This is a genomic window from Pseudomonas sp. GM30, from assembly GCF_000282275.2.
Lineage (GTDB): Bacteria > Pseudomonadota > Gammaproteobacteria > Pseudomonadales > Pseudomonadaceae > Aquipseudomonas.
Genome location: NZ_AKJP02000031.1, coordinates 228,761 through 284,096, shown reverse-complemented (window position 1 = coordinate 284,096; position 55,336 = coordinate 228,761). Strand labels below are relative to the sequence as shown.

Below are 55,336 nucleotides of genomic sequence, written 5' to 3'. Positions count from 1 at the left end.
TGTCTGGATTCTACGAAGCGCCCATTCAGACTTTGTGACAATTGTTGACGACGACCCGCCCTCATACCAGCTACGCCTAATGCAGGAACTCTCAAGGACGGGCTTATGCGCACAGGGATGATGGCGCTGGCAGTCGGTCTGCTGGTTCCGGTTTTTTTGCCGGTTTTACCGCCGGTCGGGTTGATGATGTTGTTGCCGTTGGTGGGACTGATGTTGCTGCCGTTTCGCAGCTATCCCCTGGCGTTTCTGCTATTCGGTTTCACCTGGGCGTGCGTCAGTGCGCAATGGGCGTTGAATGATCGCCTGCCGGAAGCGCTTGACGGCGAAACCCGTTGGGTCGAAGGGCGGGTGGTCGGTTTGCCGCAAACCAGCGAGGGCGTGGTGCGGTTCGAGTTGGCCGATGCCCGCTCGCGACACGAAAAATTGCCGTCGTTGATGCGTCTGGCGTGGTACGCCGGGCCGCCGCTCAACAGCGGTGAGCGCTGGCGCCTGGCGGTGAAGCTCAGGCGCCCCGGTGGTTTGCTCAATCCCGACGCCTTCGATTACGAAGCCTGGCTGTTGGCGCAACGCATCGGCGCGACCGGCACGATCAAGGATGGTCAGCGCCTGGCGGAGGCAAACTGGGCTTGGCGCGACAGTATTCGGCAGCGCTTGCTTGAAGTGGACGCGCAGGGCCGGGGCGGTGCATTGACGGCGCTGGTGCTCGGCGACGGCTCCGGGCTCAGTCGTGAGGACTGGCAGATCCTGCAGGACACCGGCACCGTGCATCTGCTGGTGATTTCCGGTCAACACATCGGGATGTTGGCGGCGGTCATCTATCTGTTGGTCGCCGGGCTGGCGCGCTACGGCTGGTGGCCGCTGCGCTGGCCATGGCTGCCATGGGCCTGTGGGCTGGCGTTTGCCGCGGCGCTCGGTTACGGCTTGCTCGCCGGGTTTGATGTGCCGGTGCAACGGGCCTGCGTGATGGTCGGGCTGATGTTGTTGTGGCGCCTGCGCTTTCGCCATCTCGGCGCGTGGTGGCCGCTGTTGCTGGCATTCGATGCGTTGCTGTTGCTAGACCCGTTAGCCAGTTTGCGTCCGGGTTTGTGGCTGTCGTTCGCTGCTGTGGGGATTTTGATTTTTACCTTCGGCGGGCGGCTCGGTGCGTGGAAATGGTGGCAGACCTGGACCCGGGCGCAATGGCTGATTGCGCTGGGGCTGTGCCCGGTGTTGCTGGCGCTGAATTTGCCGATCAGCCTCAGCGGGCCATTGGCAAATCTGCTCGCGGTGCCGTGGCTCAGTCTGCTGGTGCTGCCACCGGCGCTGCTCGGCACGCTGTTGTTGCCGGTGCCTTACGTCGGTGCAGGCTTGTTGTGGCTGGCCGGTGGTTTGATCGACTGGCTGTTTCGTGGCTTGTCGGTGATCGCCGGGGCTTGGCCGGCGTGGATCTCGCCGTCGCTGCCGTGGTGGGTTTTGCTGCTCGGCAGTCTCGGTGCCTTGCTGTTGCTATTGCCGCGCGGGGTGCCATTGCGACCGTTGGGCTGGCCGTTGCTGTTGATTCTGCTGGCGCCGCCTCGCGAGCGGGTGGCCGAGGGGCTGGCCGATATCTGGCAGCTCGATGTCGGTCAGGGTCTGTCGATCCTGATCCGCACCCGTCATCACACGTTGCTTTATGATGCCGGCCCCCGCTTCGGCGATTTCGATCTGGGGGAGCGAGTGGTGCTGCCGGCGCTGCACAAACTGGGGGTCAAGCGCATCGACCTGATGCTGCTCAGTCATGCCGACGCCGACCATGCCGGGGGTGCGCTGGCGGTATCGCGGCGGCTGAAAGTGACGCGGGTGATCAGCGGCGATCCGCCGGGGCTGCCCGCCATACTGCGCGCCGAGCCCTGTGAAAGCGGGCGCCAATGGCAGTGGGACGGGGTCCGGTTTAAGTTGTGGCAATGGTCGGCGGCCAATGACAGCAATCAGCGCTCCTGCGTGTTGCAGATCGAGGCCAATGGCGAGCGTCTGCTGCTGACCGGCGATATCGACACGGCTGCCGAACGGGTTCTGCTGGAGAGTTCGTTGGCGGTGCCGACGCACTGGCTGCAGGCACCGCACCACGGCAGCCGCAGTTCCTCGTCGATGGCTTTGCTCAGGGACTTGAAGCCGCATTCGGTGCTGATCTCTCGGGGGCAGGGCAATTCGTTCGGTCATCCACACCCGCTGGTGCTCGCGCGTTACCGCCAGCAAGGGTTGCGCATCTACGACAGCGCGCAGCACGGCGCCATTCAACTGCGCCTGGGCAGCTTTCAGGCGCCGTGGCTGATGCGTCAACAACGGCGTTTCTGGCGTTGAAACACCATTGATCGCGGGATCGCCGAATGTGGCATCAGGTCGTCGGGGCAGCGGGTCTTAATCGCGAACCGGTATGGTAAAGTGGCGCACTTTTTCGAGGGGACTGTCACTGTGTGGGAATTGGTCAAATCCGGCGGCTGGATGATGTTGCCGATCATTCTGAGTTCCATCGCGGCCATGGCGATTGTCGCCGAGCGCCTGTGGACCCTGCGCGCCAGCCGCGTCACCCCCGAGCATCTGCTGGGCCAGGTCTGGGTCTGGATCAAGGACAAGCAGCTCAATAAAGAAAAGCTCAAGGAATTGCGCGCCAATTCGCCGCTGGGTGAAATCCTCGCCGCGGGTCTGGCCAACTCCAAGCATGGTCGCGAGATCATGAAGGAATGCATCGAAGAAGCTGCCGCGCGGGTGATTCACGAGCTCGAACGCTACGTCAACGCGCTGGGCACGATTGCCGCCATGTCGCCATTGCTGGGCTTGTTGGGCACGGTACTGGGCATGATCGACATTTTCAGCGCCTTCACCGGTTCCGGCATGACCACCAACGCCTCGGTACTGGCCGGCGGTATTTCCAAGGCGCTGATCACCACGGCGGCGGGCCTGATGGTCGGTATTCCGTCGGTGTTCTTCCACCGTTTCCTGCAACGCCGCATCGACGAACTGGTGGTGGGCATGGAGCAGGAAGCGATCAAGCTGGTCGAAGTGGTGCAGGGCGACCGTGACGTCGATCTGGCCGGGGACAAAGCGTGAAATTCCGTCGCAAGCCTCGGGAAACGATCGACATCAACCTCGCGTCGCTGATCGACGTAGTGTTCATCCTGTTGCTGTTTTTCGTCGTGACCACCACCTTCACCCGCGAGACCCAGTTGCGTGTTGATTTGCCGGAGTCGGTCAGCGGATCGCCGGCCGAAGACCAGCAGCTCAAGCAGCTGGACGTCGCGATCAGCGCCGAAGGCGTGTTTTCGGTGAACAACAAGATTCTGCCGAAAAACGACTTGGCAACGCTGATGGAAGCCATGCAGAAAGAAGCCAACGGTGACACCAACATGCCGTTGTCGATCAGCGCCGACGGCAAGACCCAACACCAATCAGTGATCACCGCCATGGACGCGGCCGGCAAGCTCGGTTTCAGCCATCTGCGCATGACCACGGTCGAGGCGGTGCCCAAATCCTGATGAGCCTGTCCGATCGTTTGCTCGCCGCGTGGTATCAGGGGCATCCGGCCCTGACGCTGCTGCGGCCGCTGGAAATGCTCTACCGCCGCGTGGTGGTCAACAAGCGTCAGCGCTTTCTCGACGGCGAAGGCCAGATCTATCAGCCACCGGTACCGTTGATCGTGGTCGGCAACATCACGGTGGGCGGCACCGGCAAGACACCGATGATCCTGTGGCTGATCGAGCATTGCCGCCGCGCCGGTCTGCGGGTTGGCGTGGTCAGCCGTGGCTATGGTGCCAAACCGCCGCAACTGCCGTGGCGGGTCGAGGCCGATCAAGGCGCCGACGTCGCCGGCGATGAGCCGCTGTTGATCGTGCAGCGCACCGGCGTGCCGCTGATGATTGACCCTGATCGCAGCGCGGCGGTCAAAGCGTTGCTCGCCAGTGAACCTCTGGACCTGATCCTCTCCGACGACGGCATGCAGCATTATCGCTTGGCGCGGGATCTGGAGCTGGTGCTGATCGACGCCGCCCGAGGTCTGGGTAACAAGCGTTGCCTGCCGGCAGGCCCGTTGCGCGAGCCGATCGAGCGTCTGCAAAGCGTTGATGGCGTGCTGTTCAACGGTGCCACGGCGGATCGTGAAGACGGTTTTGCCTTTCACCTGCAACCGACGGCACTGGTCAATCTGCGCAGTGGCGAGCGCCAGCCGCTCGAGCATTTTCCTGCTGGTCAAGCGGTGCACGCGGTGGCCGGGATCGGCAATCCGCAACGTTTCTTCAATACCCTCGAAGCGCTAGACTGGCGAGCAGTCCCCCATGCGTTTGCCGACCACGCCGAATACAGCGTGCAGGCCTTGAATTTCACACCGTCATTGCCGTTGGTGATGACCGAAAAGGACGCGGTGAAGTGCCGTGCCTTCGCAGCAGACGACTGGTGGTATCTGGCGGTCGATGCCGTGCCGTCACCGGCCTTCGTGGCCTGGTTCGACACCCAGTTGATGCGCCTGTTGCCCGATCGTCTTTTGCCTTAACTCTTTATCCAGGGAATGTTCATGGACACCAAATTGCTCGACATCCTCGCGTGCCCGATCTGCAAAGGCCCGCTCAAGCTCAGTGCCGACAAGACCGAACTGATCAGCAAGGGCGCAGGGCTGGCCTATCCGATCCGCGACGGCATCCCGGTGATGCTCGAAAGCGAAGCGCGTACCCTGACCACCGACGAGCGTCTGGATAAATGACCACTGCCTTCACCGTTGTCATCCCGTCGCGTTACGCCTCGACCCGCCTGCCGGGCAAACCGCTGCTGGAGATCGCCGGCAAGCCGATGATCCAGCACGTCTGGGAACAGGCGAGCAAAAGCAGCGCCAGCCGCGTGGTGGTGGCGACCGACGATGTGCGCATCGTCGAGGCCTGCAAAGTGTTCGGCGCGGAAGTGGTGCTGACCCGTGAAGATCACAATTCCGGGACTGACCGCCTGGCGGAAGTCGCGGCGAAGCTGGGTCTTGCGCCGGACGCGATTGTGGTCAACGTGCAGGGTGATGAGCCGCTGATCCCGCCGAGCGTGATCGATCAGGTCGCGGCCAATCTCGCGGCCCACACCGAAGCGCGCATGGCCACCCTGGCCGAGCCGATCGAAGACGTGGAGACCCTGTTCAACCCGAACGTGGTCAAGGTCGTCAGCGACCTCAACGGTCTGGCGCTGACCTTCAGTCGCGCCACCTTGCCGTGGGCCCGCGATGCCTTCGCCAAGAGCCGCGAGCAGTTGCCCGAAGGCGTGCCGTACCGTCGCCACATCGGCATTTATGCCTACCGTGCCGGGTTCCTCCAGGACTTCGTGAGCTGGGGCCCGTGCTGGCTGGAAAACACGGAATCCCTCGAACAACTGCGTGCCCTGTGGCACGGCGTGCGGATTCATGTCGCCGATGCGTTGATCGCGCCGCCAACCGGGGTCGATACCGTTGAAGACCTCGAGCGCGTTCGTCGCCTGCTGGAGGCCTGATGCGCGTTCTGTTCGTGTGCCTGGGCAACATCTGCCGTTCGCCCACCGCTGAAGGCGTGCTCCGTCACAAACTGCGTGCAGCCGGGCTGGCGGATCAGGTCGAAGTGGCCTCCGCCGGCACCGGTGACTGGCACGTCGGCAACCCGCCGGACAAGCGCAGCCAGGCCGCAGCCAAAGTGCGTGGTTATGACCTGTCGGCGCAACGTGCGCAGCAGGTCAGCCGCGCCGATTTCGCCAGTTACGACCTGATTCTGGCCATGGACAACAGCAACCTGCGTAACCTCAAGGCTCTGCAGCCGTCCACTGGCAAGGCCGAGCTGGACCTGTTCCTGCGCCGTTATGCCGGTGTGGTCGATGAAGTGCCGGATCCGTACTACGACGGCGATCAGGGCTTCGAGCAGGTGCTGGACCTGATCGAGGCAGCGTGTGACCAATTGTTGATCGAAGTGAAGGGCCGGTTATGAGTTTGCAGCTTCAATCACAGGTTTCGCTGAAACCGTTCAACAGTTTTGGCGTGGATGTGCGCGCGCAGTTGTTCGCCGAGGCCCACAGCGACGCCGACGTGCGCGAAGCCCTGGCCTATGCGACTGCCCATGATCTGCCGTTACTGGTGATCGGCGGCGGCAGCAACTTGCTGCTGACCGCAGACATCCCGGCGCTGGTACTGCGCATGGCCAGCCGTGGCATTCGGCTGATCAGCGATGACGGCAACCGCGTGGTGATCGAGGCTGAAGCCGGCGAGCCGTGGCATCCGTTCGTGCAGCACACGCTGGCGCAGGGTTTTTCCGGTCTGGAAAACCTCAGCCTGATCCCCGGTACTGTTGGCGCGGCGCCGATGCAGAACATCGGCGCCTACGGCGTCGAGATCAAGGATGTGTTCGCCGGGCTGACCGCGCTGGATCGCCAGACCGGCGAGCTGCGCGACTTCAGCCTGGAAGAATGCAACTTCGCCTACCGCGACAGCCTGTTCAAGCAGCAGCCGGGGCGTTGGCTGATCCTGCGGGTGCGCTTCAAGCTTGATCGGGTCGCGCATCTGCATCTGGAATACGGTCCGGTGCGTCAACGCCTGACCGAGCTGGGCATCGAGCAACCGACGCCCACCGACGTCAGCCGCGCGATCTGCAGCATCCGCAGCGAGAAACTGCCGGACCCGGTGGTGCTCGGCAATGCCGGCAGTTTCTTCAAGAATCCGCTGGTATCAGCGGCGGTGGTCGAGCAGATCAAGGCGCAACACCCGGATCTGGTGGCCTATGCGCAGCCGGACGGGCAGATGAAACTGGCTGCCGGCTGGCTGATCGAGCGCGCTGGCTGGAAAGGTTTTCGCGAGGCTGATGCTGGCGTGCACAAGTTGCAGGCGCTGGTGCTGGTCAACTACGGCGCGGCCACCGGCCTGCAATTGCTGGATCTGGCGCAACGCATCCAGAAAGACATTGCCGAACGTTTCAATGTCGAACTGGAAATGGAGCCCAATCGCTATTGAGGCTACGCTTTCAAGCAGCACCCAGAGCCCTGCACGAATGGAAAGTGCAGGGCTTTTTTGTTGGTCGCAGGGTTGACGTAAACTGCCTGCCATAGCCGAAACCCTCTGCGGATGAACCCATGATTACCCTGAAACTTCAGGTCTGGCACTCTCAACAGCGGATACCCACCTGATGGACAGCGCCGATCTCAATGTCCTGCGCAGCGTGCTCGAATGGCGCCGTGCCGGGCAGCGGGTGGTGCTGTTCAGCGTGGTGCAGACCTGGGGCACCGCGCCCCGGGCGCCGGGAGCGATGCTCGCGTTGCGCGAGGATGGCGTGGTGATCGGCTCGGTGTCGGGCGGTTGTGTCGAGGATGACTTGATCGCCCGCCTGCACGACGGGCGCATCACCAGCGACGGCCCGCCGGTGCAGCTGATTACCTATGGCGTCACCCGCGAGGAGGCGGCGCGGTTCGGCTTGCCCTGTGGCGGCACGTTGCGCCTGACTGAAGAGCAGGTGGGTGATCCGGCGTGGGTCGCCGAGTTGCTCGCGCGGTGTGAGGCCCATGAGATTGTCGCTCGCGAGCTGAACATCGAAACCGGTGAGGTGGCGTTGTCGGCGGCGAGCAAGTCCGATGTGCTGGCATTCGATGGCAAGACCCTGCGCGCCATTTATGGCCCGCGCTGGCGTCTGCTGTTGATCGGCGCCGGACAGCTGTCGCGTTATGTGGCTGATATTGCCCGCCTGCTGGATTTCGAAGTGCTGATCTGCGATCCGCGTACCGAGTTCGTCTACGGTTGGGAAGAACACCATGGGCGTTTCGTTTCGGGCATGCCGGACGATGCGGTGCTGAGCATTCAGACGGACGAACGCACGGCCATCGTCGCGCTGACCCACGATCCCCGTCTGGATGATATGGCGTTGCTCACCGCGCTCGATTCGCCGGCGTTCTATGTCGGTGCACTGGGTTCGCGGGTCAACAGCCAGAAGCGTCGGGACAATCTGGCTCAGCTAGGCTTGTCAGAATCAGCCATTGCGCGATTACACGGGCCGATCGGTTTGCACATCGGCAGCCATTCACCGGCGGAGATTGCCCTGTCGTTGTTGGCGGAGATTGTGGCGATCAAGAACGGCGTCGAGTTGAAACAGAAGAAAGTCGTGGAGGGTTCATGAGTCGATCCATTGCAGTGATCGTATTGGCAGCGGGCGAGGGCAGTCGCTTTCGTGAGGTTGCCGGTGCCGACAAGGACAAGCTGCTGGCCGATTGCACCGGCCGCGACGGTGCGGTGCGTTCGGTGATCGAGCAGGTGTTGCTGAATCTGCCGGCCGGTCTCGACAAACGGGTGTTGGTGACCACAGAAGCGCGGCCGCAGGCCATGCGCATGGCGCAGGCTTATGGCTGCGATGTGGTCTCGATTGAATCGTCCGGAATGGGGGACAGCATTGCGGCGGGTGTTGCGGCTTGTCCGGAGGCGGATGGCTGGTTGATTGTGCTGGGCGATATGCCTTTTATCCTGCCGTCGAGTATTGAGCGGGTGGCGGCGGCGATTTCCGAGGATGCGGTGAGTGTGCCGGTGCAGGAGGGCGAGTTCGGCCATCCGGTGGGGTTCGGGCGTTCGTTCGGGACGGCGTTGCAGGCGTTGAGTGGCGATCGCGGCGCCAGGCCTTTGTTCAAGCAGGGCAGGGTGATTGAGGTAGCGGTGGATGATCCCGGGGTGTTGTGGGATATCGATGTGCCCGAGGCGTTGGTGTTCACTCAATCCTGAGCCCTGCATAAATCCTCTGTAGGAGTGAGCCTGCTCGCGATAGCGGTGGGTCAGTGTCATTTGTGGTGGCTGATACCCCGCAATCGCGAGCAGGCTCACTCCTACAAGGGATCGGGGTGATGCTTAAATTGGAGAGATAAAAAAAGCCCGCCTCGATTGCTCAGGCGGGGCTTTTTATTGGCTTTCGGAATCAGACGAGCGGTTTAGGCTCGTGTTCTTTTTCCTCGGCCGCTTGGTGATGCTCGACCGCGTCCTGAACGGAGCGTGGTGCTTCGGCGATCACCGACTCAACCACCGCTTCTTCAGTCACGGAAGCAACCTCGACCACTTCAGCAGCCGGAGCAGCAGCGGCAGCCAGTTCGGCTTCCTTCTGCAGGCGCTCGGCTTCACGCTTGCGGCGACGCACTTCACGTGGGTCGTTTGGCGCACGGCCGTTTGGCGTCAGGGCGCTGACCGGAGCGGCTTCAACCACTGGAGCAGGGGCTTCGGCAACCACTGGTGCTTCGACCACCGGTGTTTCAACCACTGGCGCTGGAGCAGGTTCGGCGGCTTCGACCACTGGCGCGGCAGTCTTGGCTTCTTCAACCACTGGGGCTTCAACGACTGGCGCTGGAGTTTCAGCGACGGCAGGCTCGGCAACCCAGTTGAACGCGGTCTGTTCTTCACGAACTTCACGCACGGTTTCGGTCACGGTTTCAGCAACGGTTTCAGCCACCGGCTCCGCGGTCGCGACTGGCGCTTCAACGGCAGGTTCTGCAGCGGCTTCAACCTGAGGCAGCGTTTCTTGAACCGGTGCCACTTCGACTTCCGGAGCAGCAACCACTTCCACTGGGGTAGTGGCCTCAACAACCGGCGCTTCCACTGGAGCGGTTTCCTGAACAGCGGCGGTGGCGCGTTCGGCTTGCTCGTGAGCCTGTGCTTCGGCCGGAGCGCTGATCACGCTGCTGGCAACAGCGGCGGTCACGGCCAGGCCGGCAGCCAGATCGGCAGCGCTTGGTGCTGTTTCAGCGTGTTCGCCGGACTCGGACTCTTCCGAACCTTCGATCACGTTGCCGTTGGCATCACGCTGACGCTCGCGACGGTTGCTGCGACGACGCTGACCACGGGAGCGACGACGTGGACGATCGCCTTCGGCGTTGTCCTGACCGTCTTCCGGCAGTTGCTCTTCGTTGCTGTTCACTTCTTCTTCAGCAACGGCAGCAGCAGCCTGCTCGGCACGTGGTTGACGCTCTTCACGCGGTGGGCGCGGTGCGCGCTCTTCGCGTGGCTGACGGGCCGGACGCTCTTCTGCGACCACAGCGGCAGCGGCTACTGGTGCAGCCGGAGCGGCGTCCAGTGGCTCGCGCAGTTCACGCACACGCTCTTCACGCTCGCCACGTGGCTTGCGATCTTCGCGTGGTGCACGTGGTGCACGTTCTTCACGCGGAGCACGTGGAGCACGTTCTTCGCGGGCGGCTGGCGCCTCGGTGCGCGCCTCACGCGGCTCGCGAACTTCACGGGCTTCACGTGGCTGACGCTCTTCACGCGGCTCGCGTGGCGCGCGTTCTTCACGCGGTGCACGTTCTTCGCGCGGCTTGCGCTCTTCATCGCGGCGACCGTTACGGTTGCGGCTCTGCTGACGACCGTTGCGACGCTCTTCGTTGCGGGCCGGACGCTCGGTGGCCGGTTTTTCAACCACGACCGGAGCGGCTGGCTCTTCTTTGGTCGCGAACAGGCTGACCAGCGACTTCACCAGGCCCTTGAACAGGCTTGGCTCTGGCGCGGCAACCGGAGCCGGTGCAGCAGCGGCAGGCGCGGCGACTTCGGTTGGCACCGGCGCATTGGCACGGGCCGGCGCAGTCTTGACCGCGGCTTCCTGGCGAACCAGGGTGCGGGTCGCAGCGGCTGGCTGGACTTCTTCGACTTCGGCAGCGGCAGCAGCGATTTCGTAGCTGGACTGGTTGGTCGCGGCTTCCGGGCTGTCGTCACGCAGACGCTGAACTTCGAAGTGCGGGGTTTCGAGGTGATCGTTCGGCAGAATGACGATACGGGCACGGGTGCGCAGTTCGATCTTGGTGATCGAGTTGCGTTTTTCGTTGAGCAGGAACGCGGCGACCGGGATCGGCACCTGGGCGCGCACTTCGGCAGTGCGGTCTTTCAGGGCTTCTTCTTCGATCAGGCGCAGGATTGCCAGCGACAGCGATTCGACGTCACGGATGATGCCGGTGCCGTTGCAGCGTGGGCAGACGATGCCGCTGCTTTCGCCCAGCGATGGACGCAGGCGCTGACGGGACATTTCCAGCAGGCCGAAGCGCGAAATGCGGCCGATCTGCACGCGAGCGCGGTCGGCTTCCAGGCATTCGCGGACTTTCTCTTCCACGGCGCGCTGGTTCTTGGCCGGGGTCATGTCGATGAAGTCGATGACGATCAGGCCGCCGATGTCGCGCAGGCGCAACTGACGGGCGATTTCTTCAGCGGCTTCAAGGTTGGTCTGCAGGGCGGTTTCTTCGATGTCGCTGCCTTTGGTGGCGCGCGCCGAGTTGATGTCGATGGACACCAGGGCTTCGGTCGGATCGATGACGATGGAGCCGCCGGAAGGCAGTTCAACGACGCGCTGGAAAGCGGTCTCGATCTGGCTTTCGATCTGGAAACGGTTGAACAGCGGCACGCTGTCTTCGTACAGCTTGATCTTGCTGGCGTACTGCGGCATCACCTGGCGGATGAAGGTCAGGGCTTCGTCCTGGGCTTCCACGCTGTCGATCAGCACTTCGCCGATGTCCTGGCGCAGGTAATCGCGGATGGCGCGGATGATCACGTTGCTTTCCTGGTAGATCAGGAATGGCGCGGAGCGATCCAGCGAGGCTTCTTTGATGGCGGTCCACAGTTGCAGCAGGTAGTCGAGGTCCCACTGCATTTCTTCGCTGCTGCGGCCCAGGCCGGCAGTGCGCACGATCAGACCCATGTCGGCGGGTGCAACCAGGCCGTTCAGCGCTTCGCGCAGTTCGTTGCGCTCTTCGCCTTCGATACGACGGGAGATACCGCCGGCACGCGGGTTGTTCGGCATCAGTACGAGGTAACGACCGGCCAGGCTGATGAAGGTGGTCAGGGCAGCGCCCTTGTTGCCACGTTCTTCTTTTTCGACCTGAACGATGACTTCCTGGCCTTCGCTCAGGACGTCCTTGATGTTGACGCGGCCTTCAGGGGCTTTCTTGAAGTATTCGCGGGAGATTTCTTTGAGGGGCAGGAAGCCGTGGCGCTCAGAGCCGAAATCGACAAAGGCAGCCTCAAGGCTTGGTTCGATGCGAGTGATACGGCCTTTGTAGATGTTGGCCTTCTTCTGCTCGCGTGCACCGGATTCGATGTCCAGGTCGTAGAGGCGTTGGCCATCTACCAGTGCAACACGCAACTCTTCGGGTTGAGTTGCGTTAATCAGCATTCTTTTCATGTAGTACCGTCGGTTTCCGGGCTGCCGGAAACGGCGTTCGGCACACACGACTTCTCACGGTCGGTGTCAGGTGCGTCGGGAGTGGTTGGCCATTCCCGTGTCCAGCGATGTCAGGCCAATTGGGCCGATATCGCGACGTACGCGTCCTGCTTGCTGTGGCTACTTAAGCACTCAGTCAGGAGGAGGAATCAACCAGCGGCTGTGGACGAGATGAAGCGTCTTGATAAAGCCTATTGCTACACAGTCCGGCGGTTGTGCATCTCCACCCTACACGTATCCCTGATAATTCGGGTGCTGCCGCGCGCAGAATCCGCAGCGGGTTGGCATTTACCGTGAGCTCCGAAAGGGGAGGTCACGCATCATGGCTAATTCAGGCGATGTTTCCGAAGCCTTCGCTCGGGGTCATCTGCAGCTGACTGCACTTTGTGAACTGGCCTCGAATATGTGCCTGTCAGGCGAGTGAAAACTCTGCTCGACGGTGTAATTCAGGCCTCATGTCACCTGCGCTTGTTACAACTGCAAACTCCACCGTTACGTAGCGAAAGCCCCGTAGGACGGCCTCGCGTCCTGGTGAATTGCGTTGGTCAGGGCCGGTTTTTGACCGTGGTTCCGCTGTCCAGGCCGCTTTTGGCGGCGTTCGCGACTATAGCAGCAATGATTAAGTGCTTCAATTCCATAAAAATTGTTATCATCCGCGGCATGACAACTACTGCCCCTTCGACTCCAGGCGTTCAACTGCTTGAAGTCTCGCCGGAGTATGCCGGCCAACGAATCGACAATTTCCTCCTTGCCCGGCTCAAAGGCGTGCCCAAGACCTTGATTTACCGCATTTTGCGTAAAGGCGAAGTGCGCGTGAACAAGGGGCGGATCAAGCCCGAATACAAGCTGCAGGCCGGCGATATCGTGCGCGTGCCGCCGGTTCGTGTGCCTGAGCGCGACGAACCGGTGCCTTTGGCCCAAGGCCTGTTGCAGCGCCTGGAAGCCTCGATTGTCTACGAAGACAAAGCCCTGATCGTGATCAACAAGCCCGCCGGCATTGCGGTTCACGGCGGCAGCGGCTTGAATTACGGCGTCATCGAAGCCTTTCGTCAGTTGCGCCCCGATGCCAAGGAGCTGGAGCTGGTTCACCGTCTCGACCGTGACACCTCCGGCCTGCTGATGATCGCCAAAAAGCGCAGCATGTTGCGGCACTTGCACGCCGCCTTGCGCGGTGACGGTGTCGACAAGCGCTATATGGCGCTGGTTCGCGGCAACTGGGCGACTTCGATCAAGCAGGTTCGTGCGGCGCTCGGCAAGAGCAACCTGCGCTCCGGCGAGCGCATGGTCGAGGTCGACGAGGAGGAGGGCAAGGAGTCGGTGACCGTGTTCAAGGTCCTGCGTCGCTTCGGCGACTTTGCCACCCTGATCGAAGCCAAGCCGATCACCGGCCGCACGCACCAGATCCGCGTCCACACGTTGCACGCCGGGCACTGCATTGCCGGCGACACCAAGTACGGCGATGACGGTTTCAGCAAGGAAATCCGTGATCTGGGCGGCAAGCGTCTGTTCCTGCACGCCTACATGCTGACCGTGCCGCTGCCCGATGGCGGTGAACTCAAGTTGCAGGCGCCGGTCGATGAAATGTGGGCCAAGACCGTGGAGCGATTGAGTGCGCCCATCTGATTACAAACTGCTGATTTTCGATTGGGACGGCACCCTCGCCGATTCCATTCATCGGATTGTCGAAGCGATGCACTCGGCATCCGGGCGCTCGGGTTTCGAGTTGCGCGATGACTTTGCTGTCAAGGGCATCATCGGTCTGGGCTTGCCCGAGGCCATTCGCACCTTGTACCCGGACATCAGCGATGCCGAGATGACCTTGTTTCGCGAGTACTACGCCGATCACTACATTGCGGCAGAAGCCGTGCCTTCGCCGCTGTTCGAAGGCGTAGTCGAGTCGATGGCGTCGTTTCGCGAGCAGGGTTATCACCTGGCGGTGGCGACAGGCAAGAATCGTCGCGGACTGGATCGGGTGCTCAAAGCCAATGGCTGGGAAGATTATTTCGATATCACCCGCGCTGCGGACGAAACCGCAAGCAAGCCGCACCCGTTGATGCTTGAGCAGATTCTCGCGCATTGCGGCGTACGCCCTGAGCAGGCGCTGATGGTCGGGGATTCGTCCTTCGATCTGCTGATGGCACGCAATGCGGGCATGGCGTCGGTGGCGGTCAGTTACGGTGCGCAGTCGATTGAATCGCTACAGCAGTTTGAGCCGTGCCTGTCGATCGACCATTTTAGTGAGTTGCATGCCTGGCTGGGGCAGCAGGCCAAATAAGTTTTTTCTGGGGTGGACTGGATGACCGACGAATGGAAAGCACCGGCCAAGACAAGTGCCGACGACGGTGACGCAAAGAGCTGGAAGCTGTTGGAGAAAACCCTGCTGGCCAGCGTGCAGGAGCAGCGTCGCTCACGGCGTTGGGGGATTTTCTTCAAGCTGCTGACGTTTGTTTATCTGTTTGTTGCGCTGATCCTGTTCACGCCGTTGATGGACATGGAAAAAAGCGCAACTCGTGGCCCGAACTACACCGCGCTGATCGATGTCACCGGCATGATTGCCGACAAAGAGCCTGCGAGCGCTGACAACATCGTTGGCAGCCTGCGTGCGGCCTTCGAGGACAAGAAGGTCAAGGGCGTGATCCTGCGGATCAACAGTCCTGGCGGCAGTCCGGTGCAGTCGGGTTATGTGTATGACGAGATCAAGCGTCTGCGCGGTCTGCACCCGGATACCAAGGTGTATGCGGTGATTTCCGATCTCGGTGCGTCCGGTGCCTATTACATCGCCAGCGCGGCGGATCAGATCTATGCCGACAAGGCCAGTCTGGTCGGCTCCATCGGTGTGACGGCGGCGGGTTACGGGTTTGTCGGCACCATGGACAAGCTGGGCGTCGAGCGTCGCACTTACACCTCGGGTGAGCACAAATCGTTTCTGGATCCGTTCCAGCCGCAGAAGCCTGACGAGACTGCGTTCTGGCAGACCGTGCTGGATACAACGCACAAGCAGTTCATCAACAGTGTCAAACAGGGTCGTGGCGATCGCCTGAAGGACAAGGAGCATCCGGAGTTGTTTTCCGGGCTGGTCTGGTCCGGCGAGCAAGCGCTGCCGTTGGGTCTGATCGATGGTCTGGGTAATGCCAGTTCGGTGGCGCGGGATGTGATTGGCGAGAAAGAGCTGGTGGATTTCACTGTGCAGGAATCGCCGTTCGACCGATTCTCGAAGAAACTTGGCGCCAGTGTGGCTGAGCAGTTGGCGATGTGGATGGGGTTCCACGGGCCATCGTTGCGTTAAGCGTGGTGCAGTGTTGAAAAGAAACCGGCCTCAATGGCCGGTTTTTTGTGCGTTAAGGGATTTGCACGCCCTCGGCCAGCAACATGTCTATCAGCCGAATCAGCGGCAGGCCGATCAGGCTGGTGGCGTCAGGCCCCTCGGTGGACTGAAACAGGCTCACACCCAGACCTTCGGCCTTGAAGCTGCCGGCGCAGTCGTAGGGCTGCTCCAGGCGCAGGTAGCGCTCGATGCGTGCTTCGTCGAGCTGGCGCATATGCACGGTAAACGGCACGCAGTCGACCTGGCAGTGGCCGGTCTGGCTGTTGAGCAGGGCCAGGCCGGTGAGGAAGGTCACGCTGGCGCCGCTGGCGGCCAGCAGTTGCTCGCGAGCCTTGTCGAAGGTGTGCGGCTTGCCGATGATCCGGTCGCCGAGCACTGCGACCTGGTCCGAGCCGATAATCAGATGAGCAGAGTGGCTGGCCGCCAGTGCGCGAGCTTTCTGTTCGGCGAGGCGCTTGACCAGTTCGATGGCGGATTCGCCCGGCCGGTGGCTTTCGTCGATATCTGGCGAGCTGCAGACGAACGGCAGGTGCAGGCGGGCGAGCAATTCCCGGCGATAGGTCGAGCTCGAAGCAAGTAATAAAGGCAGCATTGGCGTCTCCTGAGGCAGGCGCGAATTCTAGCGGAGGCACGCAAGTGACGGACAGGGCACAATTTCCTTTGACATGGGTGGGGGCATCCCTATAATGCTGCGCCTATGTTGAATGACCCGATTCCACCTCACGTTGACCCGCGCAAATTGGCTGACCGTGGCACCACCCTTCAAGGTGAGCTGCTGCTGGCCGATTTGAAGAGACTCTGCGACCCGCTTTCCGACGATGTCGGTACGGTGCAGGCCAAATTCGTTTTTGAACGAGATGAACGTAAATCTGTGGTGATCCACAGCTTTATCGACACCGAAGTCAAAATGGTTTGCCAGCGTTGTCTTGAGCTGGTCACCCTGCCGATCCACAGCGAATGCAGTTACGCTGTCGTGAAGGAGGGTGCGAATACCCAGTCGTTACCGAAAGGTTATGACGTGCTGGAACTGGGCGAAGATCCATTGGATCTGCAGTCACTGATCGAGGAGGAGCTTCTGCTCGCCTTGCCCATTGTGCCTGCTCATCATCCGGAAGAATGCCAGCAGCCGGCGGGAGCAGATGAACCCGAACCGAGCGAGGACGAGGTAACGCGGTCCAACCCGTTCAGTGTATTGGCGCAGTTAAAGCGTGACCCAAACGTTTAGGAGTTAATCAATTATGGCTGTTCAGCAGAACAAAAAATCCCGCTCTGCCCGTGACATGCGCCGTTCGCACGACGCTCTCGAGGCTAGCACCCTGTCTGTAGAAAAAACCACTGGTGAAGTTCACCTGCGTCACCACGTATCGCCAGAAGGCGTATACCGTGGCCGTAAAGTGATCGACAAGGGCGCTGACGAGTAATCACTTGTCTGCTCAAGTCATCGCGATTGACGCAATGGGCGGGGACTTCGGTCCCCGCAGCATTGTTCAGGCCAGCCTCGCTTGCCTTTCTGCTACGCCCTCGCTGCACCTGACCCTCGTCGGTCAACCCTCCCTTCTTGAAGAACTGATCAACGGCCAATCGGCTGCCGATCGCGCGCGCCTGACGATTGTCCCGGCGTCTGAAGTCATCAGCATGGACGAAAAGCCGACCCAGGCCTTGCGTGGCAAGCCGGATTCGTCGATGCGTGTCGCCCTGGAACTGGTGCGTGACGGCAAGGCTCAGGCCTGTGTCAGCGCCGGCAATACCGGTGCGTTGATGGCGCTGTCGCGATTTGTGCTCAAGACCTTGCCGGGGATTGATCGGCCGGCGATGGTGGCGGCGATTCCGACGCAAAAGGGTTATTGCCAGTTGCTCGACCTGGGGGCCAACGTCGATTGCAGCGCCGAGCATCTGTTGCAGTTCGCGGTGATGGGGTCGGTGGCGGCGCAGACGCTGGGCATCGCCCGGCCGCGCGTTGCGTTGCTGAATATCGGCACCGAAGACATCAAGGGCAATCAGCAGGTCAAGCTGGCGGCGACCTTGCTGCAGGCTGCGCGTGGCATCAATTACATCGGCTTTGTCGAGGGTGATGGTCTGTATCGCGGCGAGGCGGATGTGGTGGTCTGTGACGGTTTTGTCGGCAATATCCTGCTCAAGTCCAGCGAAGGGCTGGCGACGATGATCGCCGCGCGCATCGAAGCCTTGTTCAGGAAAAACCTTGCTTCGCGCGTTGTAGGTGCTTTGGCCCTGCCATTGATGAAGCGCCTGCAGGCTGATCTGGCGCCGGCGCGACATAACGGCGCAAGCTTCCTCGGCTTGCAGGGTATCGTGGTGAAAAGTCACGGTTCGGCCGGGGTTCAGGGCTTTCAGAGCGCGATTCAGCGCGCGCTGATCGAGATTCAGGAGAACTTGCCCGAGCGCCTCCACGGTCGTCTGGAGGATCTGTTGTCTTAGGCGTTTTCGTCGGACAATGCTTAAATGTGACCGCCCGGTTCAAAGGGCCATCCAACTGTCAGTTTCTTGCGTCCCCCAGTGGGGCGTCATTTTCGACGACAAGATCATTAGGGGCTTGTTACATGTCTGCTTCCCTCGCATTCGTCTTTCCAGGACAGGGTTCGCAGTCCCTCGGCATGCTCGCCGAGCTGGGCGCGGAATATCCGTTGATCCTCGAAACCTTCAAAGAAGCCTCTGAGGCTCTGGGCTATGACCTGTGGGCACTAACCCAGCAGGGCCCGGAAGAGCTGCTCAATCAAACCGACAAAACCCAACCGGCCATTCTGACCGCTTCGATCGCCCTGTGGCGTCTGTGGCTGGCTGAAGGTGGCGCGCGTCCGGCCTTCGTTGCCGGTCACAGCCTGGGTGAATACAGCGCGCTGGTTGCGGCCGGCAGCCTGAGCCTGGCTGACGCGGTGAAGCTCGTTGAGCGCCGTGGCCAGTTGATGCAGGAAGCCGTTCCGGCCGGGCAGGGCGGCATGGCTGCAATCCTCGGTCTGGAAGACGCTGATGTGCTGGCGGCCTGTGCCGAAGCGGCGCAAGGCGAAGTGGTCAGCGCGGTGAACTTCAACTCGCCGGGCCAGGTAGTGATTGCCGGCGCCAAGGCTGCGGTCGAGCGTGCCATCGAAGGCTGCAAGGCCCGTGGTGCCAAGCGCGCCATGCCGTTGCCGGTGAGCGTGCCTTCGCACTGCGAACTGATGCGCCCGGCTGCCGAGCGCTTTGCCGAATCCATCGCCGCCATCAACTGGCAGGCGCCGCAGATCCCGGTCGTACAGAACGTCAGCGCGCAAGTGCCGGCTGATCTGGACACCCTCAAGCGTGATCTGCTCGAACAACTGTACAAGCCGGTTCGCTGGGTTGAATCGATCCAGACCCTGGCTGCCAAAGGCGCCACAAGTCTGGTCGAATGCGGCCCGGGCAAGGTCCTGGCCGGTCTGAACAAACGTTGCGCCGAAGGCGTTTCGACTTCCAATCTCAATACCCCAGACGCTTTCGCTGCCGCTCGCGCAGCGCTGGCCTGAATCAGGAGAAACTTGCATGAGTCTGCAAGGTAAAGTTGCACTGGTCACCGGTGCAAGCCGCGGTATCGGCCAGGCTATCGCCCTGGAACTGGGTCGTCAGGGCGCCATCGTTGTTGGCACCGCGACCTCTGCCAAGGGTGCCGAGGCGATTGCTGCCACGCTCAAGGAGCATGGGATTCAAGGTACCGGTCTGGAACTGAACGTCACCAGCGACGAATCGGTCAGCGCCGTGCTGGCGAGCATTCAGGAGCAGTTCGGCGCGCCGGCGATTCTGGTCAATAATGCCGGCATCACCCGCGATAACCTGATGATGCGCATGAAAGACGATGAATGGTACGACGTGATCGATACCAACCTGAACAGTCTGTATCGCCTGTCCAAGGGCGTTTTGCGTGGCATGACCAAGGCGCGCTGGGGCCGAATTATCAGTATTGGCTCGGTGGTGGGTGCCATGGGCAACGCAGGCCAAGTAAACTATGCAGCCGCCAAGGCCGGTCTGGAAGGTTTCAGCCGTGCAATGGCGCGTGAAGTCGGTTCGCGTTCGATTACGGTCAACTCGGTAACCCCTGGGTTCATCGACACCGATATGACCCGCGAACTGCCGGAAGCACAGCGTGAAGCCTTGCAGACGCAGATTCCGCTGGGCCGTCTGGGACAAGCTCAAGAGATCGCCTCGGTGGTCGCTTTTCTTGCATCCGACGGTGCGGCATACGTCACTGGGGCTACAATCCCGGTGAACGGTGGGATGTACATGTAAGTAAAATGTGACGGATTGCTTCAAAAAAATGTCATACGAGCTGTCTAAAATCCGTTATAAAGCTGCAATCTATTTATAGGCAGAGGGCCGCAGGGTTTGAGGAGTGAAGCTTTCAGTTGAAAAGCTGAAAAGCCTTTCTATACACTTACCCACTGGCCAGCTGCCTGAATTTGTCCATTAGGAGTGAAAACAAGGTATGAGCACCATCGAAGAGCGCGTCAAGAAAATCGTTGCCGAGCAACTGGGCGTTAAAGAAGAAGAAGTGGTCAACACTGCTTCCTTCGTTGAAGACCTGGGTGCCGACTCCCTTGACACCGTTGAGCTGGTGATGGCTCTGGAAGAGGAATTCGAGACCGAAATCCCTGACGAAGAAGCTGAGAAGATCACTACTGTACAAGCTGCAATCGACTACGTTACTAGCCACCAGGCGTAATAGTTTGTAATCGTTGTCTGCTGTCATGGAAAAACCGCACTGCCATCATGGCGTGCGGTTTTTTCTTTAGGCCTGATGCAAAGTCGTCATTTGAAAAAGGAGAGTGCTGTGTCGCGTAGACGCGTCGTAGTCACCGGTATGGGTATGTTGTCGCCACTGGGCACGGATGTGCCGAGCAGTTGGCAGGGCATTCTGGCTGGCCGCAGTGGCATTGGTCTGATCGAACACACCGACCTTTCTGCCTATTCCACCCGTTTTGGCGGCTCGGTAAAGGGCTTCAATGTCGAGGAATACCTGTCGGTCAAGGAAGCACGCAAGCTCGACCTGTTCATTCAGTACGGTCTGGCCGCGGGTTTTCAGGCTGTTCGCAACGCCGGTCTGGAAGTTACCGACGCCAACCGTGAGCGCATTGGCGTGGCCATGGGCTCGGGCATCGGCGGTCTGACCAACATCGAAGAAACCAGCCGTACCCTGCATGAGACGGGCCCGCGTCGAATTTCGCCTTTCTTCGTGCCAGGCTCGATCATCAATATGATTTCCGGTTTTCTGTCCATCCACCTGGGTGCACAGGGGCCGAACTACGCCATTTCCACTGCTTGTACCACCGGTACGCACTGCATTGGCATGGCGGCGCGCAACATCATGTACGACGAAGCCGACGTAATGATCGCCGGTGGTGCCGAGATGGCCGCGTGTGGTCTGGGCATGGGCGGCTTCGGCGCGTCCCGTGCGCTGTCGACCCGCAACGACGAACCGACCCGCGCCAGTCGTCCATGGGACAAGGGCCGTGATGGCTTCGTGCTGTCTGACGGTGCCGGTGCATTGGTACTCGAAGAGCTCGAACACGCCAAGGCCCGTGGTGCCACGATCTACGCCGAGCTGATTGGCTTCGGCACCAGTGGCGATGCGTTCCACATGACGTCGCCACCCGCTGATGGTGCTGGTGCAGCGCGCTGCATCACCAATGCCCTGCGCGATGCGAAGATCAATATCGACCAGGTGCAGTACATCAACGCCCACGGTACCTCGACCCCGGCCGGCGACCTTGCCGAAGCCAACGCGATCAAGACGGTGTTCGGTGATCACGCCTACAACCTGGCGGTCAGCTCCACCAAGTCGATGACCGGTCATCTGTTGGGTGCGGCAGGCGCGGTCGAGGCGATCTTCAGTGTGCTGGCGATCAATAGCCAGGTGGCCCCGCCGACCATCAACCTCGACGAGCCGGATGAAGGCTGCGATCTCGACTTCGTGCCGCACACTGCGCGCAACATGGATATCGACGTCGTACTGTCCAACTCCTTCGGGTTTGGTGGCACCAACGGCACGTTGGCATTCCGCCGGTTCGCAGGCTGATGGACTGCTGGGTCGACGGTCAGCCGGCTGACGCTCTGTCGCTGAAAGATCGCGGCCTGGCTTACGGCGATGGTCTGTTCGAGACCATTGCCGTGCACGGCGGCCAACCGGTGCTGCTGGACCGCCATCTGACGCGTCTGGCCGAGGGTTGCTCGCGGCTGGCCATCGCGGCGGATATCGAGCGGGTTCGTTCCGAGCTGCTGAGCTATGCGGCAGCGATGGGCGAGGGCGTGCTCAAGCTCATTCTCACTCGTGGTGACGGCTTGCGTGGCTACGCGCCCGATCCTGCGGCGCAGGGCCGCCGCATTCTGCAAGGCAATCCTCCTGCTGCTTACCCTGCCATGCATGGCGAGCAGGGCGTGCGCCTGTTTCCCTGCGTCACGCGGTTATCCAACCAGCCGTTGCTGGCCGGTCTCAAGCATCTGAATCGTCTGGAACAAGTGCTCGCCCGCGCCGAATGGCACGATGGCGAACACGCCGAAGGCTTGATGCTCGATCAGGCCGGGCGGGTCATCGAAGGCGTGTTCAGCAACCTGTTTCTGGTGCGCGACGGCGTATTGATTACCCCGGATCTGAAACGCTGCGGCGTGGCCGGTGTGATGCGTGCTGAAATATTGTTTCAGGCCGAGTCATTGGCCATCCCCACGCAAATCACCGACATCAGCCTCGAACAGCTGCAATGGGCTGATGAAGTCTTCATGTGCAACAGCGTGTATGGCGTCTGGCCGGTCCGCGCCTACGCTGCACTGAGCTGGCCGGTTGGCCCGCTCACCCGTAAACTGCAAACCACTGCCCGCGCGCTACTGGATGCCTGATTCGTGAGACGTAAACTCTTGCTGCTGCTGGAAACCGGACTGGTTCTGGCAGGGCTGCTGATGGGCGCTAGCGCCTGGAAAATTCATTCGGCGCTGGAACAGCCCCTGAACATCACGCAGGAAGAACTGCTGGATGTGCCGAAAGGCTCGACGCCGACCCGTACCTTCCTTGAACTCGAAACCGATGGAGTCATCAAGGACGCCTTCTGGCTGCGCATCTACTGGCGCTTCAACCTGGCCGGCACGCCGATCCATAGTGGTGAATACCGCATGCAGCCGGGCATGACTGTCAACGGTCTGATCGACTTGTGGAAACGTGGTGAAGTGGTGCAGTACAGCCTGACGCTGGTCGAGGGCTGGAACTTTCACCAGGTCCGCGCCGCACTGGCCAAAGATGAAAAGATCGAGCAGACCCTCAAGGGTTTGAGCGACAGTGAGGTGATGGAGAAAATCGGTCATCGCGGATTGTTCCCCGAGGGTCGATTCTTCCCGGACACTTATCGCTTCGTGCGGGGTTTCTCCGACGTCGATTTGCTGAAGAAAGCCTATGATCGTCTCGATGAAGTGTTGGCCAAGGAGTGGGAGAATCGCTCGGCCGATGCGCCGTACAGCGAGCCTTACCAAGCGCTGATCATGGCCTCGCTGGTGGAAAAGGAAACCGGTGTGCCGCAGGAGCGGGGGCAGATTGCCGGCGTGTTCGTGCGCCGCATGGCGCTGGGCATGCAGTTGCAAACCGACCCGACCGTGATCTACGGCCTGGGCGAGCGCTACACCGGCAAGCTGACCCGTGCTCATCTCAAGGAGCCGACGCCGTACAACACCTATGTGATCCCCGGATTGCCGCCGACGCCGATTGCCATGGTCGGCCGCGAGGCGATTCATGCCGCGCTGAATCCGGTGGAAGGCAACAGTCTGTATTTTGTTGCCCGTGGCGACGGTAGCCATGTGTTTTCCGATGATCTGGATGCGCACAATAGCGCAGTGCGCGAGTTCCAGCTCAAGCGCCGCGCCGATTACCGCTCCAGCCCGGCCCCGGCGAATGCGCCGGCCGCTCCGGCCACGGCGACGGAGGAGGCGATTCCTGCCGCGTCTCCGGATACCGCACCTGAAGCGTTGCCACAGGTTCCCGCTCAGGAACCCGCGCCGACGCCGGCTCCTGCTGCCGAGCCCGGCGCGCCCGCACCGCAAAACGCGCAATGACTTTGATGAAGGACTGCCTGTGACTGGCTTGTTTATTACCCTGGAAGGCCCGGAAGGCGCCGGCAAGAGCACCAACCGCGAATACCTCGCCGAGCGCCTGCGCGCCGAAGGTGTCGAAGTGGTGCTGACCCGCGAGCCCGGCGGTACGCCACTCGCCGAGCGCATCCGCGATGTGCTGCTGGCCCCGGCCGATGAAGTCATGAACCCCGACACCGAGCTGCTGCTGGTGTTCGCCGCACGCGCCCAGCATCTGGCCGAAGTGATCCGCCCGGCGCTGGCTCGCGGCGCCGTTGTATTGTGCGATCGTTTTACCGACTCGACTTACGCCTATCAGGGCGGCGGTCGCGGTTTGTCGCTGGAGCGCATTGCCGCGCTGGAGACGTTCGTTCAGGGCGACTTGCGTCCGGATCTGACGCTGATTTTCGATCTGCCGGTGGAAATCGGCCTGGCCCGCGCCAGTGCCCGTGGCCGTCTGGACCGGTTTGAGCTGGAAGGCCGGGCGTTTTTCGAAGCGGTACGCAATGCGTTTCTGCAGCGCGCAGAAGCCGATCCAGCGCGCTATGTGCGCATCGATGCCGGTCAGCCATTGGTCAAGGTTCAGCAATCGCTGGATACTCTGATTCCGAACTTGCTGGAGCTGATTCGTGGCTGAGGCCTATCCATGGCAGGACAGCCTCTGGCAGCAACTGGCGGGACGTAGCCAGCACGCCCACGCGTACCTGCTGCATGGCCCGGCCGGGATCGGCAAGCGCGCGCTGGCCGAGCGTCTGATGGCCAGCCTGCTGTGTCAGCGTCCGACGCCGGAGGCGTGCGGTGAGTGCAAATCCTGCCTGCTGCTCAAGGCCGGCAGCCACCCGGACAACTACATCCTTGAGCCGGAAGAAGCCGACAAGGCGATCAAGGTCGATCAGGTCCGTGATCTGGTCAGTTTCGTGGTGCAGACCGCGCAACTGGGCGGGCGCAAGGTGGTGCTGATCGAGCCGGTGGAGTCGATGAACATCAACGCCGCCAACGCTTTGCTCAAGAGCCTTGAGGAGCCCTCCGGCGATACGGTGCTGTTGCTGGTCAGTCACCAGCCGAGCCGTTTGCTGCCGACAATCAAGAGCCGCTGCGTGCAGCAGGCGTGTCCGCTGCCAGGTGAGGCCATGAGCCTGCAATGGCTGGCACAGGCGCTGCCGGAGTGCTCCGAAGAGGAACGCGTCGAATTGCTGACGCTGGCGGCCGGCTCGCCATTGGCTGCGGTCAGCCTGCAGTCCCAGGGCGTGCGTGAACAGCGGGCGCAGGTGGTCGAAGGGGTGAAGAAGCTGCTCAAACAGCAGCAATCGCCGACGCAACTGGCCGAAGAGTGGAAAAGCATTCCGATGCTGCGCCTGTTCGACTGGTTCTGCGACTGGTCGAGCCTGATCCTGCGCTATCAACTGACCCAGGATGAAACCGGCCTCGGCCTGACCGATATGCGTAAAGTCGTGCAGTACCTGGCGCAGAAAAGCGCCCAAGGCAAAGTCCTCGATATTCAGGACTGGATTCTCGCCCAACGGCAAAAAGTCCTGAGCAAGGCCAACCTCAATCCGGCATTGCTGCTGGAAGCGTTGTTGGTGCAATGGGCGGGATTACCTGGCCAAAGATAAGAATGTGTACCTAGACTCTGAACATCAGCAGTGGAGGTCAACATGAATGAAGCCATCAGCCCCGGACCGCGCAACGGCATCCTGTCCTTGACGATCAAGGACAAATCGGTGCTGTACGCCGCCTACATGCCGTTCATCAAGAACGGTGGCCTGTTCATCCCGACCAACAAGAGCTACAAGTTGGGCGACGAGGTGTTCATGCTGCTGAACCTGATGGACGAGGCGGAGAAGATTCCGGTGGCCGGCAAGGTCGCCTGGATTACCCCCAAAGGTGCCCAGGGCAACCGTGCAGCCGGCGTCGGCGTGCAATTCAACGATGGCGACAACACCGCCCGCAGTCGCATCGAAACCCATCTGGCCGGAGCACTGAAGTCCGACCGTCCCACTCATACGATGTAAGTAGCCGTCTTTTTTATGCTCGTAGATTCCCATTGTCACCTTGATCGCCTAGACCTCGCCGCCCATGACGGCTCGCTGGATGCTGCACTCGATGCGGCTCGCCAGCGTGGGGTAGGGCACTTCCTGTGTATCGGCGTGAGTGCCGACAACGCTGCCGACGTCAAAGCTCTGGCCGAGCGCTATGACGACGTCGATTGCTCGGTCGGTGTGCACCCATTGGACGTGCAACCGGGCGCGGCGCCGGCGCTGGACTGGCTGCTGCAGGAGCTCAACCACCCGAAAGTGGTGGCGATCGGTGAAACCGGTCTGGATTATCACTACGAACCGGAAGCCGCCGAGCTGCAGCAGGCATCCTTCCGCCTGCACCTGCAAGCGGCGCAGCAGACCGGCAAACCGGTGATCATCCACACCCGTGGCGCCCGTGCCGATACCCTTGAGCTGCTGCGAGAAGCGGCGTTGCCCCAGGCTGGTGTGCTGCATTGCTTCACCGAAGACTGGGACATGGCCAAAGCGGCGCTGGACATGGGTTATTACATTTCCCTGTCGGGCATTGTCACCTTCCGCAACGCCGACGCTCTGCGCGATGTGGCGAGCAAGGTGCCGGCCGATCGCCTGCTGGTGGAGACCGACTCACCGTACCTGGCGCCAATCCCTTATCGCGGCAAGCCGAACCTGCCGCAGTACGTGCGCGAAGTCGCGGAGTTTCTGGCGATGCTGCGCGGTGAGAACTACGAACGTTTCGCCGAGCAGACCACCGAGAACTTCAAGCGCCTGTTTCCGCTGGCCTCTGTCAAATCTGCCATGTAGGTCATCGGCAAATCGCAGGCAAAAAAAACCCGGGTTCTGGGGGGTGAATCCGGGTTAAGACCATTAGGAGTAAAACAAAGGCACGCGGTCCCTTGGTACCTTTACCGGCGCGGCACTTGGGGGAGATGCCGGCCGACAGTTCAAGTATTGATCAGTCTGGCGTTCAGTCCAGTTAGCCGGTCAGGGTTTTTAAACAAATTTGGAATACGGGCGCTTCAGTTGAGTTCTCATTGAGCCCCAAGCGTTCGCAAAATGAACAAGAAACACAGATATGGTCGGATGATCCGTGCATTTTTGCGCAAGTTAGGCATAATACGCGGCTTCGAATTTTGACCCTTCAGACCTTTTCTTATGCACAAAGAACCTCGTAAGGTCCGTGAGTTTCGTCGCCGCGAGCAAGAAATTCTCGATACAGCGCTCAAGCTGTTCCTCGAACAAGGTGAAGACAGTGTCACCGTCGAGATGATTGCTGATGCCGTGGGTATCGGCAAAGGCACGATCTACAAGCATTTCAAATCCAAGGCCGAGATATATCTGCGCCTGATGCTCGATTACGAGCGCGATTTGAACGAGCTGCTGCATTCGGCCGATGTCGACAAGGACAAGGAAGCGCTGTCCCGTGCCTACTTCGAATTCCGCATGCGCGACCCGCAGCGCTACCGCCTGTTCGACCGTCTCGAAGAGAAGGTCGTAAAAGGCAATCAGGTGCCGGAAATGGTCGAGGAGCTGCACAAGATCCGTGCCTCGAACTTCGAACGCCTGACCCTGCTCATCAAAGGCCGGATCAGCGAAGGCAAGCTCGAAGACGTGCCGCCATACTTCCACTACTGCGCGTCCTGGGCGCTGGTGCACGGCGCGGTGGCGCTGTATCACTCGCCGTTCTGGAGCAATGTGCTGGAAGATCAGGAAGGTTTCTTCCAGTTCCTGATGGACATCGGCGTGCGCATGGGCAACAAGCGCAAGCGCGACCCGGAAACGCCGAGCAGCTGAATCATTCAGCGGCCTTATTGCGCCATGATTTCGCTACATGACGCAGTACCGCAGGAATATACTCAGGCATAGGGCTTGCTAAAACTTGATTTGTGAGTCAAGTTTTAGCGGCTCGAAATTCTATCGCCGGAGTGATCATGATCGTTGACCGACAAGGCAGGCGTTTTCGCAATTTGCGCATAAGCCTGACTTCAGCCTGCAATTACGCCTGTACCTACTGCGTGCCCAACGGCAAGCGGTTGGTGGCTGCGCAGGATGAGCTGTCGGCCGAGGCCATGGCCCGCGGCGTGACTTATCTGATCGAAGCCGCCGGCATCGAGCGTTTGCGCATCACCGGTGGCGAGCCGCTGGTCAGCCCCAAACTCGAATCGTTCATGAGCGCCATCGGCAAGATGGGCCTGGAAGACATCAGCCTGACCACCAACGGTCAACTCCTGGCGAAAAAGCTCCCGCTGCTGGTGGACGCCGGTCTGCGCCGGATCAACGTTTCTCTCGATACCCTGGATGCCGGCGCGTTCCGCAGCATCGCCCGTGGTGGCGATCTGGCGACCGTGCTCGATGGCATGGAGCAGGCGAAAGCGGCGGGGCTGAAGATCAAGGTCAACATGGTGCCGTTGCGCGGACAGAACCTGGATCAGGTGATGCCGCTGCTCGATTACTGCCTGGAGCGTGGCTACGAGCTGCGTTTCATCGAGCTGATGCGCATGGGCCACCTCGCCACCGACTCCAATGCCTTCCTGCAACAGTTCGTCAGCCTGCAGCAACTGCTGAGTCTGATCGGCGAGCGCTACGAGTACGCCCAGGCTGATGCGCCAGTGGATGCCACGGCCGTGCGCTATGCGATCCCGGGCGTAGGCCATTTCGGCGTGATCGCCAACGAAAGCGTGCCGTTCTGCCGGACCTGTTCGCGCTTGCGTCTGTCGTCGACCGGCTGGCTGCATGGCTGCCTGTCGTCGAGCAATCGCCACTATGTCGGTGATCTGCTCGACAAGCCGCGTCATCAGGCATTGCCGGCATTGCAGCGTTTGCTGGTCAAGGCGTTGGGCGACAAGCAGGAAGTGGCGTTCTCCGGTGGTGCGACCGTCATGAAGATCATCGGCGGCTGAACAACCGCTTTCGCGAGCAAGCTCGCTCCCACATTTCGAATGCATTCTCCTGTGGGAGCGAGCTTGCTCGCGAATACGATCTTACAAATCAACGAATTTCCTGAGCTGGCGCAAAAGCTGCATCCAACGGCCATTCGCCGGTTTTCCGTCACCGGCTTCTGGAGGATGAGGATGCGTAGCCTGGTTTTGCTGCTGGCCGTTTTGGCGCTTGGCGGCTGTATGACTGTCAGCGATATGGCCGAAGGCACTCGCTATCAGATGAGCGACGCGGGGCTGCTGGATCACAGCGACAGCCGTCGGGTGAACAACTTCCGCATTCAGCCGGATTCGTTCATCTACATCGCTCAGGGCGCATTCGCACCGCCGGGTGGCTCCTATCCACGGCCGAACGTGGTGGCCGAAGAAGCGTTCAAGGGTTTTGTCGAATACTTCCCGATGGTCCGCCGCGCCCGTGCCCCGGAAGGCCTCGATCAGGCGATGGGCGAAGCCCGCGACGCCGGCGCGCACTACCTGCTTTACACCCGTTTCGCCAAGGCTGACGACCGTATCGGCAACTCTGACGAATGGCTCGATCAGGAAGCCGTGGATCGCCTCGGCATCGATGGCGGGGTGATTCAGATCATGTTGATCGAGACCAGCACCCAGTATTTGATTGATACTGCACGGATCAAGAGTCGTGGCGGTTTACTGACGTTCCACGATAACAAGCCGGAAGACCTGATCGGCCCGCCGCTGGCGCAATACGCGCGCAGCCTGCTGGGAGTCGGCGACCAATAAATCAAGGAGTACGCCATGAGTGGCCCGCAAAAAGCCAATGACCTGTTGGGACAGATCCCCAAAACCAAAGGCCTGCCGCCGGTGCACTTGTGGAACCCGGACTTCTGCGGTGACATCGACATGCGCATCGCCCGCGACGGCACCTGGTATTACCTGGGCACGCCAATCGGGCGCAAGCCGATGGTTAAACTGTTCTCCACCATCATCCGCCGCGACGGCGATGATTATTTCCTGATTACCCCGGTCGAGAAGGTCGGGATCAAGGTCGACGACGCGCCGTTCGTGGCGATTGCCGTGGAAGTGGAAGGCGAGGGCGAGGCGCAGGTCCTGCGTTTCACCACCAACGTTGAAGAGACCGCCGAGGCCGGGCCGGAACATCCGATCCGCGTCGAGATCGACCCGACCACTCAGGAACCTGCGCCTTACGTGCATGTGCGTACCAACCTTGAAGCGCTGATTCACCGCAACGTGTTTTACCAACTGGTGGAGCTGGCGGTCAGTCGTGAGATCGATGGGCAGCGCTGGCTGGGTGTGTGGAGTGGCGGCGAGTTCTTCCGGATCGGCCTCGAACCTTAAACACAAATCACTGTGGGAGCGAGCCTGCTCGCGAAGACGGTAAGTCAGTCGATACTTAGGTTGATTGATACACCGCTTTCGCGAGCAAGCTCGCTCCCACATTGGTTTTGAGAATCACCTTAAAATCCCGATTGACTGTTAATCATATGATCATTAGCGTGGACACCCATCGCCAACTGCTTTGAGGTCTCCATGTCCAGCAGCTTTCATGCGTCAACGGTCGATTGGCTGGGCAGCTGGATTGCCGCTGGCCAGGTCAAACCGGGGCAGGCGATCAAGGTCGAGGCGGATCTGGGCGAGCAGTTAGGTGTCAGCCGCACGGTGATTCGCGAAGCGATCAAGACCCTGGTCGCCAAAGGCCTGCTCGAAGTCGGGCCGAAAGTCGGTACCCGGGTGTTGCCGGTACGGCGCTGGAACCTGTTCGATCCGCAAGTGGTTGGCTGGCTGTCGCGCAATGGTTTGCCGGAAAACTTTGTCGATGACCTGCTCGACCTGCGCCGCACCATCGAACCGATGGCCGTGCGCTGGGCCTGTGAGCGCGCCAGCCTGGAGCAGATTCACGCGGTGCAGCTGGCCTACAACGCGTTGGAACGGGCGGTCGACAGCGGCATCGACTACAACCGTGCCGACCAGGCTTTCCACGAATGCATTCTGGCGGCCAGCCACAACCAGTTCATCGAGCAAATGGTCCCGGCCCTCGGCGCCTTGCTCGCCGTGTCGTTTGAAGTCTCCGCTGCCGACCCCGATGAACTACGGCGCACATTGCCGATCCACAAAGACATGGCCGACGCCATTGCCGCCCGTGACTCAGCGCGCGGCGTGTGGGCCTGCGTGACCCTGATCGACAATGCCGACCTGGCGATCAAACGCTTTTACCCGCAGGTGATGGCCGACAAAAAAGCCAGCTGACAAAGCCTGAATTCCCCTGTGGGAGCGAGCTTGCTCGCGAAGGCGGCGAATCAGATACGCCGCCTTCGACTGACACTCCGCTTTCGCGAGCAAGCTCGCTCCCACATTTAGAACACCAAGACCCAAGGAGTTGCCATGAGCTGGACCGCCGTAACCCAACACCGCGCCAGGCTCGGCGAAGGGCCATTCTGGGACGCCCCGACCCAAGCACTGTACTGGGTCGATATCGCCGGCAAACAGGCGTTGCGGCTGATCGGCAACAACGTGCAGATCTGGCAGATGCCCGAGCACGTTTCCGCGTTCATCCCCTGTGCCAGCGGCGATGCGCTGGTTACCTTGAGCAGCGGCGTCTATCGCCTGGATCTCGATTCCCCCGGTCTTGAGCCGAACCTGACGCTGTTCTGCATCGCCGACCCGCAACCGGGCAATCGGCCCAACGAGGCACGCTGCGATGGTCAGGGGCGACTGTGGCTCGGCACCATGCAGAACAACATCGGCGACAACGGCGAAGACCTGCCGATCGAGCGTCGTTCCGGTGGCTTGTTTCGCATTGATCCCGACCAGCGTGTCACGCCATTGCTGCTCGGTCTCGGTATTCCCAACACGCTGTTGTGGAGCGACGACGGCACCAGATTGCTGTTCGGCGACAGCCTCGACGGGGCGCTCAATCGCTATTTCATTCACACCGATGGCAATCTGGATAACGCCGAGATCTGGTATGGCCCTGACCAGAATGGCGGCCCGGACGGATCGGCAATCGACACTGAGGGTTATGTGTGGAACGCACGTTGGGACGGCAGCTGCCTGTTGCGCCTGACGCCGGACGGCAAGGTCGACCGCAAAATCGATCTGCCTGTAAGCCGGCCAACCAGTTGCGTATTCGGCGGCGAAGACCTGAAAACCCTGTACATCACCAGCGCCCAGAGTCCGCACAACCATCCACTGGATGGCGCAGTCCTGTCGATGCGCGTCGATGTGCCGGGCAAACTCTGCACACGCTTCGCTGGATAAATCCCAAAATATGGGATGCAAAATTATATATTGAGATTATTTGGCGGTCGGGTTTATAGTCGGCTCCAGCAGTAACACGCACTCACACTTAAAAAGAACAAAACAGGTGAAGTGATGCAGCGAATCTCTATCGCACTCCTCAGCGGAGTCAGCGTCTCGCAACGGTCCGGCGTCGCTTGCCGTGACTGCCTGTTTCGTTTTCACAGTCTTCCAGACCGGACATCGTCAGATGCCCGGTTTTTTTGTGCTGACGAACAGGAGTCCTGATCCATGGCTGAACCTCTTTCCTTGCCGCCGGTGCCTGCGCCGCCGAAGGGTGAGCGTTTGAAAAACAAAGTGGTGCTGCTGACCGGTGCCGCTCAAGGCATCGGCGAGGCGATCGTTGCCACCTTCGCTTCGCAGCAGGCCAGACTGGTGATCAGCGATATTCAGGCAGAAAAGGTCGAGAAGGTTGCCGCCCACTGGCGCGACAAGGGCTACGACGTGCAGGCGATCAAGGCTGACGTCTCGCGCCAGCAGGACTTGCACGCCATGGCCAGACTGGCGGTTGAGCTGCACGGGCGCATCGACGTGCTGGTCAATTGCGCCGGGGTCAACGTGTTCCGCGACCCGCTGCAAATGACCGAAGAAGACTGGCGTCGTTGCTTCGCCATCGACCTGGACGGCGCCTGGTTCGGTAGCAAAGCCGTGCTGCCGCAGATGATCGAGCAGGGCGTCGGCAGCATCATCAACATCGCCTCGACCCATTCCAGCCACATCATTCCCGGTTGCTTCCCGTACCCGGTGGCCAAGCACGGCCTGCTCGGGCTGACCCGGGCGCTGGGCATCGAATACGCGGCGAAGGGCGTCCGGGTCAACGCCATTGCCCCGGGCTACATCGAGACACAACTCAATGTCGATTACTGGAACGGCTTTGCCGATCCGCAGGCCGAGCGTCAGCGTGCGTTTGATCTGCATCCACCAAAACGCATTGGTCAGCCGCTCGAAGTGGCGATGACCGCCGTCTTCCTGGCCAGCGATGAAGCGCCGTTCATCAACGCCTCGTGCATCACCATCGATGGTGGTCGCTCGGTGATGTACCACGACTGAGTGGATCGGGTTTCAAGCGGTGAACTCCGCGTGAAATCCAATCATCATACGATATGACTATTTTCAACAGGCTTTGCAGCAGTACGTGTCACGCCACCACACCTGTGGCGAGGGAGCTTGCTCCCGCTCGGCTGCGCAGCAGTCGTAAATTCGGGCTGCGCGGTGTGTTTGATTGACCGAGGTAACCGGTTTTAGGGCCGCTTCGCAGCCCAGCGGGAGCAAGCTCCCTCGCCACAAACTGTTTAATTTGCTCAAAAAAATAACAAGGAGTCAGCTTATGAAACGTCGTTTCCGGATTCGTACCCTGTGCAGTGCCGCGCTGGCGGTCACCGCGTTCAGTCTGAGCAGTTCGCTGCTGGCTGCCGACACCGTGAAAATCGGTTTCCTGGTCAAACAGGCTGAAGAGCCGTGGTTCCAGACCGAGTGGGCTTTCGCCGAAAAAGCCGCCAAGGACAAGGGCTTCGAACTGATCAAGATCGCCGTGCCAGACGGCGAGAAAACCCTCTCGGCCATCGACAGCCTCGCCGCCAACGGCGCCAAAGGCTTCGTGATCTGCCCGCCGGACGTCTCGCTCGGCCCGGCGATCATGGCCAAAGCCAAACTCAATGACCTCAAAGTGATTGCCGTGGACGATCGTTTCGTCGACGCCAACGGCAAGTTCATGGAAGACGTGCCGTACCTCGGCATGGCCGCGTTCGAAGTCGGCCAGAAGCAGGGCAACGCGATGGTTGCCGAAGCGAAGAAACGCAACTGGGACTGGAAAGACACTTACGCGGTGGTCAACACCTACAACGAACTCGACACCGGCAAGAAGCGCACCGACGGTTCGATGAAGGCGCTCGAAGACGCTGGCCTGCCGAAAGACCACATCCTGACCGCCGCGCTGAAAACCCTCGACGTGCCGGGCAGCATGGACGCCACCAACTCGGCGCTGGTCAAGCTGCCAAGCGCGGCGAAGAACCTGATCATCGGCGGCATGAACGACAACACCGTGCTCGGCGGCGTACGCGCCACCGAAGCCGCCGGGTTTGCCGCGGCCAACGTGATTGGCATCGGCATCAACGGCACCGACGCCATCGGCGAGCTGAAAAAGCCCAACAGTGGTTTCTTCGGCTCGATGCTGCCAAGCCCGCACATCGAAGGCTACAAGACCGCCGAGATGATGTACGAGTGGGTCACCACCGGCAAAGAACCGCCGAAGTACACAGCGATGGACGACGTCACCCTGATCACCCGTGAGAACTTCAAGCAAGAGCTGGAAAAAATCGGCCTGTGGAATTGATGGCTGCTCGATCGGTGTGAAGAGGTGACTCAGATGCACGCGCAAGTACAGACACACTCAAGCAGCGCCGGCGGCAGCCTGCGCTTCAACGGGATCGGCAAGACCTTCCCCGGGGTCAAGGCGCTGGACGCCATCAGCTTCGTCGCCCATCCAGGGCAGGTGCACGCCTTGATGGGCGAGAACGGCGCCGGCAAATCGACCCTGCTGAAAATCCTCGGTGGCGCCTACATTCCGAGCAGCGGCGAGTTGCAGATCGGCGAGCAGGCCATGGCGTTCAAGTCGACCGCCGATAGCATCGGCAGCGGCGTCGCGGTGATTCACCAGGAGCTGCATCTGGTGCCGGAAATGAGCGTGGCCGAGAACCTGTTTCTCGGTCATCTGCCGGCCAGTTTCGGCCTGATCAACCGTGGCCTGCTGCGCCAGAATGCCTTGGCCTGCCTCAAGGGGCTGGCCGATGAAATCGATCCGCAGACCAAGGTCGGGCGCCTGTCGCTCGGCCAGCGGCAACTGGTGGAAATCGCCAAGGCGCTGTCCCGTGGCGCGCATGTGATCGCCTTCGATGAGCCGACCAGCAGCCTCTCGGCCCGCGAAATCGACCGTTTGATGGCGATCATCAGCCGCCTGCGCGATGAGGGCAAAGTGGTGCTCTACGTCTCGCATCGCATGGAAGAAGTGTTCCGCATTTGCGATGCGGTGACGGTGTTCAAGGACGGCCGTTACGTGCGCACCTTCGACGACATGAGCCAGTTGACCCACGATCAACTGGTGACCTGCATGGTCGGGCGCGACATTCAGGACATCTACGATTACCGCAGTCGTCCACGCGGCGCGGTGGCGTTGAAGGTCGACGGTCTGCTTGGCCCAGGGCTGCGTGAGCCGGTGAGTTTCGAGGCGCACAAGGGCGAGATTCTCGGCCTGTTTGGTCTGGTCGGGGCCGGGCGCACCGAGCTGTTTCGCTTGCTCAGCGGGCTTGAGCGCAACACCGCCGGACGCCTTGAATTGCGCGGTCATGAATTGAAATTGCGCTCACCGCGCGATGCGATTGCCGCCGGGATCCTGCTGTGCCCCGAGGACCGCAAAAAGGAGGGGATCATTCCGCTGGCCAGCGTTGCCGAGAACATCAACATCAGCGCGCGCGGTGCCAATGCCAGCCTCGGCTGCCTGCTGCGCGGGCTGTGGGAGAAGGGCAACGCTGACAAGCAGATCAAGGCGCTGAAAGTCAAAACCCCGCACGCCGGTCAGCAGATCAAATTCCTCTCCGGCGGCAATCAGCAGAAGGCGATTCTCGGTCGCTGGCTGTCGATGCCGATGAAGGTGCTGCTGCTCGACGAGCCGACTCGCGGCATCGACATCGGCGCCAAGGCCGAGATCTACCAGATCATCCATAACCTGGCCGCCGACGGAATTTCGGTGATCGTGGTGTCCAGCGACCTGATGGAAGTGATGGGCATTTCCGACCGCATTCTGGTGCTCTGCGAAGGCGCGCTGCGCGGCGAAGTCAGCCGCGACCAGGCCAATGAATCCAACCTGCTGCAACTGGCTTTGCCGCGCCATCGCGCTGACGGCGTGGCGAACTGAGAGGTGACTATGATGACCATCCAAAACAAGGCGCTGCCGACTCCCCGCAAACCGCTGGACCTGCGGCGCTTCCTCGACGACTGGGTCATGCTGCTGGCGGCCATCGGCATCTTCGTCGCCTGCACCCTGCTGATCGACAACTTCCTTTCACCGCTGAACATGCGCGGGCTGGGCCTGGCGATTTCCACCACCGGCATTGCCGCGTGCACCATGCTGTATTGCCTGGCGTCGGGGCATTTCGATCTGTCGGTGGGTTCGGTGATCGCCTGCGCCGGGGTGGTGGCGGCAGTGGTGATGCGCGACACCAACAGCGTGTTCCTCGGCGTCAGCGCGGCGCTGGTGATGGGCCTGATTGTCGGGCTGATCAACGGCATCGTGATTGCCAAGCTGCGGGTCAACGCGCTGATCACCACGCTGGCGACCATGCAGATCGTCCGCGGCCTGGCCTACATTTTCGCCAACGGCAAAGCGGTGGGCGTGTCGCAGGAATCGTTCTTCGTCTTCGGCAACGGCCAGTTGTTCGGCGTGCCGGTGCCGATCCTGATCACCATCGTCTGCTTCCTGTTTTTCGGCTGGCTGCTGAACTACACCACCTACGGGCGCAACACCATGGCCATCGGTGGCAACCAGGAGGCGGCATTGCTCGCCGGGGTGAACGTTGACCGGACCAAGATCATCATTTTCGCCGTGCACGGCGTGATCGGTGCGCTGGCCGGGGTGATTCTGGCGTCGCGGATGACCTCTGGGCAGCCAATGATTGGCCAGGGTTTCGAGCTGACCGTGATTTCGGCGTGTGTGCTGGGCGGGGTGTCGCTCAGTGGCGGGATCGGGATGATCCGCCACGTGATTGCCGGGGTGTTGATTCTGGCGATCATCGAGAATGCGATGAACCTGAAGAACATCGATACGTTTTATCAGTATGTGATTCGCGGTTCGATTCTGTTGCTGGCCGTCGTCATCGACCGCCTGAAACAACGCTGATTCTAACCGGCGAAGCATAATTTTGTGGCGAGGGAGCTTGCTCCCGCTCGGCTGCGCAGCAGTCGCAAATCCGGACATTGCGGTGTGTCAGACTCACCCTTGTCGCCGGTTTCAGGGCCGCTCCGCAGCCCTGCGGGAGCAAGCTCCCTCGCCACAGTGATGCATTCCTTCTGTCCGAACCCCTAAAAACTCCTTGCCCGCCCGCGCCCGTTTCGGGTATCACTTTGTACATGATTAGACAGGTACGATTTGACAAGAAACAACGGGTAGTCGACGAGCTCGTCCGGCGCATCGAAAGCGGCCTCATGGAGGACGGCTTTCTGTTGCCCGGCGAGCATCAGTTGGCTCAGGAATTCAACGTCAGCCGTGGCACGTTGCGGGAGGCGCTGGCCGAGCTGAAGCGGCGCAATTACATCGCCACGCAAAGCGGGGTCGGCTCAATCGTCACGTTTGACGGTGTGGTGCTCGATCAGCGCAGCGGCTGGGCGCAGGCGCTGGCCGACAGTGGGGCGCTGATCAACACCGAAGTGCTGCGCCTGGAAGCGGTGACCCGGCCGGATTTGCTTTCGCGTTTCGGCACCGACCAGTTCATCACCCTCGACCGCCGCCGGCGTTCCAATGACGGCACGCTGGTCTCCCTCGAACGCTCGCTGTTGCCGGCCACCGGAGGCCTGGAAAGCCTGCCGCGTGTCGGTCTTATCGACAACTCGCTGACCATCACCCTGGCCGCCTACGGCTACATCGGCGAGCGCGGCGATCAGTGGATCGGCGCCGAACCGCTGAATGCCGTGGACGCCGAGCTGCTCGGTCGCGCGGAAGGCACTGTGTTTCTCAAGGCCTTGCGCACGACTTACGACCGGCAGAACCGCTTCATGGAGCAGGTCGAAAGCCTGCTCGACCCGGTGCATTTCCGCCTGCACCTGCAATTTGGAGAACAGAAATGACCGCGCTCAACCGTGCCCTCGGTGCGTTTTATGGCCTGGCCCTCGGTGATGCGCTGGGCATGCCGACACAATCGCTGAACCGCGAAACGATCAAGACCCGCTTCGGCCACATCACCGATCTGCAGGACGCCGGTCCTTTGCAACCGATCGCCGCCAACATGCCCAAAGGTTCGATCACCGACGACACCGAACAGGCGATTCTGGTTGGCGAGTTGCTGGTCGAAGGCAAAGGCCGGATCGAGCCGGCAGTGCTTGCCCAACGGCTGATCGAGTGGGAAGCCGAGATGCAGGCCAAGGGCTCGCAGGACCTGCTCGGCCCATCGACCAAACGCGCCATTGAAATGATTCTCGCCGGCCACTCGCCGGAAGAAGCCGGGCGTTACGGCACCACCAACGGCGCAGCGATGCGCATCACCCCGGTGGGCATCGCCGCAGACGTCGCTGATCCCGAGCGTTTCATCGCGGCCGTGGTGCAGGCCTGTCAGGTCACGCACAACACCACGCTGGGGATTTCCAGCGCGGCGGCGGTCGCGGCAGTGGTCTCGGCCGGGATCAACGGCATGGATCTGGGCGAGGCATTGAACCTTGGCCAGCAGATTGCGCAACAGGCCGAGGCACATGGTCACTGGGTGGCCGGCGGACGCATCGCTTCGCGCATCAGTTGGGCGCGGACGATTAGCGTCGACAGTGACAAGGCGCTGCTGGCGGACCTGCTGTACGACGTGATCGGCACGTCGGTGGCATCGCAGGAATCGGTGGTGGTGTCGTTCGCCCTGGCGCAGCAAGTGGCCGTTGGCGAGATGAGCGCATTCGATGCGTTGTGCATGGCCGCCAGTCTTGGCGGTGACACTGACACCATCGCGGCGATTCTTGGCGCCATGCTCGGGGCCTGCCTGGGCCTTGAGAGCTGGCCTGCGCCGATGATTGCCACGGTCAAAGCGGTCAATCATCTGGAGCTTGAACCGTTGGTGCAGGGGCTGTTGGCCCTGCGTTAAACACATGACTGTGGCGAGGGAGCTTGCTCCCGCTGGACTGCGAAGCGGCCCCAAACCCTGCCGGCACCCTGTGTCAGACATACCCCCATTGTCTGGATTACGACTGCTGCGCAGCCGAGCGGGAGCAAGCTCCCTCGCCACAAGAGCAATAAATTTTGCGTCATTGCCCACAACCACAATAAAGGCAAACAGGAGCACTGTTCATGAGTTCAACAAATGCCGGGCAAAGCGCCGGGCAACTGGAAACCCGGGGCATCGAGCCGGTGCCGGAAACCGAGTGCAACGGTCATCCGCTGCAACTGTTCTGGGTCTGGTTCGCCGCCAACATTTCCATTCTCGGCCTGCCGCTGGGTGCCACGCTGGTGGCGTTTCGCGGGCTGGCGATCTGGCAGGCGATCATCGTTGCCATCGTCGGCGCCGCCGGTTCGTTCGCCGTGGTCGGGATCATCTCGATTGCCGGCCGCCGTGGCCGTGCGCCGAGCCTGACCTTGTCGCGGGCGATCTTCGGCGTACGCGGCAATATCGGCCCGACGCTGGTCTCGCTGATGTCGCGGCTGGGTTGGGAAACCGTCAACACCACCACCGCCGCGTTCGTGCTGCTGTCGCTGTGTTCGATCCTGTTCGGCTCGCCGGTTGAGGCGAAGAGTGCGCCAGTGCTGACGCTGATCTTCATCGCGATTTTCGTGCTGCTGACCCTGTCGGTTTCCGGCCTCGGTCACGCCACCTTGCTGGTGATCCAGAAGTGGGCGACCTACGTGTTCGGCGCGCTGAACATTCTGGTCGGCGGCTTCCTTTGCGCGACCATCGACTGGAGCGCGGTGTTCAACGCCACACCCGCCCCCATGAGCGCGATGATCATCGGCATCGGCACCATGGCCGCCGGCACCGGGATCGGCTGGGCCAACGCCGGCGCCGACATGTCGCGCTATCAGCACCGCAGCGTCAAGGCGGTGCGGCTGGTGGCTTCGGCGGCGTTCGGTGCGGGGATTCCTCTGGTGCTGCTGATCACCCTCGGCGGTCTGCTGTCGGTGGGCAACAATGACCTGGCGTCAGCGACTGACCCGATCGTGGCAATCCGCGACATGCTGCCGACCTGGATGGCCGTGCCGTACCTGATCACCGCATTCGGCGGGCTGCTGCTGTCGAACAACCTGTCGGTGTACTCCGCCGGATTGACCACGCTGACCCTCGGCCTCAAGGTCAAACGCGTCTACGCGGTGGTGGTGGACATCGTGGCGATCTTTGCCGGTTCGATCTATTTCATGTTGATCGCCGACAGCTTCTATGGCCCGTTCATCACCTTCATTTCCCTGTTGGCGGTGCCGATCACCGCGTGGGTCGGGATCTTCGTCGTCGACCTGATTCACCGTCACTACTACAGCCCCAAAGACCTGCTCGATGTCAGCCCGAGCAGTGCTTACTGGTATCGCGGCGGCATCGAGTGGCGCGCGTTCGGCGCGTGGGCGATTGCCATCGTGCTTGGCTTCAGTTTCACCACCATCGGCACCACCGCCGAAAACGTCTGGTTCAAGGGCTTCCTGTCTGACTCGTGGCTGGGCCACAACGGTCTGGGCTGGATCGTGACCTTCGTGGTGGCCGGTGGCATTTACCTGATTCTCGGTGGGGCGAAAGATCGCCGCGCCGCGCAAGGCGAGAATGCTCATGCCTAAGATGTTGCACACCGGCCAGGTCATCATCGACCTGGTCATGGCCGTGGATCAGCTGCCGCAAGTCGGCGGCGATGTGCTGGCGCAATCTGCCGCTTTCGAGGCTGGCGGCGGCTTCAACGTGATGGCCGCAGCTGTGCGCAACGGTTTGCCGGTGGTCTATCTCGGTCGTCATGGCACCGGGCGTTTTGGTGATCTGGCGCGCCAGGCGATGAACGCTGAAGGTATTCATATCGGCATCCAGATGCCTGCGCAACGCGACACCGGGATTTGCGTGGCGCTGACCGATGCGTCGGCTGAGCGCAGTTTCATCTCCTACATCGGCGCTGAAGGCGAAGTGACCGAGGAGGATTTGAACAGCGTGGCCGCCGAGGCGGGCGATTACGTTTATGTGAGCGGCTACAGCCTGCTTCACGTGGGCAAGGCGCAGGCGCTGCTGGACTGGACGCTGGCGCTGCCAGAGGTGATCAGCGTGGTGTTTGATCCGGGCCCGTTGGTGGAATCGCCGGACTCGGCGTTGATGCAGGCGCTGTTGCCACGCATCGATGTGTGGACCAGCAACAGCGTGGAGGCGTTGCGGTTTACCGGGGCTGCGGACATTGCGGCGGCCCTGGATCGCCTCGCCGAGCATCTACCGAAAGACGTGCTGATGGTGGTGCGCGACGGGCCGCAGGGGTGCTGGATCCAGCAGGCTGGCGAGCGTCGGCAGGTGCCGGGGTTTGCCGTGAAAGCGGTCGACAGCAACGGCGCGGGTGATGCTCATGCCGGGGTGTTCGTCGCCGGATTGGCGCAGGGTCTGGACGCGCTTGAGGCGGCACGCCGGGCGAATGCGGCGGCTGCTTTGGCTGTGACGCGTTGGGGGCCGGCGACTGCGCCGGGGGCGGCTGAGGTGGATGGGTTTATCCGCGAAGTCTGCGGCGATTGATCTGACGCTTTCGCTGGCAAGCCAGCTCCCACAGGTTTACAGGGTGAAACGCAAATTTGTGTACCCCGGAATCCCTGTGGGAGCTGGCTTGCCAGCGATAAGGCCATCAGCCTCACAACAAATATCAACCGGCCTTGCGCAACGCCACAATCAACTCGTCCTTGCGCATCGAAGAGCGCCCGGCGATATTCTTCGCCCGCGCCTCTTTCCTCAGACTGTCCACGGTCTGCGTCTCGCGCGATGCCTTGCTGTCGCGCGCATGTCCTTCACGACTGGCTACCGCACGCCGCGATGATTCCTTGCGATCTTCGGACTTGGCACTCGCCGGTTTCCTGCGCCCCGAACCGCCAGCCTTTTCGCCACCGCCCGACTGTTTGTTCACCGTGGCCCAGGCCCGTGCTTCGGCTGCATCCTTCAACAAGCCTTTTTTCTCATAGCTGTCTTCGATGTGTTCGGCCTTGCGCTTCTGTTCGGCGGTGTATTTGTCTTTGCTTCCACGAGGCATGGGATTTCTCCTTGCATCAGTAGATGGATTTCTTGTGTAGGAGCCGCCGAAGGCTGCGATCTTTTGCTCTTGAAAATCAAAAGATCGCAGCCTGCGGCAGCTCCTACACGATCATGCGTTCACACAATCACAGCTTCTAGACATCCAGCTTTCGCGCCGCTTCGACGCCAGCCGCACTGAGCTTGATCGGCAGATTCAACGAGTGTTCGCCGGCCTCGTTGCAGGTCACATGACCATGGTGGATCAGTCCGCGATCCTGCAGGGCGGCGAGGGCGCTGGCCACCACTTTCTCACCGCGATAGTTGTCCAGCACCTCTTTGCCAAGCCCACTCGGATGGGCGTGCAGCAGGCGGGTGAGGACTTCTTTTTCCAGGTTTTTATCGACGTTCATGGTTACCTCTTCATGGATGTGAATAGGACGCTCGCGTCGGCGAACTACTGGCCGGCACCTTCAGAGCCCGAGCCACCGGTGGTGGTTTTCGAGCCGATGCCGGGGCCGGCGTTATCGGGTGTGGCGGGGGAGTCAGGGGTGTTCATGCCACCCTGGCGGCCGGAATCACTGCCTTGGGTACGGGGATCGGTGCCGGTGGCGGGTGGCTGATTGATCAACGGAACGCCGGAGCCATCGGTGTTCATGCCCGGGGCACTGTTAATGGCGGGAGCGCGTGGCGACGGAACCGGATCGGTAGGACCGGTGCCTGCTGCGGTGGTAGACGCGGCGAAAACCGCAGGACTCAGCAGGGCGGCGAAAACGAGGGCAGTCAACCTTGACGGGATCATAGGGCTTCTCCAGTGATTGAATTCCTTACCTGTTGTTGGTCTGCCCCTGGATTGGATTGGTGCCTGATGAACGACGAACGGTCGAGACACAGGGTCATCAGTCGAGGCCGATTTCTTCCTTGAACTGCTCCATGAAACCCTGCAGGCGCTGATGGCGGATCTGCGCCAGACGCTGACCGATTTCGGTCTGAAAACCGTCGGCGAGGTGCAGCAGTTTGGTCTGGAAGTGGTCGAGGCAGAAACGTGTGTCGTTGTAGTCGCGCTCCCTGGCTTCAGGGTCGAGCGGGTCGTACAGTGCACTGCCCATGCGCCCGGCGACGTAAAAGGTGCGGGCCACGCCAAGCATGCCCAGCGAGTCGAGACGGTCGGCATCCTGGACGATTTTTGCTTCGAGGGTCAGCGGGGTGATGTTGGCGGAGAAACTGTGGGCTTCGATAGCGTGGGTGACGGCGGCGATTTTGCTGGCGGACCAATCCAGTTCCGCCAGCACGTTTGCAGCTTTCTCGGCGGCGAGGCGCGAAGCCTGCGAGCGCAGGGGCGAGTTCTTCTCGACGGACACGCAATCGTGTAGCAATACCGCGGCGAGCAACACTTCCAGGTCACCGCCTTCCTCGGCCTGCAAGGTCCGCACGTTGTGCCAGACCCGTTGCAGATGCGCGAGGTCATGGGCGCCGTCGTCGGACGGCTCCAGAGCGTGGGGCAGCAACTTGGCGGCGAGTGAGGTGAGCGGCGCAAAAGCAGTGGCGTTCATGAACATCCTTGCAGACTTACCCAAATTTTGATGCCCATGATACTGCTGTGGTGAGGGGATTTATCCCCGATGGAGTGCGAAGCACTCCGGTTTTTCAGGGCTGCTGCGCAACCCATCGGGGATGAATCCCCTCACCACAAGCTTCTCTATCAGGTATGGAATGTGACGAGCGCCGTCCACGGCTTTAGTATGGCGCTTTCCATTTTCCGACAAGGCCCGTCCATGACGATCGAAATCCGCCCGGCGACCCCCAGCGATGCACCGCAAATCCTCGCCTTTATCACCGAACTGGCAGATTTCGAAAAGGCTCGCCACGAAGTGATCGCCAGCGTTACCGACATCGAGCGCAGCCTGTTCAGCGAGGGCGCCACCGCCCACGGCCTGATCTGCCTGCGTGACGGTGTGCCAATCGGTTTTGCGGTGTTTTTCTTCAGTTATTCGACGTGGCTCGGCAGCAACTGCCTGTACCTCGAAGACCTCTACATCACCCCCGAACAACGCGGCGGCGGCGCGGGTAAAACTCTGTTGCGGCATCTGGCGAAAATTGCCTGCGACAACGACTGTGGGCGCTTCGAATGGAGCGTGCTGGACTGGAACACCCCGGCCATCGAATTCTACAAATCTCTCGGCGCACAGCCGCAGGAAGAGTGGGTGCGCTATCGCATGGATGGCAAGGTGTTGCGCGAGTTTGCCGAGGGATGATCCTCAGGGCGTCGAGGTGGTTTTGGCTGTTTCATCATCAGTCATTTCCCAATTGCCGCTCAGTAACCCATCCAGTGTCTTTCGCACGGAAATCTTGAATGCCCCGGCCTTCTCTTCATCGAAGGCCGCTTTCCAGTAGGTGTAGCCCTGGCTGAAATCCGGTATCTGCGCCGTTTCTCCCACGCGCCGAGTCAGGCTGCGCTGCAAAGCCTCGGCCTGGAAAGGCAGGTGGGGCATTGCGGTGAACTCGCCTCCGGTGACCGGGTTGATCATCCGAATGCCATCAACGCGGATATGCACGACGGTGCCGTAATGCGGATAACTTTCGATTTTGAGGATGGTCAAGGTCGAGGCTTCTTCACCCGGCCGGGTTTTGTAGGTCCAGATGTCGCCCTCCTTGATAGCGGGCAAGGCGCTGGCAATCGCCGCGAAGCAGAGTGCGCCACAGAGCAGTAACGCCTTTAAAGCGGTTTTCATTTTTTCTTCCCTGAACATGTCGAGAGCGGTCGTCGCATCGACGCGGCCGGCATTTTAAAGATTTGGCAGAGAAACGGCTGTTACAGTTGTAAATCCCATAATATGGGAATGATATTTATATATTGAGATTTTACAGCGCCAAGGTTTATAGTCCGTCGCACTCACTGCCAAAAACAAAACAGGTGAAGCGATGCAGGCGCAATTGATCGCGCTCGATTGGGGGACGACCTCATTACGTGCTTACAAACTCGCGGCCGGTGGCGTGGTGCTGGAGCAGCGTGCGCTGTCGTCCGGGATCATGCAGTTACCCAAGAGCCCGCGGGTCATCAACGGTGGTGAATGCGCCGACGGTTTTGAACTGGCCTTCGAAGACGCTTGTGGTGACTGGCTTGATGCGCAGCCGGATCTGCCGGTGATTGCCTGCGGCATGGTCGGCAGCGCCCAGGGCTGGCGCGAAGCGGCCTACTGCGAAACGCCGGCGAACGTCGCCAATCTCGGAAATTCCCTACAAACAGTGGTCAGTCTGCGCGGCACGCGGGTGCACATCGTGCCGGGCGTGATTCAGCGTTCGCACTTGCCCAACGTGATGCGCGGTGAAGAAACCCAGGTACTCGGCGTGCTGCAGAACCTGCCGGCCGAGGCGGGCGGCGATCTGTTGATCGGTCTGCCGGGTAGCCACTCCAAGTGGGTGGAGGTGCTCGAGGGTTGCATCACCCATTTCGATACTTTCATGACCGGCGAAGTGTTCGCCGTGCTCGGTGAACACAGCATTCTCGGGCGTACCCAGCAACAGGGTGCGCCATTTGATGGCCGAGCGTTTGACCGTGGCGTGCAAGTGGCGCTGTCGGCGGACGGCGAACTGGGTGTGCTCTCTACGTTATTTAGTGCGCGCACTTTGGGCTTGACCGGTCAACTGGCGCCGACGGCACAAGCGGATTACCTCTCCGGGCTGATGATCGGCCATGAGCTGGTGGCGCTTGCCGCAGCCCAGCGGCGTCGACGCAGCAGTGCGCATCTGCCCTCGATCATCCTCATTGGCAACGCGCAACTCTGCGCCCGCTACAGCCGTGCGCTGGACGCCTGCGGTTTCGCCCGGGTGGCGCTGGCCGAGCAGGCCACCGAGCGCGGCCTGTGGCAACTGGCGCTGGCCGCCGGACTGCTCGAATTCTCATCCCGTTAACCCTGACTGGAGGCCTGACATGCTCAAGCAAGCACTGGCACAAAACGGTCTGATCGCGATCCTGCGTGGCCTGCATCCGCAGGAAGCCGCCGCTGTCGGAGAAGTCCTGTATGCCGCCGGATTTCGCGTCATCGAAGTACCGCTCAATTCCCCGTCGCCGTACGAAAGTATCCGCATCCTGCGTCAGACCTTGCCCGCCGATTGCCTGATCGGTGCCGGTACGGTGTTGACCCCGGAGCAGGTCGAGTTGGTGAAAGCCGCCGGCGGCCAGGTGATCGTCATGCCGCACAGCGACGCCAAGGTGCTGCGCGCAGCGAAAGCGGCGGGGTTGTACCTGTCGCCGGGTGTCGCCACACCGACCGAAGCCTTTGCGGCGCTGGAGGAGGGCGCGGACATTCTCAAGCTGTTTCCGGCCGAGCAGATGGGCCCGGCGGTGGTCAAGGCATGGCTCGCGGTGTTGCCCTCCGGGACGGTGCTGGCGCCGGTCGGCGGGATCACCCCGGACAACATGCAAGCGTTCATCGACGCTGGCGTGAAAGGTTTCGGCCTCGGTTCCGGCCTGTTCAAACCGGGCATGACGGTTGAGCAAGTGGCGGCCAATGCCAAGGCCTACGTGGCTGCCTGGAAGGCCCTTCGCTGAGATTTATCCGGCGCTGCGTGCGCTGCATCTAACAAGAGAGACAAACAGATGAAAATCACCAAACTCACCACCTTCATCGTCCCGCCGCGCTGGTGCTTCCTCAAGGTCGAAACCGATGAGGGCGTGACCGGTTGGGGCGAGCCTGTGGTCGAAGGCCGCGCACACACTGTCGCCGCTGCCGTTGAAGAATTGTCCGACTACCTGATCGGCAAAGACCCACGCAACATCGAGGACATCTGGACGGTGTTGTATCGCGGCGGCTTCTACCGTGGTGGCGCCATCCACATGAGCGCGCTGGCCGGTATCGACCAGGCGCTGTGGGACATCAAGGGCAAGGCCCTCGGCGTGTCGGTCAGCGATCTGCTCGGCGGTCAGGTGCGCGACAAGATTCGTGTGTATTCGTGGATCGGTGGCGATCGTCCGGCCGACACCGCACGCGCCGCGAAAGAGGCGGTGAGCCGGGGTTTTACTGCGGTGAAAATGAATGGCACTGAAGAGCTGCAGTTCCTCGACTCCTTCGAGAAAGTCGATCTGGCCCTGGCCAACGTTGCCGCCGTGCGCGATGCCGTCGGGCCGAACGTCGGTATCGGCGTCGACTTCCACGGTCGGGTACACAAGCCGATGGCCAAGGTGCTGATGAAGGAGCTCGACCCGTACAAACTGATGTTCATCGAAGAGCCGGTGCTCAGCGAAAACTACGAAGCGCTGAAAGAGCTGGCACCGTTGACCAGCACGCCGATCGCCCTTGGCGAGCGGCTGTTCTCGCGCTGGGATTTCAAGCGGGTGCTGAGCGAAGGCTACGTCGACATCATCCAGCCGGATGCCTCGCATGCCGGCGGTATCACCGAGACCCGCAAGATCGCCAACATGGCCGAAGCCTACGACGTGGCGCTGGCGCTGCATTGCCCGCTGGGGCCGATTGCGCTGGCGGCGTGCCTGCAACTGGATGCGGCTTGTTACAACGCGTTTATCCAGGAGCAGAGTCTGGGTATCCATTACAACGAGAGCAACGATCTGCTCGACTACGTGAAAGATCCGCGAGTGTTCGACTACGACCAGGGCTTCGTGAAGATTCCGAACGGGCCGGGGCTGGGCATCGAGATCAACGAGGAATACGTGATCGAACGTGCGGCGGTCGGCCACCGCTGGCGCAACCCGATCTGGCGCCATGCCGATGGCAGTTTTGCCGAGTGGTGATTTGTCTCTGAGCCCCCTGTGGGAGCGAGCTTGCTCGCGAATGCGGCAGGTCAGTCACATTGATGCCGGATGTGCCGCAGTCTTCGCGAGCAAGCTCGCTCCCACAGAGTGCAGCGCAGGCCATAGGCCGACCTCAAATAATCATAAGAAGAGGCACCCCCATGCCACCGCAAACCCTCACCGGGCAGGCGTCTTTAGTCACGCCTAGCCGCAAGCGGTTTTTCATCATGGTGCTGTTGTTCATCACCGTGGTCATCAACTACCTCGACCGCAGCAACCTGTCGATTGCCGCGCCCGCGCTGACCAGTGAACTGGGCATCGATCCGGTGCATGTCGGGCTGATTTTCTCCGCATTCGGCTGGACCTACGCCGCGATGCAGATTCCCGGCGGCTGGCTGGTGGATCGGGTGCCGCCGCGCATTCTCTACAGCGTCGCGCTGCTGCTGTGGTCGCTGGCCACGGTGTTGCTCGGTTTCGCCGCGAGCTTCATTGCCCTGTTCGTCTTGCGCATGGCGGTCGGCGCGCTGGAGGCACCGGCGTATCCGATCAACAGCCGCGTGGTGACCACCTGGTTTCCCGAGCGTGAGCGGGCCACGGCGATTGGTTTTTACACCTCCGGGCAGTTTGTCGGCTTGGCGTTTCTGACCCCGGTGCTGGCCTGGCTGCAACATGAATTCGGCTGGCACATGGTGTTTGTCGCGACCGGTGCGGCGGGGATTGTCTGGGCGGCGATCTGGTACGCGGTGTATCGCGAACCACGGGACTTCAAGGGCGCCAACGACGCGGAGATCGACCTGATCCGCGAGGGCGGCGGACTCGTAGACATTCAAGCGCAAACGGCCAAGGCCTCGTTCAGTTGGACCGACCTCGGCATCGTCCTGAGCAAACGCAAGTTGTGGGGCATCTACCTCGGCCAGTTCTGCCTGAACTCGACGCTGTGGTTTTTCCTGACGTGGTTCCCGACCTACCTGGTGAAATATCGTGGCATGGACTTCATCAAGTCCGGCCTGCTGGCATCACTGCCGTTTCTGGCCGCGTTCATTGGTGTGCTGTGTTCGGGGTTCTTTTCCGACTTGCTGATTCGCCGTGGCTGCAGCGTGGGTTTTGCGCGCAAGCTGCCGATCATCGGCGGGTTGCTGATTTCCACCTCGATCATCGGCGCCAACTTCGTTGAATCGACGCCGCTGGTGATTGCCTTCCTCGCGCTAGCGTTTTTCGGCAACGGGCTGGCTTCGATCACCTGGTCGCTGGTCTCGACCCTCGCGCCGGCACGCTTGCTCGGTTTGACCGGTGGGGTGTTCAACTTCATCGGCAACCTGTCGGCGATTGCCACGCCGATCGTCATCGGGTTCCTCGCCAGTGGCGATTCGTTTGCCCCGGCGATCACCTACATCGCGATTCTGGCGCTGATCGGTGCATTGTCCTACGTGCTACTGGTGGGCAAGGTCGAGCGTATCGAGTTGTAGTGGTCTGCGTCGGGCGACCATAATGCCGCCCGTTCCCTCGCTCAACGGTAAAGGCTGGATATGCAGGAAGACGCCCCGGAAAAGACCAAGGACGCCGCACCCACCGGCACCCAGACCCTGCTTCGCGGCCTGGGTGTGGTGCAGGCGGTGGCCAGTGGCGCCCGCGATCTGAAAGAGATTGCGCGACTGATCGGCACCACGCGCAGTACTACCCATCGACTGGCCAGTTGTCTGGTGGACGAACGCTACCTGCGCGTGGTGCCGCAAATCGGCTATCTGCTGGGGCCAAAATTGATCGAGCTGGGGTTTCAGGCGCGCGAAGAGTTGCCGCTGGTGAGTCTGGCCGCGCCCTATCTGGATGAGTTGTCGGCATTGACTGGGGACACCGTGCATTTAGGGATTCGTGAGGGCGACGAGGTGTTATACCTGCTGAAGAATCCGGGGCGTAACGGCCCGGAAATGCGCTCGCGGGTTGGCCATCGCATGCCGTTGGCGCGCACCGGTATCGGCAAGGCCTTGATGCTGGATGATGCGCCGCAGGATTGGCAACGCCTGTACGACATCAGCCTGCCGGCGGGTGGGAAAAGTCAGTTCTGGCCGCAGCATCCGCAGCAATCGTGGGAACAGCTCGAGCAGCGCATGACCGAGTACGTGGCCGGTGGCTACGCGTTCGATCTGGAAGACAACGAACCGTCGATCCGCTGCGTGGCGGCGCCGATTCGTGATGCGAGCAAGCGCATAGTGGCGGCAATCAGCATCGCCAGCACCGTGCCGTACATGCCGCTGGAAAAAATGGCCGAGCTGATCCCCCTGATCAAAGGGGTCACAGCCCGGCTCTCGGCAGAACTCGGTCTGAAGGTTTAAAGCTTCAAGGTTGCCATGTCGATCACGAAGCGATACTTCACATCACCAGCAATCATTCGGGCGTAAGCCTCGTTGATCTGGCGGATGTCGAGCATTTCGATGTCGCAGGTGATGTTGTGCTCGGCGCAGAAATCCAGCACTTCCTGGGTTTCGGCGATGCCGCCGATCAACGAGCCGGCCAGTACGCGGCGGCCCAGCACCAGGTTGGCGGCGTGCACGGGCGGATCGATCGGTTCGATCAGGCCGACCAGAATGTGCACGCCATCAAAGCGCAGGGTTTGCAGGTACGGGTTGAGGTCGTGCTGTACCGGAATGGTGTCGAGCAGGAAGTCGAATTGGCCTGCGGCGGCAGTCATCTGCTCGGCATCGGTGGAAACGATTACATGATCGGCGCCCTGACGACGACCTTCCTCGGCCTTGCTCGCCGAGCGGGTGAACAGCGTGACTTCCGCACCCATCGCTTTGGCGAATTTGATGCCCATGTGGCCGAGGCCGCCCATACCGAGAATCCCGACCTTGTCGCCGGCCTTGACCCCGTAATGCTTGAGCGGCGAGTAGGTGGTGATGCCGGCGCAGAGGATCGGCGCGGCGCTGGCCAGATCCAGCTTTTCAGGAATGCGCACCACGAAGTGCTCGCTGACCACGATGCTGTCGGAGTAGCCGCCCATGGTGTTGCTGCCATCGACCCGGTCCGGGGTGGCGTAGGTCATGGTCGGGCCTTCGAGGCAGTATTGCTCGAGGTTCTGCTGGCAGGCGGCGCAGGTGCGGCAGGAGTCGACCATGCAGCCGACACCGACCAGATCGCCGACTTTATGTTGAGTGACGTTCGCACCGACGGCGGTGACTTTGCCGACGATCTCGTGGCCGGGCATCAACGGATAAACCGCGATGCCCCATTCGTTGCGCGCCTGGTGGATGTCGGAGTGGCAGACGCCGCAGTACAGGATCTCGATCGCCACGTCGTCAGCGCGTGGGCTGCGGCGTTCGAATTTCATCGGGGCGAGGGGAGTGGTGGCCGATTGGGCGGCATAACCGATAGCGGTGTACATGAGAAACCTCGCAGAAGCAGTGACAGGTGAGGTGGCGCATTCTGGGCGCCGTCTGCCGTTGCGGCCATGACGATTCCTCCGGGTCTCATGCCTAATCCTCCGGCATGCAGGTCTGGGCAAGCGCATTGGCAAAAGGATCTGCGATGATGCTTGCATGCCTTTTTCCGTGACTTTTTTGAAGACCCCTCCGATGCAGTTGACCCGCCACCTTGATGCCAATGCCACGCTGGTTTCGCTGATCGAGCCGCTGGCGCTCTGCGATGGTTACAGCCAGACCGGGTTGCCCGGCGTGCAGGTGTTGCGCGCCAGTTGTGACGTGGCGCGTGGCCCGCACATTTACGAGCCGAGCCTGATGATCATCGCTCAGGGCAGCAAACTGGCGTTCCTCGGCCCGCGCACCATGGAGTACGGCGCCGGGCACTATCTGATTCAGGCGCTGCCGGTGCCGTTCGAGTGCGAAACCTTTGCCTTGCCGGACGCGCCGTTGCTGGGCGTATCGGTGGCCATCGACCGGGTGCTGCTCGGCGAACTGGTGCTGGCCATGGGGCTGGCGCCCGGGCGGCACATTCCGGCGCAGACACCGGAGTCGATGACCTCGGTGGTGCTCGACGATGACATGCGTGGCTGCGTCGAACGCTTGCTGCGTTGCCTGCACGATCCGCTGGAGCGGCAGATTCTCGGGCCGGCGCGGGTGCGTGAATTGTTGTTCACTGCGTTGCGCGGGCCGCAGGCCGATGTGTTGCGCGCGCTGGTCGAGCAGCAGGGACAGTTCGCCCGGGTCGCGGCGTCGATCAGTCACCTGCATGCGCATTACACCGAACCGCTGAATGTCGAGACTCTGGCCAGTTGCGCGAACATGAGCGTTTCGTCCTTCCACGAGCACTTCAAGCGCAGCACGCTGTTGTCGCCGGTGCAGTATCTGAAGCGCCTGCGCCTGCTCAAGGCGCAGACCTTGCTGGTCGCCGAAGGGCTGGGCGTGGCGCAGGTGGCGCATCGGGTGGGGTATCAGAGTACGTCGCAGTTCAGTCGTGAGTACAAGCGCTACTTTGAGCGCAGCCCTGGTGATGAGCGCGTTGCCTGACAGTTCGCGTAACTCTGTGGGAGCTGGCTTGCCAGCGATGGCGGTGATCCAGGCAGCCAAGATGTCGACTGACACGGCCCCATCGCTGGCAAGCCAGCTCCCACAGGGGGTGATGTGATGCATTAAATTTTGGGCAACAAAAAGGCCCCCATTTCGGGAGCCTCGTTGTTCAGCGATTCGACCTACATGTTCGGGTAAGTCGGGCCGCCAGCGCCTTCCGGCGTGACCCAGGTGATGTTCTGCGAAGGGTCCTTGATGTCACAGGTCTTGCAGTGCACGCAGTTCTGGGCGTTGATCTGGAAGCGTTTTTCGCCGTCTTCCTTGGTGATCACTTCGTACACACCGGCCGGGCAGTAGCGCTGCGCCGGTTCGTCGTACATCGGCAGGTTGCGACTCAGCGGAATGCTCGGGTCGGTCAGCTTCAGGTGGCAAGGCTGTTCTTCTTCGTGGTTGGTACCGGAGATGAACACCGAGCTCAATTTGTCGAAGCTGAGTTTGCCGTCCGGCTTCGGATAGTCGATCTTCTTGCAGTCGGCCGCGAGCTTGAGGCAGGCGTAGTCCGGCTTGGTGTCGTGCAGGGTGAACGGCAGTTTGCCGCCGAAGATGTTCTGGTCCAGCCAGTTGAAACCACCGCCGACAATCGCGCCGAACTTGTGGATCGCCGGGCCGAAGTTGCGGCTGGCGAACAGTTCGTCGTAGAGCCAGCTCTTCTTGAACGCGTCGACGTAAGTGGTCAGCTCTTCAGTGCCATCCTTCTCGGCGAACAGCGCGTCGGCCACCGATTCAGCAGCGAGCATGCCGGACTTCATCGCGGTGTGGCTGCCTTTGATCTTGGCGAAGTTCAGGGTGCCGAGGTCGCAACCGATCAGCGCGCCGCCCTTGAAGACCATTTTCGGCAGCGAGTTCAGGCCACCTTTGCAGATGGCGCGGGCGCCGTAGCTGACGCGTTTGCCGCCTTCCAGGTATTGCTTGAGCACCGGGTGATGCTTGAGGCGCTGGAACTCGTCGAACGGCGACAGGTAGGTGTTGCTGTAGGACAGGTCAACGATAAGACCGACCACCACCTGGTTGTTTTCCAGGTGATAGAGGAACGAGCCGCCGGTGTTTTCGGTGCCCATGATGTCCAACGGCCAACCGGCGGTGTGCACCACCAGGCCCGGCTGGTGTTTGGCCGGGTCGATTTCCCAGATTTCTTTCAGGCCGATGCCGTAGTGCTGAGCGTCGGCATCGCTGTCGAGGTTGTAACGCTTGATCAGTTGCTTGCCGATGTGCCCACGGCAGCCTTCGGCGAACAGCGTGTACTTGCCACGCAGTTCCATACCCGGGGTGTACAGGCCTTCTTTCGGATTGCCTTCGCGGTCGACGCCCAGATCACCGGTGATGATCCCGCGCACGATGCCGTTTTCGTCGATCAAGGCTTCCTGAGCGGCGAAGCCCGGGTAGATTTCCACACCCAGGTTCTCAGCCTGCTGGGCCAGCCAGCGGCACAGGTTGCCCAGGGAAATAATAAAGTTGCCTTCGTTGTGCATGGTCTTGGGCACAAAGAAGTCAGGAATCTTCTGCGCGCTGTCGGCGTTTTTCAGCACGAAAATATCGTCGCGGGTGACCGGGGTGTTCAGCGGGGCGCCGAGTTCTTTCCAGTCCGGGAACAGTTCATTCAGAGCGCGTGGTTCGAACACGGCACCGGAAAGGATGTGCGCGCCGACTTCGGAGCCTTTTTCGACCACGCAGACGCTGATTTCCTTACCGGCTTCGGCGGCCTTCTGCTTCAGACGGCAGGCGGCGGACAGGCCAGCGGGGCCGGCACCGACGATGACCACGTCGAATTCCATGTATTCGCGTTCCACAGGCTATCTCCTACTCAAGGCTCAACAGTTTTTTTTCTAATTTGGAGGTTCGGTGTCGTATCCGTTATTGCCTTTACGTTAACGTCAAGGGTAATAATGGGCAAACCACCTTTCTCTCTAGGCGGCGCATTATATCTACACCACTCCGAGCGTCCAATACAAACGTTTGTTTGAATCGGCTCCAGCCCAGAGAAATCAAAGAAGCACGGCTTATGAACGGCCATTTTGCCGTATTGACCGGAATAGGCGTTCCGGTCAAGATACGGGCGGTTTTGCGCTCGCCGTAGGCAGACTGGCGGTTTCAAGAGCACCTCTAAAGACAGGGCACAGGCAGTACAAGGTGATGCGCAGCGCGAGTCTGGCGCGCAGTTTACACACCGTGCGAATCAATGACCCGTTGGTCACCACTGACGAACGGTCATCCGCCCCAGCCGGCGTTTTTAGAGGTGCCCTTGTGCCCGATGAGCATCATCCGCCAGGTTCGCCTAGGCGACTTTCTTTTCACCGGAGAGTAACGAGGAATCCATGAAGGTTCTTGTAGCTGTCAAACGCGTTGTGGATTACAACGTCAAGGTTCGCGTCAAAGCGGACAATTCCGGCGTAGACCTCGCCAACGTCAAGATGTCGATGAACCCGTTCTGCGAAATCGCAGTGGAAGAAGCCGTACGCCTGAAAGAGAAAGGTGTTGCGACTGAAATCGTCGTCGTCTCCATCGGCCCGTCCACCGCTCAGGAACAGCTGCGTACCGCACTGGCTCTGGGTGCCGACCGCGCCATCCTCGTCGAATCCGCTGAAGACCTGACTTCGCTGGCCGTGGCCAAGCTGCTCAAGGCTGTGGTCGACAAGGAACAGCCTCAGCTGGTGATCCTGGGCAAACAGGCCATCGACAGCGACAACAACCAGACCGGCCAGATGCTCGCTGCACTGAGCGGCTACGGTCAGGGCACCTTCGCCTCGAAAGTCGAAGTGTCCGGCGACAGCGTTGCCGTGACCCGCGAAATCGACGGCGGCGCGCAGACCGTTTCGCTGAAACTGCCGGCCATCGTCACCACCGACCTGCGTTTGAACGAGCCGCGCTACGCGTCCCTGCCAAACATCATGAAAGCCAAGAAGAAGCCTCTTGAAGTGCTGACTCCGGACGCTTTGGGCGTTTCCACCGCCTCCACCAACAAGACCCTGAAAGTCGAAGCGCCAGCTGCACGCAGCGCGGGTATCAAGGTCAAGTCGGTGGCTGAACTGGTCGAGAAACTGAAAAACGAAGCGAAGGTAATCTAAAAATGACTATCTTGGTAATCGCTGAACACGACAACAAAGTGCTGGCCCCGGCCACACTGAACACCGTGGCTGCTGCTGCCAAAATCGGCGGCGACATCCACGTTCTGGTTGCCGGTCAGGGCGCTGGCGCCGTGGCTGAAGCCGCTGCGAAAATCGCTGGCGTTAGCAAAGTCCTGAACGCTGACAATGCCGCTTACGCGCATCAGCTGCCGGAAAACGTTGCGCCGCTGGTTGCAGAGCTGGGCAAGGGCTACAGCCACATCCTGGCTGCCGCCACGTCCAACGGCAAAAACATCCTGCCGCGCGTTGCCGCTGCACTG

58 protein-coding genes (1 of these 58 only partly in view) are annotated in these 55,336 nt (G+C 61.1%); 49 read left to right on the top strand and 9 right to left on the bottom strand.

The window, feature by feature from the left end; translation table 11 throughout:
• Positions 1–105: 105 nt before the first annotated feature.
• The 10 genes from PMI25_RS26320 to PMI25_RS26275 all read left to right on the top strand — a co-directional run bounded on the left by PMI25_RS26320 (position 106) and on the right by PMI25_RS26275 (position 8,695).
• Positions 106–2,319, top strand: coding sequence for a DNA internalization-related competence protein ComEC/Rec2 (locus tag PMI25_RS26320; protein WP_007967572.1), 2,214 nt, complete (start codon positions 106–108; stop codon positions 2,317–2,319).
• A gap of 111 nt (positions 2,320–2,430) precedes the next feature.
• A complete protein-coding gene (locus PMI25_RS26315) occupies positions 2,431–3,066 on the top strand; it encodes a MotA/TolQ/ExbB proton channel family protein (protein WP_003227083.1) in 636 nt (211 codons plus the stop codon).
• The gene (locus PMI25_RS26310; protein WP_007967575.1) at positions 3,063–3,491 is read left to right on the top strand and encodes an ExbD/TolR family protein; all 429 of its coding nucleotides are present in this window, start codon (positions 3,063–3,065) and stop codon (positions 3,489–3,491) included. The genes PMI25_RS26315 and PMI25_RS26310 overlap by 4 nt, the downstream gene beginning before the upstream one ends.
• Entirely contained in the window at positions 3,491–4,501 is a 1,011-nt protein-coding gene (lpxK, locus tag PMI25_RS26305; protein ID WP_007967577.1) for a tetraacyldisaccharide 4'-kinase, read from the top strand. The genes PMI25_RS26310 and lpxK overlap by 1 nt, the downstream gene beginning before the upstream one ends.
• Before the next feature lie 21 nt (positions 4,502–4,522).
• Positions 4,523–4,708, top strand: coding sequence for a Trm112 family protein (locus PMI25_RS26300; RefSeq protein WP_003174668.1), 186 nt, complete (start codon positions 4,523–4,525; stop codon positions 4,706–4,708).
• Positions 4,705–5,469: a 3-deoxy-manno-octulosonate cytidylyltransferase gene (gene kdsB / locus PMI25_RS26295; RefSeq protein WP_007967579.1), complete on the top strand. Its 765-nt coding sequence runs from the start codon at positions 4,705–4,707 to the stop codon at positions 5,467–5,469. The genes PMI25_RS26300 and kdsB overlap by 4 nt, the downstream gene beginning before the upstream one ends.
• Entirely contained in the window at positions 5,469–5,933 is a 465-nt protein-coding gene (locus PMI25_RS26290; RefSeq protein ID WP_007967581.1) for a low molecular weight protein-tyrosine-phosphatase, read from the top strand. Before kdsB ends, PMI25_RS26290 begins: the two co-directional genes overlap by 1 nt.
• Positions 5,930–6,949: a UDP-N-acetylmuramate dehydrogenase gene (murB, locus tag PMI25_RS26285; protein ID WP_007967583.1), complete on the top strand. Its 1,020-nt coding sequence runs from the start codon at positions 5,930–5,932 to the stop codon at positions 6,947–6,949. Before PMI25_RS26290 ends, murB begins: the two co-directional genes overlap by 4 nt.
• Positions 6,950–7,121: 172 nt before the next feature.
• Positions 7,122–8,102, top strand: coding sequence for an XdhC family protein (locus PMI25_RS26280; protein ID WP_007967586.1), 981 nt, complete (start codon positions 7,122–7,124; stop codon positions 8,100–8,102).
• Positions 8,099–8,695: a nucleotidyltransferase family protein gene (locus PMI25_RS26275; RefSeq protein WP_007967588.1), complete on the top strand. Its 597-nt coding sequence runs from the start codon at positions 8,099–8,101 to the stop codon at positions 8,693–8,695. Before PMI25_RS26280 ends, PMI25_RS26275 begins: the two co-directional genes overlap by 4 nt.
• A 190-nt stretch (positions 8,696–8,885) precedes the next feature.
• Here PMI25_RS26275 and rne read toward each other — a convergent pair whose 3' ends face one another.
• The gene (gene rne / locus PMI25_RS26270; protein WP_007967591.1) at positions 8,886–12,119 is read right to left on the bottom strand and encodes a ribonuclease E; all 3,234 of its coding nucleotides are present in this window, start codon (positions 12,117–12,119) and stop codon (positions 8,886–8,888) included.
• Between the two features lie 699 nt (positions 12,120–12,818).
• Between rne and rluC the strand changes: the two genes are divergently transcribed.
• From rluC to sppA, 3 genes are read left to right on the top strand one after another with little or no spacing between them, the layout of a single operon-like run.
• Positions 12,819–13,781 (top strand): 23S rRNA pseudouridine(955/2504/2580) synthase RluC, encoded by a 963-nt coding sequence (rluC, locus tag PMI25_RS26265; protein WP_007950779.1) that lies wholly within the window; start codon positions 12,819–12,821, stop codon positions 13,779–13,781.
• The gene (locus PMI25_RS26260) at positions 13,768–14,433 is read left to right on the top strand and encodes an HAD-IA family hydrolase (protein WP_007967593.1); all 666 of its coding nucleotides are present in this window, start codon (positions 13,768–13,770) and stop codon (positions 14,431–14,433) included. Before rluC ends, PMI25_RS26260 begins: the two co-directional genes overlap by 14 nt.
• A 21-nt stretch (positions 14,434–14,454) precedes the next feature.
• Positions 14,455–15,444, top strand: coding sequence for a signal peptide peptidase SppA (gene sppA, locus PMI25_RS26255; RefSeq protein WP_007967595.1), 990 nt, complete (start codon positions 14,455–14,457; stop codon positions 15,442–15,444).
• Between the two features lie 52 nt (positions 15,445–15,496).
• Here the strand turns inward: sppA and PMI25_RS26250 are convergent, their stop codons facing one another.
• Positions 15,497–16,075 (bottom strand): Maf family protein, encoded by a 579-nt coding sequence (locus tag PMI25_RS26250; RefSeq protein ID WP_007967597.1) that lies wholly within the window; start codon positions 16,073–16,075, stop codon positions 15,497–15,499.
• 105 nt (positions 16,076–16,180) lie between these two features.
• Here PMI25_RS26250 and PMI25_RS26245 point away from each other — a divergent pair, with 105 nt between their 5' ends.
• From PMI25_RS26245 to PMI25_RS26115, 27 genes are all read left to right on the top strand, one after another.
• Positions 16,181–16,708: a YceD family protein gene (locus PMI25_RS26245; RefSeq protein ID WP_003204262.1), complete on the top strand. Its 528-nt coding sequence runs from the start codon at positions 16,181–16,183 to the stop codon at positions 16,706–16,708.
• 13 nt (positions 16,709–16,721) lie between these two features.
• The gene (gene rpmF, locus PMI25_RS26240) at positions 16,722–16,904 is read left to right on the top strand and encodes a 50S ribosomal protein L32 (protein WP_003179396.1); all 183 of its coding nucleotides are present in this window, start codon (positions 16,722–16,724) and stop codon (positions 16,902–16,904) included.
• A gap of 4 nt (positions 16,905–16,908) precedes the next feature.
• The gene (gene plsX / locus PMI25_RS26235; RefSeq protein WP_081755240.1) at positions 16,909–17,919 is read left to right on the top strand and encodes a phosphate acyltransferase PlsX; all 1,011 of its coding nucleotides are present in this window, start codon (positions 16,909–16,911) and stop codon (positions 17,917–17,919) included.
• Between the two features lie 122 nt (positions 17,920–18,041).
• On the top strand, positions 18,042–18,980 hold the full coding sequence (gene fabD / locus PMI25_RS26230; protein WP_007967599.1) for an ACP S-malonyltransferase: 939 nt from the start codon (positions 18,042–18,044) through the stop codon (positions 18,978–18,980).
• Positions 18,981–18,996: 16 nt separating this feature from the next.
• Positions 18,997–19,737, top strand: a complete 741-nt coding sequence (gene fabG, locus PMI25_RS26225; protein WP_007967600.1) for a 3-oxoacyl-ACP reductase FabG — start codon at positions 18,997–18,999, stop codon at positions 19,735–19,737.
• Positions 19,738–19,933: 196 nt separating this feature from the next.
• Positions 19,934–20,170 (top strand): acyl carrier protein, encoded by a 237-nt coding sequence (acpP, locus tag PMI25_RS26220; RefSeq protein ID WP_003175607.1) that lies wholly within the window; start codon positions 19,934–19,936, stop codon positions 20,168–20,170.
• A 108-nt stretch (positions 20,171–20,278) separates the two neighbouring features.
• Entirely contained in the window at positions 20,279–21,523 is a 1,245-nt protein-coding gene (gene fabF / locus PMI25_RS26215) for a beta-ketoacyl-ACP synthase II (RefSeq protein WP_003227039.1), read from the top strand.
• On the top strand, positions 21,523–22,338 hold the full coding sequence (pabC, locus tag PMI25_RS26210; protein WP_007967601.1) for an aminodeoxychorismate lyase: 816 nt from the start codon (positions 21,523–21,525) through the stop codon (positions 22,336–22,338). Before fabF ends, pabC begins: the two co-directional genes overlap by 1 nt.
• 3 nt (positions 22,339–22,341) lie before the next feature.
• On the top strand, positions 22,342–23,538 hold the full coding sequence (mltG, locus tag PMI25_RS26205) for an endolytic transglycosylase MltG (RefSeq protein WP_007967602.1): 1,197 nt from the start codon (positions 22,342–22,344) through the stop codon (positions 23,536–23,538).
• A 19-nt stretch (positions 23,539–23,557) separates the two neighbouring features.
• A complete protein-coding gene (gene tmk, locus PMI25_RS26200; RefSeq protein WP_007967603.1) occupies positions 23,558–24,190 on the top strand; it encodes a dTMP kinase in 633 nt (210 codons plus the stop codon).
• Positions 24,183–25,166, top strand: coding sequence for a DNA polymerase III subunit delta' (locus PMI25_RS26195; protein WP_007967604.1), 984 nt, complete (start codon positions 24,183–24,185; stop codon positions 25,164–25,166). The genes tmk and PMI25_RS26195 overlap by 8 nt, the downstream gene beginning before the upstream one ends.
• A 42-nt stretch (positions 25,167–25,208) precedes the next feature.
• Positions 25,209–25,565, top strand: a complete 357-nt coding sequence (locus PMI25_RS26190) for a PilZ domain-containing protein (RefSeq protein WP_007967607.1) — start codon at positions 25,209–25,211, stop codon at positions 25,563–25,565.
• 15 nt (positions 25,566–25,580) lie between these two features.
• Complete coding sequence (locus PMI25_RS26185; RefSeq protein ID WP_007967609.1) at positions 25,581–26,372, top strand: TatD family hydrolase; 792 nt, start codon at positions 25,581–25,583, stop codon at positions 26,370–26,372.
• A 351-nt stretch (positions 26,373–26,723) separates the two neighbouring features.
• Positions 26,724–27,362, top strand: coding sequence for a TetR/AcrR family transcriptional regulator (locus PMI25_RS26180; RefSeq protein WP_007950805.1), 639 nt, complete (start codon positions 26,724–26,726; stop codon positions 27,360–27,362).
• A 137-nt stretch (positions 27,363–27,499) separates the two neighbouring features.
• Positions 27,500–28,468 (top strand): GTP 3',8-cyclase MoaA, encoded by a 969-nt coding sequence (locus PMI25_RS26175; RefSeq protein ID WP_007967612.1) that lies wholly within the window; start codon positions 27,500–27,502, stop codon positions 28,466–28,468.
• A gap of 171 nt (positions 28,469–28,639) precedes the next feature.
• On the top strand, positions 28,640–29,245 hold the full coding sequence (locus PMI25_RS26170; protein WP_007967613.1) for a DUF4823 domain-containing protein: 606 nt from the start codon (positions 28,640–28,642) through the stop codon (positions 29,243–29,245).
• A gap of 15 nt (positions 29,246–29,260) precedes the next feature.
• The gene (locus PMI25_RS26165; RefSeq protein ID WP_007967615.1) at positions 29,261–29,821 is read left to right on the top strand and encodes a DUF1285 domain-containing protein; all 561 of its coding nucleotides are present in this window, start codon (positions 29,261–29,263) and stop codon (positions 29,819–29,821) included.
• A gap of 192 nt (positions 29,822–30,013) precedes the next feature.
• On the top strand, positions 30,014–30,730 hold the full coding sequence (locus PMI25_RS26160; protein ID WP_007967616.1) for a FadR/GntR family transcriptional regulator: 717 nt from the start codon (positions 30,014–30,016) through the stop codon (positions 30,728–30,730).
• 135 nt (positions 30,731–30,865) lie between these two features.
• Entirely contained in the window at positions 30,866–31,741 is an 876-nt protein-coding gene (locus tag PMI25_RS26155) for an SMP-30/gluconolactonase/LRE family protein (protein WP_007967617.1), read from the top strand.
• A 270-nt stretch (positions 31,742–32,011) separates the two neighbouring features.
• Entirely contained in the window at positions 32,012–32,830 is an 819-nt protein-coding gene (locus PMI25_RS26150) for an SDR family oxidoreductase (RefSeq protein ID WP_007967619.1), read from the top strand.
• A gap of 277 nt (positions 32,831–33,107) precedes the next feature.
• Complete coding sequence (locus tag PMI25_RS26145; RefSeq protein ID WP_007967620.1) at positions 33,108–34,112, top strand: substrate-binding domain-containing protein; 1,005 nt, start codon at positions 33,108–33,110, stop codon at positions 34,110–34,112.
• A 33-nt stretch (positions 34,113–34,145) separates the two neighbouring features.
• Complete coding sequence (araG, locus tag PMI25_RS26140; protein WP_007967622.1) at positions 34,146–35,690, top strand: L-arabinose ABC transporter ATP-binding protein AraG; 1,545 nt, start codon at positions 34,146–34,148, stop codon at positions 35,688–35,690.
• 12 nt (positions 35,691–35,702) lie between these two features.
• Positions 35,703–36,671, top strand: a complete 969-nt coding sequence (gene araH, locus PMI25_RS26135; RefSeq protein WP_027612371.1) for an L-arabinose ABC transporter permease AraH — start codon at positions 35,703–35,705, stop codon at positions 36,669–36,671.
• A 230-nt stretch (positions 36,672–36,901) separates the two neighbouring features.
• Positions 36,902–37,615, top strand: a complete 714-nt coding sequence (locus PMI25_RS26130) for a GntR family transcriptional regulator (protein ID WP_007967625.1) — start codon at positions 36,902–36,904, stop codon at positions 37,613–37,615.
• Complete coding sequence (locus PMI25_RS26125) at positions 37,612–38,610, top strand: ADP-ribosylglycohydrolase family protein (protein WP_007967627.1); 999 nt, start codon at positions 37,612–37,614, stop codon at positions 38,608–38,610. The genes PMI25_RS26130 and PMI25_RS26125 overlap by 4 nt, the downstream gene beginning before the upstream one ends.
• Positions 38,611–38,813: 203 nt before the next feature.
• Positions 38,814–40,280 carry a purine-cytosine permease family protein gene (locus PMI25_RS26120; protein ID WP_007967629.1) on the top strand — a complete coding sequence of 489 codons (1,467 nt, stop codon included), beginning with the start codon at positions 38,814–38,816 and terminating at the stop codon, positions 40,278–40,280.
• Entirely contained in the window at positions 40,273–41,202 is a 930-nt protein-coding gene (locus PMI25_RS26115; RefSeq protein WP_007967631.1) for a PfkB family carbohydrate kinase, read from the top strand. The genes PMI25_RS26120 and PMI25_RS26115 overlap by 8 nt, the downstream gene beginning before the upstream one ends.
• 124 nt (positions 41,203–41,326) lie before the next feature.
• Here PMI25_RS26115 and PMI25_RS26110 read toward each other — a convergent pair whose 3' ends face one another.
• The 4 genes from PMI25_RS26110 to PMI25_RS26095 all read right to left on the bottom strand — a co-directional run bounded on the left by PMI25_RS26110 (position 41,327) and on the right by PMI25_RS26095 (position 43,238).
• Entirely contained in the window at positions 41,327–41,707 is a 381-nt protein-coding gene (locus tag PMI25_RS26110; protein WP_007967633.1) for a Rho termination factor N-terminal domain-containing protein, read from the bottom strand.
• A 136-nt stretch (positions 41,708–41,843) separates the two neighbouring features.
• Positions 41,844–42,098 (bottom strand): hypothetical protein, encoded by a 255-nt coding sequence (locus PMI25_RS26105; protein WP_007961959.1) that lies wholly within the window; start codon positions 42,096–42,098, stop codon positions 41,844–41,846.
• A 44-nt stretch (positions 42,099–42,142) separates the two neighbouring features.
• Entirely contained in the window at positions 42,143–42,487 is a 345-nt protein-coding gene (locus PMI25_RS26100) for a hypothetical protein (protein ID WP_007961961.1), read from the bottom strand.
• 97 nt (positions 42,488–42,584) lie between these two features.
• Positions 42,585–43,238 carry an HD domain-containing protein gene (locus tag PMI25_RS26095; RefSeq protein WP_007961962.1) on the bottom strand — a complete coding sequence of 218 codons (654 nt, stop codon included), beginning with the start codon at positions 43,236–43,238 and terminating at the stop codon, positions 42,585–42,587.
• Positions 43,239–43,460: 222 nt separating this feature from the next.
• Here PMI25_RS26095 and PMI25_RS26090 point away from each other — a divergent pair, with 222 nt between their 5' ends.
• Entirely contained in the window at positions 43,461–43,940 is a 480-nt protein-coding gene (locus PMI25_RS26090; RefSeq protein WP_007961964.1) for a GNAT family N-acetyltransferase, read from the top strand.
• A gap of 3 nt (positions 43,941–43,943) precedes the next feature.
• Here PMI25_RS26090 and PMI25_RS26085 read toward each other — a convergent pair whose 3' ends face one another.
• Positions 43,944–44,435, bottom strand: coding sequence for a hypothetical protein (locus PMI25_RS26085; protein ID WP_238547101.1), 492 nt, complete (start codon positions 44,433–44,435; stop codon positions 43,944–43,946).
• A 172-nt stretch (positions 44,436–44,607) separates the two neighbouring features.
• On the opposite strand from PMI25_RS26085, the gene PMI25_RS26080 reads away from it, so the two are divergent.
• The 5 genes from PMI25_RS26080 (at position 44,608) to PMI25_RS26060 (ending at position 49,764) form a co-directional block, all read left to right on the top strand.
• A complete protein-coding gene (locus tag PMI25_RS26080; RefSeq protein WP_007961966.1) occupies positions 44,608–45,597 on the top strand; it encodes a 2-dehydro-3-deoxygalactonokinase in 990 nt (329 codons plus the stop codon).
• A gap of 19 nt (positions 45,598–45,616) precedes the next feature.
• Positions 45,617–46,237 carry a 2-dehydro-3-deoxy-6-phosphogalactonate aldolase gene (locus PMI25_RS26075; protein ID WP_007961967.1) on the top strand — a complete coding sequence of 207 codons (621 nt, stop codon included), beginning with the start codon at positions 45,617–45,619 and terminating at the stop codon, positions 46,235–46,237.
• Between the two features lie 48 nt (positions 46,238–46,285).
• Positions 46,286–47,434 carry a galactonate dehydratase gene (gene dgoD, locus PMI25_RS26070; RefSeq protein WP_007961968.1) on the top strand — a complete coding sequence of 383 codons (1,149 nt, stop codon included), beginning with the start codon at positions 46,286–46,288 and terminating at the stop codon, positions 47,432–47,434.
• Positions 47,435–47,595: 161 nt separating this feature from the next.
• Positions 47,596–48,900, top strand: a complete 1,305-nt coding sequence (locus PMI25_RS26065) for an MFS transporter (protein WP_007961969.1) — start codon at positions 47,596–47,598, stop codon at positions 48,898–48,900.
• Between the two features lie 60 nt (positions 48,901–48,960).
• Positions 48,961–49,764: an IclR family transcriptional regulator gene (locus PMI25_RS26060; RefSeq protein WP_007961970.1), complete on the top strand. Its 804-nt coding sequence runs from the start codon at positions 48,961–48,963 to the stop codon at positions 49,762–49,764.
• On the opposite strand, the gene PMI25_RS26055 is transcribed toward PMI25_RS26060, so the two are convergent.
• Positions 49,761–50,813 carry an NAD(P)-dependent alcohol dehydrogenase gene (locus PMI25_RS26055; protein WP_007961972.1) on the bottom strand — a complete coding sequence of 351 codons (1,053 nt, stop codon included), beginning with the start codon at positions 50,811–50,813 and terminating at the stop codon, positions 49,761–49,763. The two genes, PMI25_RS26060 and PMI25_RS26055, sit on opposite strands and share 4 nt — an antisense overlap.
• 190 nt (positions 50,814–51,003) lie before the next feature.
• Between PMI25_RS26055 and PMI25_RS26050 the strand changes: the two genes are divergently transcribed.
• Positions 51,004–51,894, top strand: coding sequence for an AraC family transcriptional regulator (locus PMI25_RS26050; protein WP_007961974.1), 891 nt, complete (start codon positions 51,004–51,006; stop codon positions 51,892–51,894).
• A 182-nt stretch (positions 51,895–52,076) separates the two neighbouring features.
• Here the strand turns inward: PMI25_RS26050 and PMI25_RS26045 are convergent, their stop codons facing one another.
• On the bottom strand, positions 52,077–53,741 hold the full coding sequence (locus PMI25_RS26045; protein ID WP_007961975.1) for an electron transfer flavoprotein-ubiquinone oxidoreductase: 1,665 nt from the start codon (positions 53,739–53,741) through the stop codon (positions 52,077–52,079).
• A gap of 525 nt (positions 53,742–54,266) precedes the next feature.
• Between PMI25_RS26045 and PMI25_RS26040 the strand changes: the two genes are divergently transcribed.
• A complete protein-coding gene (locus tag PMI25_RS26040; RefSeq protein WP_003226982.1) occupies positions 54,267–55,016 on the top strand; it encodes an electron transfer flavoprotein subunit beta/FixA family protein in 750 nt (249 codons plus the stop codon).
• Between the two features lie 2 nt (positions 55,017–55,018).
• Positions 55,019–55,336: the beginning of an electron transfer flavoprotein subunit alpha/FixB family protein gene (locus PMI25_RS26035; protein WP_007961977.1), read on the top strand. It continues 612 nt past the right edge of the window; the window shows 318 of its 930 coding nt (coding positions 1–318); the start codon lies at positions 55,019–55,021; its stop codon lies beyond the right edge, outside the window.

Excerpts from the sequence above, each read along its gene's own strand:
- fabD (WP_007967599.1), top strand. The coding sequence starts at position 18,042 with ATGTCTGCTTCCCTCGCATTCGTCTTTCCAGGACAGGGTTCGCAGTCC.
- PMI25_RS26160 (WP_007967616.1), top strand. The coding sequence starts at position 30,014 with ATGTCCAGCAGCTTTCATGCGTCAACGGTCGATTGGCTGGGCAGCTGG.
- PMI25_RS26155 (WP_007967617.1), top strand. The coding sequence starts at position 30,866 with ATGAGCTGGACCGCCGTAACCCAACACCGCGCCAGGCTCGGCGAAGGG.
- PMI25_RS26055 (WP_007961972.1), bottom strand. The coding sequence starts at position 50,813 with ATGTACACCGCTATCGGTTATGCCGCCCAATCGGCCACCACTCCCCTC.
- PMI25_RS26275 (WP_007967588.1), top strand. The coding sequence starts at position 8,099 with ATGAGTCGATCCATTGCAGTGATCGTATTGGCAGCGGGCGAGGGCAGT.
- PMI25_RS26085 (WP_238547101.1), bottom strand. The coding sequence starts at position 44,435 with ATGTTCAGGGAAGAAAAAATGAAAACCGCTTTAAAGGCGTTACTGCTC.
- PMI25_RS26080 (WP_007961966.1), top strand. The coding sequence starts at position 44,608 with ATGCAGGCGCAATTGATCGCGCTCGATTGGGGGACGACCTCATTACGT.
- rluC (WP_007950779.1), top strand. The coding sequence starts at position 12,819 with ATGACAACTACTGCCCCTTCGACTCCAGGCGTTCAACTGCTTGAAGTC.
- pabC (WP_007967601.1), top strand. The coding sequence starts at position 21,523 with ATGGACTGCTGGGTCGACGGTCAGCCGGCTGACGCTCTGTCGCTGAAA.
- PMI25_RS26095 (WP_007961962.1), bottom strand. The coding sequence starts at position 43,238 with ATGAACGCCACTGCTTTTGCGCCGCTCACCTCACTCGCCGCCAAGTTG.
- PMI25_RS26040 (WP_003226982.1), top strand. The coding sequence starts at position 54,267 with ATGAAGGTTCTTGTAGCTGTCAAACGCGTTGTGGATTACAACGTCAAG.
- rne (WP_007967591.1), bottom strand. The coding sequence starts at position 12,119 with ATGAAAAGAATGCTGATTAACGCAACTCAACCCGAAGAGTTGCGTGTT.
- PMI25_RS26185 (WP_007967609.1), top strand. The coding sequence starts at position 25,581 with ATGCTCGTAGATTCCCATTGTCACCTTGATCGCCTAGACCTCGCCGCC.
- sppA (WP_007967595.1), top strand. The coding sequence starts at position 14,455 with ATGACCGACGAATGGAAAGCACCGGCCAAGACAAGTGCCGACGACGGT.
- araH (WP_027612371.1), top strand. The coding sequence starts at position 35,703 with ATGACCATCCAAAACAAGGCGCTGCCGACTCCCCGCAAACCGCTGGAC.
- PMI25_RS26280 (WP_007967586.1), top strand. The coding sequence starts at position 7,122 with ATGGACAGCGCCGATCTCAATGTCCTGCGCAGCGTGCTCGAATGGCGC.
- acpP (WP_003175607.1), top strand. The coding sequence starts at position 19,934 with ATGAGCACCATCGAAGAGCGCGTCAAGAAAATCGTTGCCGAGCAACTG.
- PMI25_RS26090 (WP_007961964.1), top strand. The coding sequence starts at position 43,461 with ATGACGATCGAAATCCGCCCGGCGACCCCCAGCGATGCACCGCAAATC.
- PMI25_RS26145 (WP_007967620.1), top strand. The coding sequence starts at position 33,108 with ATGAAACGTCGTTTCCGGATTCGTACCCTGTGCAGTGCCGCGCTGGCG.
- PMI25_RS26120 (WP_007967629.1), top strand. The coding sequence starts at position 38,814 with ATGAGTTCAACAAATGCCGGGCAAAGCGCCGGGCAACTGGAAACCCGG.
- PMI25_RS26115 (WP_007967631.1), top strand. The coding sequence starts at position 40,273 with ATGCCTAAGATGTTGCACACCGGCCAGGTCATCATCGACCTGGTCATG.
- fabG (WP_007967600.1), top strand. The coding sequence starts at position 18,997 with ATGAGTCTGCAAGGTAAAGTTGCACTGGTCACCGGTGCAAGCCGCGGT.
- PMI25_RS26165 (WP_007967615.1), top strand. The coding sequence starts at position 29,261 with ATGAGTGGCCCGCAAAAAGCCAATGACCTGTTGGGACAGATCCCCAAA.
- dgoD (WP_007961968.1), top strand. The coding sequence starts at position 46,286 with ATGAAAATCACCAAACTCACCACCTTCATCGTCCCGCCGCGCTGGTGC.
- PMI25_RS26250 (WP_007967597.1), bottom strand. The coding sequence starts at position 16,075 with ATGCTGCCTTTATTACTTGCTTCGAGCTCGACCTATCGCCGGGAATTG.
- PMI25_RS26105 (WP_007961959.1), bottom strand. The coding sequence starts at position 42,098 with ATGAACGTCGATAAAAACCTGGAAAAAGAAGTCCTCACCCGCCTGCTG.
- PMI25_RS26300 (WP_003174668.1), top strand. The coding sequence starts at position 4,523 with ATGGACACCAAATTGCTCGACATCCTCGCGTGCCCGATCTGCAAAGGC.
- PMI25_RS26130 (WP_007967625.1), top strand. The coding sequence starts at position 36,902 with ATGATTAGACAGGTACGATTTGACAAGAAACAACGGGTAGTCGACGAG.
- PMI25_RS26075 (WP_007961967.1), top strand. The coding sequence starts at position 45,617 with ATGCTCAAGCAAGCACTGGCACAAAACGGTCTGATCGCGATCCTGCGT.
- PMI25_RS26110 (WP_007967633.1), bottom strand. The coding sequence starts at position 41,707 with ATGCCTCGTGGAAGCAAAGACAAATACACCGCCGAACAGAAGCGCAAG.
- rpmF (WP_003179396.1), top strand. The coding sequence starts at position 16,722 with ATGGCTGTTCAGCAGAACAAAAAATCCCGCTCTGCCCGTGACATGCGC.
- PMI25_RS26100 (WP_007961961.1), bottom strand. The coding sequence starts at position 42,487 with ATGATCCCGTCAAGGTTGACTGCCCTCGTTTTCGCCGCCCTGCTGAGT.
- PMI25_RS26065 (WP_007961969.1), top strand. The coding sequence starts at position 47,596 with ATGCCACCGCAAACCCTCACCGGGCAGGCGTCTTTAGTCACGCCTAGC.
- PMI25_RS26060 (WP_007961970.1), top strand. The coding sequence starts at position 48,961 with ATGCAGGAAGACGCCCCGGAAAAGACCAAGGACGCCGCACCCACCGGC.
- PMI25_RS26170 (WP_007967613.1), top strand. The coding sequence starts at position 28,640 with ATGCGTAGCCTGGTTTTGCTGCTGGCCGTTTTGGCGCTTGGCGGCTGT.
- PMI25_RS26175 (WP_007967612.1), top strand. The coding sequence starts at position 27,500 with ATGATCGTTGACCGACAAGGCAGGCGTTTTCGCAATTTGCGCATAAGC.
- araG (WP_007967622.1), top strand. The coding sequence starts at position 34,146 with ATGCACGCGCAAGTACAGACACACTCAAGCAGCGCCGGCGGCAGCCTG.
- PMI25_RS26245 (WP_003204262.1), top strand. The coding sequence starts at position 16,181 with ATGTTGAATGACCCGATTCCACCTCACGTTGACCCGCGCAAATTGGCT.
- murB (WP_007967583.1), top strand. The coding sequence starts at position 5,930 with ATGAGTTTGCAGCTTCAATCACAGGTTTCGCTGAAACCGTTCAACAGT.
- PMI25_RS26050 (WP_007961974.1), top strand. The coding sequence starts at position 51,004 with ATGCAGTTGACCCGCCACCTTGATGCCAATGCCACGCTGGTTTCGCTG.
- PMI25_RS26320 (WP_007967572.1), top strand. The coding sequence starts at position 106 with ATGCGCACAGGGATGATGGCGCTGGCAGTCGGTCTGCTGGTTCCGGTT.
- kdsB (WP_007967579.1), top strand. The coding sequence starts at position 4,705 with ATGACCACTGCCTTCACCGTTGTCATCCCGTCGCGTTACGCCTCGACC.
- PMI25_RS26180 (WP_007950805.1), top strand. The coding sequence starts at position 26,724 with ATGCACAAAGAACCTCGTAAGGTCCGTGAGTTTCGTCGCCGCGAGCAA.
- PMI25_RS26190 (WP_007967607.1), top strand. The coding sequence starts at position 25,209 with ATGAATGAAGCCATCAGCCCCGGACCGCGCAACGGCATCCTGTCCTTG.
- PMI25_RS26290 (WP_007967581.1), top strand. The coding sequence starts at position 5,469 with ATGCGCGTTCTGTTCGTGTGCCTGGGCAACATCTGCCGTTCGCCCACC.
- lpxK (WP_007967577.1), top strand. The coding sequence starts at position 3,491 with ATGAGCCTGTCCGATCGTTTGCTCGCCGCGTGGTATCAGGGGCATCCG.
- PMI25_RS26150 (WP_007967619.1), top strand. The coding sequence starts at position 32,012 with ATGGCTGAACCTCTTTCCTTGCCGCCGGTGCCTGCGCCGCCGAAGGGT.
- PMI25_RS26125 (WP_007967627.1), top strand. The coding sequence starts at position 37,612 with ATGACCGCGCTCAACCGTGCCCTCGGTGCGTTTTATGGCCTGGCCCTC.